At 64.0% G+C, this 56,494-nt stretch carries 49 protein-coding genes and 2 pseudogenes (1 of these 51 cut by a window edge); 13 read left to right on the plus strand and 38 right to left on the minus strand.

All coding sequences use genetic code 11. The features are described 5' to 3' along the window. Window positions 1-164: 164 nt before the first annotated feature. Together argF and ACZYOF_RS06235 are read right to left on the minus strand one after the other, a co-directional pair. Window positions 165-1,091 carry an ornithine carbamoyltransferase gene (gene argF / locus ACZYOF_RS06230; RefSeq protein WP_130583026.1) on the minus strand — a complete coding sequence of 309 codons (927 nt, stop codon included), beginning with the start codon at window positions 1,089-1,091 and terminating at the stop codon, window positions 165-167. Next, the gene (locus tag ACZYOF_RS06235) at window positions 1,091-2,299 is read right to left on the minus strand and encodes an acetylornithine transaminase (RefSeq protein WP_463715172.1); all 1,209 of its coding nucleotides are present in this window, start codon (window positions 2,297-2,299) and stop codon (window positions 1,091-1,093) included. Before ACZYOF_RS06235 ends, argF begins: the two co-directional genes overlap by 1 nt. 499 nt (window positions 2,300-2,798) lie before the next feature. Here ACZYOF_RS06235 and ACZYOF_RS06240 point away from each other — a divergent pair, with 499 nt between their 5' ends. After that, on the plus strand, window positions 2,799-3,314 hold the full coding sequence (locus tag ACZYOF_RS06240) for a GcrA family cell cycle regulator (RefSeq protein WP_130583024.1): 516 nt from the start codon (window positions 2,799-2,801) through the stop codon (window positions 3,312-3,314). A 120-nt stretch (window positions 3,315-3,434) separates the two neighbouring features. Here the strand turns inward: ACZYOF_RS06240 and phoB are convergent, their stop codons facing one another. From phoB to ACZYOF_RS06290, 10 genes are all read right to left on the minus strand, one after another. Next, window positions 3,435-4,142, minus strand: coding sequence for a phosphate regulon transcriptional regulator PhoB (phoB, locus tag ACZYOF_RS06245; protein ID WP_028163454.1), 708 nt, complete (start codon window positions 4,140-4,142; stop codon window positions 3,435-3,437). Window positions 4,143-4,260: 118 nt separating this feature from the next. Further along, on the minus strand, window positions 4,261-4,977 hold the full coding sequence (gene phoU, locus ACZYOF_RS06250; RefSeq protein ID WP_130583023.1) for a phosphate signaling complex protein PhoU: 717 nt from the start codon (window positions 4,975-4,977) through the stop codon (window positions 4,261-4,263). Window positions 4,978-4,988: 11 nt separating this feature from the next. Further along, window positions 4,989-5,801, minus strand: coding sequence for a phosphate ABC transporter ATP-binding protein PstB (gene pstB / locus ACZYOF_RS06255; RefSeq protein WP_394568969.1), 813 nt, complete (start codon window positions 5,799-5,801; stop codon window positions 4,989-4,991). A 5-nt stretch (window positions 5,802-5,806) separates the two neighbouring features. Next, on the minus strand, window positions 5,807-6,652 hold the full coding sequence (pstA, locus tag ACZYOF_RS06260; protein WP_130583021.1) for a phosphate ABC transporter permease PstA: 846 nt from the start codon (window positions 6,650-6,652) through the stop codon (window positions 5,807-5,809). Between the two features lie 3 nt (window positions 6,653-6,655). After that, window positions 6,656-7,645, minus strand: coding sequence for a phosphate ABC transporter permease subunit PstC (pstC, locus tag ACZYOF_RS06265; protein WP_463715173.1), 990 nt, complete (start codon window positions 7,643-7,645; stop codon window positions 6,656-6,658). Window positions 7,646-7,838: 193 nt separating this feature from the next. Next, window positions 7,839-8,849: a phosphate ABC transporter substrate-binding protein PstS gene (gene pstS, locus ACZYOF_RS06270; RefSeq protein ID WP_130583019.1), complete on the minus strand. Its 1,011-nt coding sequence runs from the start codon at window positions 8,847-8,849 to the stop codon at window positions 7,839-7,841. Window positions 8,850-8,992: 143 nt separating this feature from the next. Beyond that, window positions 8,993-10,291: an ATP-binding protein gene (locus ACZYOF_RS06275; RefSeq protein ID WP_463715174.1), complete on the minus strand. Its 1,299-nt coding sequence runs from the start codon at window positions 10,289-10,291 to the stop codon at window positions 8,993-8,995. A gap of 32 nt (window positions 10,292-10,323) precedes the next feature. Further along, a complete protein-coding gene (locus ACZYOF_RS06280; protein WP_463715175.1) occupies window positions 10,324-11,379 on the minus strand; it encodes a lysylphosphatidylglycerol synthase domain-containing protein in 1,056 nt (351 codons plus the stop codon). A gap of 312 nt (window positions 11,380-11,691) precedes the next feature. After that, entirely contained in the window at window positions 11,692-11,988 is a 297-nt protein-coding gene (locus tag ACZYOF_RS06285; RefSeq protein WP_130580565.1) for a hypothetical protein, read from the minus strand. Next, the gene (locus ACZYOF_RS06290; RefSeq protein WP_463715176.1) at window positions 11,988-13,382 is read right to left on the minus strand and encodes an OmpA family protein; all 1,395 of its coding nucleotides are present in this window, start codon (window positions 13,380-13,382) and stop codon (window positions 11,988-11,990) included. The genes ACZYOF_RS06285 and ACZYOF_RS06290 overlap by 1 nt, the downstream gene beginning before the upstream one ends. A gap of 168 nt (window positions 13,383-13,550) precedes the next feature. On the opposite strand from ACZYOF_RS06290, the gene ACZYOF_RS06295 reads away from it, so the two are divergent. Both ACZYOF_RS06295 and ACZYOF_RS06300 read left to right on the plus strand, forming a co-directional pair. Next, window positions 13,551-14,612: a polysaccharide deacetylase family protein gene (locus tag ACZYOF_RS06295; RefSeq protein ID WP_463715177.1), complete on the plus strand. Its 1,062-nt coding sequence runs from the start codon at window positions 13,551-13,553 to the stop codon at window positions 14,610-14,612. Window positions 14,613-14,805: 193 nt separating this feature from the next. Further along, complete coding sequence (locus ACZYOF_RS06300) at window positions 14,806-15,615, plus strand: SDR family oxidoreductase (RefSeq protein ID WP_463715178.1); 810 nt, start codon at window positions 14,806-14,808, stop codon at window positions 15,613-15,615. Between the two features lie 130 nt (window positions 15,616-15,745). Here ACZYOF_RS06300 and ACZYOF_RS06305 read toward each other — a convergent pair whose 3' ends face one another. The 5 genes from ACZYOF_RS06305 to ACZYOF_RS06325 form a co-directional block, all read right to left on the minus strand. Then, complete coding sequence (locus ACZYOF_RS06305; protein WP_463715179.1) at window positions 15,746-16,018, minus strand: hypothetical protein; 273 nt, start codon at window positions 16,016-16,018, stop codon at window positions 15,746-15,748. Between the two features lie 24 nt (window positions 16,019-16,042). Then, on the minus strand, window positions 16,043-17,494 hold the full coding sequence (boxB, locus tag ACZYOF_RS06310; RefSeq protein ID WP_463715180.1) for a benzoyl-CoA 2,3-epoxidase subunit BoxB: 1,452 nt from the start codon (window positions 17,492-17,494) through the stop codon (window positions 16,043-16,045). Window positions 17,495-17,612: 118 nt separating this feature from the next. Beyond that, window positions 17,613-19,301 carry a 2,3-epoxybenzoyl-CoA dihydrolase gene (gene boxC / locus ACZYOF_RS06315; protein WP_463715181.1) on the minus strand — a complete coding sequence of 563 codons (1,689 nt, stop codon included), beginning with the start codon at window positions 19,299-19,301 and terminating at the stop codon, window positions 17,613-17,615. Between the two features lie 123 nt (window positions 19,302-19,424). After that, the gene (locus tag ACZYOF_RS06320) at window positions 19,425-20,234 is read right to left on the minus strand and encodes an alpha/beta fold hydrolase (protein ID WP_463715182.1); all 810 of its coding nucleotides are present in this window, start codon (window positions 20,232-20,234) and stop codon (window positions 19,425-19,427) included. A 99-nt stretch (window positions 20,235-20,333) separates the two neighbouring features. After that, window positions 20,334-21,878: a benzoate-CoA ligase family protein gene (locus ACZYOF_RS06325; protein ID WP_463715183.1), complete on the minus strand. Its 1,545-nt coding sequence runs from the start codon at window positions 21,876-21,878 to the stop codon at window positions 20,334-20,336. Between the two features lie 139 nt (window positions 21,879-22,017). Here ACZYOF_RS06325 and ACZYOF_RS06330 point away from each other — a divergent pair, with 139 nt between their 5' ends. Continuing rightward, entirely contained in the window at window positions 22,018-22,926 is a 909-nt protein-coding gene (locus ACZYOF_RS06330) for a helix-turn-helix transcriptional regulator (RefSeq protein ID WP_463715184.1), read from the plus strand. Between the two features lie 110 nt (window positions 22,927-23,036). On the opposite strand, the gene ACZYOF_RS06335 is transcribed toward ACZYOF_RS06330, so the two are convergent. Further along, on the minus strand, window positions 23,037-23,822 hold the full coding sequence (locus tag ACZYOF_RS06335; protein WP_463715185.1) for an IclR family transcriptional regulator domain-containing protein: 786 nt from the start codon (window positions 23,820-23,822) through the stop codon (window positions 23,037-23,039). 119 nt (window positions 23,823-23,941) lie between these two features. Between ACZYOF_RS06335 and ACZYOF_RS06340 the strand changes: the two genes are divergently transcribed. Together ACZYOF_RS06340 and ACZYOF_RS06345 are read left to right on the plus strand one after the other, a co-directional pair. After that, a complete protein-coding gene (locus ACZYOF_RS06340) occupies window positions 23,942-25,300 on the plus strand; it encodes an aromatic ring-hydroxylating dioxygenase subunit alpha (protein WP_463715186.1) in 1,359 nt (452 codons plus the stop codon). A gap of 91 nt (window positions 25,301-25,391) precedes the next feature. After that, window positions 25,392-26,809 (plus strand): annotated as a pseudogene (locus ACZYOF_RS06345) (glutamine synthetase family protein). A 331-nt stretch (window positions 26,810-27,140) separates the two neighbouring features. Here ACZYOF_RS06345 and ACZYOF_RS06350 read toward each other — a convergent pair. After that, entirely contained in the window at window positions 27,141-28,622 is a 1,482-nt protein-coding gene (locus tag ACZYOF_RS06350) for a GH1 family beta-glucosidase (RefSeq protein WP_463715187.1), read from the minus strand. 18 nt (window positions 28,623-28,640) lie between these two features. Continuing rightward, window positions 28,641-30,170, minus strand: coding sequence for a glycoside hydrolase family 17 protein (locus tag ACZYOF_RS06355; protein ID WP_463715188.1), 1,530 nt, complete (start codon window positions 30,168-30,170; stop codon window positions 28,641-28,643). A gap of 444 nt (window positions 30,171-30,614) precedes the next feature. Here ACZYOF_RS06355 and ACZYOF_RS06360 point away from each other — a divergent pair, with 444 nt between their 5' ends. Then, window positions 30,615-31,520 carry a hypothetical protein gene (locus ACZYOF_RS06360; protein WP_463715189.1) on the plus strand — a complete coding sequence of 302 codons (906 nt, stop codon included), beginning with the start codon at window positions 30,615-30,617 and terminating at the stop codon, window positions 31,518-31,520. A 1,312-nt stretch (window positions 31,521-32,832) separates the two neighbouring features. Continuing rightward, complete coding sequence (locus tag ACZYOF_RS06365; protein WP_463715190.1) at window positions 32,833-34,233, plus strand: adenylate/guanylate cyclase domain-containing protein; 1,401 nt, start codon at window positions 32,833-32,835, stop codon at window positions 34,231-34,233. A 211-nt stretch (window positions 34,234-34,444) separates the two neighbouring features. On the opposite strand, the pseudogene ACZYOF_RS06370 reads toward ACZYOF_RS06365, so the two are convergent. Beyond that, a pseudogene (locus ACZYOF_RS06370) lies at window positions 34,445-34,795 on the minus strand (ATP-binding cassette domain-containing protein); the annotation flags it as partial. Further along, window positions 34,765-35,589 (minus strand): helix-turn-helix transcriptional regulator, encoded by an 825-nt coding sequence (locus tag ACZYOF_RS06375; protein WP_463715191.1) that lies wholly within the window; start codon window positions 35,587-35,589, stop codon window positions 34,765-34,767. The pseudogene ACZYOF_RS06370 and the gene ACZYOF_RS06375, both read right to left, overlap by 31 nt. A gap of 91 nt (window positions 35,590-35,680) precedes the next feature. Here ACZYOF_RS06375 and ACZYOF_RS06380 point away from each other — a divergent pair, with 91 nt between their 5' ends. Next, on the plus strand, window positions 35,681-36,571 hold the full coding sequence (locus tag ACZYOF_RS06380; protein ID WP_463715192.1) for an SDR family oxidoreductase: 891 nt from the start codon (window positions 35,681-35,683) through the stop codon (window positions 36,569-36,571). A 91-nt stretch (window positions 36,572-36,662) separates the two neighbouring features. On the opposite strand, the gene ACZYOF_RS06385 is transcribed toward ACZYOF_RS06380, so the two are convergent. From ACZYOF_RS06385 to ACZYOF_RS06415, 7 genes are all read right to left on the minus strand, one after another. Then, window positions 36,663-37,376 (minus strand): ABC transporter ATP-binding protein, encoded by a 714-nt coding sequence (locus tag ACZYOF_RS06385; RefSeq protein WP_463715193.1) that lies wholly within the window; start codon window positions 37,374-37,376, stop codon window positions 36,663-36,665. Next, window positions 37,369-38,148: an ABC transporter ATP-binding protein gene (locus ACZYOF_RS06390; protein WP_463715194.1), complete on the minus strand. Its 780-nt coding sequence runs from the start codon at window positions 38,146-38,148 to the stop codon at window positions 37,369-37,371. The genes ACZYOF_RS06385 and ACZYOF_RS06390 overlap by 8 nt, the downstream gene beginning before the upstream one ends. Then, window positions 38,141-39,088, minus strand: coding sequence for a branched-chain amino acid ABC transporter permease (locus tag ACZYOF_RS06395; protein WP_463715195.1), 948 nt, complete (start codon window positions 39,086-39,088; stop codon window positions 38,141-38,143). Before ACZYOF_RS06395 ends, ACZYOF_RS06390 begins: the two co-directional genes overlap by 8 nt. Further along, window positions 39,085-40,002 carry a branched-chain amino acid ABC transporter permease gene (locus tag ACZYOF_RS06400; RefSeq protein ID WP_463715196.1) on the minus strand — a complete coding sequence of 306 codons (918 nt, stop codon included), beginning with the start codon at window positions 40,000-40,002 and terminating at the stop codon, window positions 39,085-39,087. Before ACZYOF_RS06400 ends, ACZYOF_RS06395 begins: the two co-directional genes overlap by 4 nt. A 224-nt stretch (window positions 40,003-40,226) precedes the next feature. After that, the gene (locus ACZYOF_RS06405; RefSeq protein ID WP_463715197.1) at window positions 40,227-41,399 is read right to left on the minus strand and encodes an ABC transporter substrate-binding protein; all 1,173 of its coding nucleotides are present in this window, start codon (window positions 41,397-41,399) and stop codon (window positions 40,227-40,229) included. 291 nt (window positions 41,400-41,690) lie between these two features. After that, window positions 41,691-42,581 carry a sigma-70 family RNA polymerase sigma factor gene (locus ACZYOF_RS06410; RefSeq protein ID WP_463715198.1) on the minus strand — a complete coding sequence of 297 codons (891 nt, stop codon included), beginning with the start codon at window positions 42,579-42,581 and terminating at the stop codon, window positions 41,691-41,693. After that, on the minus strand, window positions 42,578-42,901 hold the full coding sequence (locus tag ACZYOF_RS06415) for a hypothetical protein (RefSeq protein WP_463715199.1): 324 nt from the start codon (window positions 42,899-42,901) through the stop codon (window positions 42,578-42,580). The genes ACZYOF_RS06410 and ACZYOF_RS06415 overlap by 4 nt, the downstream gene beginning before the upstream one ends. Window positions 42,902-43,157: 256 nt before the next feature. Between ACZYOF_RS06415 and ACZYOF_RS06420 the strand changes: the two genes are divergently transcribed. Next, the gene (locus tag ACZYOF_RS06420) at window positions 43,158-44,432 is read left to right on the plus strand and encodes an NAD(P)/FAD-dependent oxidoreductase (protein ID WP_463715200.1); all 1,275 of its coding nucleotides are present in this window, start codon (window positions 43,158-43,160) and stop codon (window positions 44,430-44,432) included. A 69-nt stretch (window positions 44,433-44,501) separates the two neighbouring features. After that, window positions 44,502-45,026 (plus strand): MarR family winged helix-turn-helix transcriptional regulator, encoded by a 525-nt coding sequence (locus ACZYOF_RS06425; protein ID WP_463715201.1) that lies wholly within the window; start codon window positions 44,502-44,504, stop codon window positions 45,024-45,026. Window positions 45,027-45,040: 14 nt separating this feature from the next. On the opposite strand, the gene ACZYOF_RS06430 is transcribed toward ACZYOF_RS06425, so the two are convergent. Further along, complete coding sequence (locus ACZYOF_RS06430; protein WP_463715202.1) at window positions 45,041-46,903, minus strand: feruloyl-CoA synthase; 1,863 nt, start codon at window positions 46,901-46,903, stop codon at window positions 45,041-45,043. A 203-nt stretch (window positions 46,904-47,106) separates the two neighbouring features. On the opposite strand from ACZYOF_RS06430, the gene ACZYOF_RS06435 reads away from it, so the two are divergent. Together ACZYOF_RS06435 and atzF are read left to right on the plus strand one after the other, a co-directional pair. Then, window positions 47,107-47,601 carry a MarR family winged helix-turn-helix transcriptional regulator gene (locus ACZYOF_RS06435; RefSeq protein ID WP_463715231.1) on the plus strand — a complete coding sequence of 165 codons (495 nt, stop codon included), beginning with the start codon at window positions 47,107-47,109 and terminating at the stop codon, window positions 47,599-47,601. A gap of 261 nt (window positions 47,602-47,862) precedes the next feature. Further along, entirely contained in the window at window positions 47,863-49,656 is a 1,794-nt protein-coding gene (gene atzF / locus ACZYOF_RS06440) for an allophanate hydrolase (RefSeq protein ID WP_463715203.1), read from the plus strand. A gap of 227 nt (window positions 49,657-49,883) precedes the next feature. On the opposite strand, the gene ACZYOF_RS06445 is transcribed toward atzF, so the two are convergent. The 8 genes from ACZYOF_RS06445 to ACZYOF_RS06480 all read right to left on the minus strand — a co-directional run. Further along, window positions 49,884-50,612, minus strand: a complete 729-nt coding sequence (locus ACZYOF_RS06445) for a GntR family transcriptional regulator (RefSeq protein WP_463715204.1) — start codon at window positions 50,610-50,612, stop codon at window positions 49,884-49,886. Then, window positions 50,609-51,007 carry an oxalurate catabolism protein HpxZ gene (gene hpxZ / locus ACZYOF_RS06450; RefSeq protein WP_130578314.1) on the minus strand — a complete coding sequence of 133 codons (399 nt, stop codon included), beginning with the start codon at window positions 51,005-51,007 and terminating at the stop codon, window positions 50,609-50,611. The genes ACZYOF_RS06445 and hpxZ overlap by 4 nt, the downstream gene beginning before the upstream one ends. Before the next feature lie 3 nt (window positions 51,008-51,010). Further along, entirely contained in the window at window positions 51,011-52,402 is a 1,392-nt protein-coding gene (locus ACZYOF_RS06455) for an AtzE family amidohydrolase (protein ID WP_463715205.1), read from the minus strand. A 7-nt stretch (window positions 52,403-52,409) separates the two neighbouring features. Further along, a complete protein-coding gene (locus ACZYOF_RS06460) occupies window positions 52,410-52,592 on the minus strand; it encodes a DUF4089 domain-containing protein (protein WP_463715206.1) in 183 nt (60 codons plus the stop codon). Between the two features lie 121 nt (window positions 52,593-52,713). Further along, window positions 52,714-54,486, minus strand: coding sequence for a dipeptide ABC transporter ATP-binding protein (locus ACZYOF_RS06465; RefSeq protein WP_463715207.1), 1,773 nt, complete (start codon window positions 54,484-54,486; stop codon window positions 52,714-52,716). Next, window positions 54,483-54,620: a hypothetical protein gene (locus tag ACZYOF_RS06470; protein WP_165421067.1), complete on the minus strand. Its 138-nt coding sequence runs from the start codon at window positions 54,618-54,620 to the stop codon at window positions 54,483-54,485. The genes ACZYOF_RS06465 and ACZYOF_RS06470 overlap by 4 nt, the downstream gene beginning before the upstream one ends. Further along, complete coding sequence (locus tag ACZYOF_RS06475; protein WP_130578317.1) at window positions 54,620-55,519, minus strand: ABC transporter permease; 900 nt, start codon at window positions 55,517-55,519, stop codon at window positions 54,620-54,622. Before ACZYOF_RS06475 ends, ACZYOF_RS06470 begins: the two co-directional genes overlap by 1 nt. 10 nt (window positions 55,520-55,529) lie before the next feature. Beyond that, on the minus strand, window positions 55,530-56,494 hold the 3' portion of the coding sequence (locus tag ACZYOF_RS06480) for an ABC transporter permease (RefSeq protein WP_130578318.1). Its footprint extends 49 nt past the window's final position; only the last 965 of its 1,014 coding nucleotides appear in the window; its start codon lies beyond the right edge, outside the window — the gene reads right to left on this strand; its stop codon occupies window positions 55,530-55,532.

Below are 56,494 nucleotides of genomic sequence, written 5' to 3' on the forward strand. Positions count from 1 at the left end.
CCGCCTCGCGCATCCCATCTTGGCCAGCGATCATCCGATCGCATCAAACAGGCCGGACATATGGATGCAAGCGATCCGATCACCTCAAAAGCTCTTGTGCCACGGGGGCCGTCCACATATGGGTCCCGGGTCAAGCCCGGGACGACAGCCGTTCTTGCGGTCGACTACGCGACCGCGTCAAAACACCAGGCCAGAATGCCCTTCTGCGCATGCAGGCGGTTCTCCGCCTCGTCGAACACCACCGATTGCGGACCGTCGATCACCTCGTCGGTGACTTCCTCGCCGCGATGCGCCGGCAGGCAATGCATGAACAGTGCATCGGGCTTCGCCAGCGACATCAGCTTGGCATTGACCTGATAGGGCCGCAGCAGATTGTGGCGGTGCTCGCCATCCTTGTCGCCCATCGACACCCAGGTGTCGGTGACGACGCAGTCGGCGCCGCGCACGGCTGCTTCGGGGTCGTTGCCGAGCACGATCGGCGCCTGGGTGGCCTTGATCCAGTCGCGCATCGCCTTGTTCGGCGCGAGCTGCGGCGGCGTCGCGATGTTGAGGGCGAACTTGAAACGCTCGGCGGCATGCGCCCATGACGCCAGCACGTTGTTGTCGTCACCGGTCCAGGCCACGATCTTGCCCTCGATCGAACCGCGACGCTCCTCGAACGTCATCAGGTCGGCCATCACCTGGCAGGGATGCGAGCGCCGGGTCAGCCCGTTGATCACGGGGACGGTGGCGTGCGCGGCAAGTTCCAAGAGCGCATCGTGGTTGAGGATGCGGATCATGATCGCATCGACATAGCGCGACAGCACCCGCGCGGTATCGGCGATGGTCTCGCCACGGCCAAGCTGCATCTCGGCACCGGTGAGCATGATCGATTCACCGCCAAGCTGGCGCATGCCGACATCGAACGACACCCGCGTGCGGGTCGAGGGGCGCTCGAAGATCATCGCCAGCGTCTTGCCTTCGAGCGGCTTCGTAGCCCTCTCATGCGCCTTCAGTCTCGCCTTCATGGCGGCGCCGGCGGCGAGCATGGCGCGCAGCTCGTTGAGCGACATTTCGTTGATGTCGAGGAAGTGACGGGGTGCCTTGCTCATCATCCCGCTGCCTTCTTCGACGGTCCACTTGAGAGCGCGGTGCAGGCGCGCTCGAGGCAACCGATGGCGTGCTCGATCTCGGCCTCGCCGACGATCAGCGGCGCGAGGAAGCGCACCACATTATCGCCGGCGCCGACCGTGAGCAGCTTCTGCTCGCGCAGGGCGTTGACGAGGTCGCCCGAGGGCACCACCGCCTTGACGCCGATCAGAAGCCCCTCGCCGCGCACGTCCGCGAGAATGTACGGATAGCGGTCGACCACGGAGGCGAGCTTCTGCTTGAGCAGGAGCGACATCTTCTGCACGTGATCGAAGAAGCCGGGCTGCAGCATCACATCGAGCACGGCGCTGGCGGCCGCGACCGCGAGCGGGTTGCCGCCGAAGGTCGAGCCGTGCGAGCCCGGCGTCATGCCGGACGCGGCTTCCGCGGTCGCAAGGAAGGCGCCGATCGGAAAGCCGCCGCCGAGCGCCTTGGCCAGCGACATCACATCGGGAGTGACCCCGATGCGCTTGTAGGCGAAGAGATCGCCGGTGCGGCCCATGCCGGTCTGCACCTCATCGAAGGCGAGCAGGAGACCGTGCTCGTCGCAAAGCTGGCGCAGCGCCTTGAAGAAGGCCGGCGGCGCAGAGCGCACGCCGCCTTCGCCCTGCACCGGCTCGATCAGGATGCCTGCCGTCTGCGGACCAATCGCGCGTTTCACCGCTTCGATGTCGCCATGCGGCACCTGGTCGAAACCGTCCATCGGCGGGCCGAAGCCCTCGAGATATTTGGCGGCGCCGGTCGCGGCCAGCGTCGCGAGCGTGCGGCCATGGAAGGCGCCTTCGAAGGTGACGATGCGATAGCGCTCCGGATGCCCCTTCGAGAAGTGATAGTGACGCACGACCTTGATCACGCCTTCCATCGCTTCCGCGCCGGAATTGCAGAAGAACACGAAGTCCGCAAAACTCTGCTCGCACAGCCGCGCGGCAAGCTTCTCGCCGTCCGGGCTCTTGAACAGGTTCGACATGTGCCAGAGCTTCGTCGCCTGCTCCTGCAGCGCCTTCACCAGATGCGGATGGGCATGGCCGAGCGCGTTCACCGCGACGCCGGAGGTGAAGTCGAGATAACGCTCGCCTTTGGTCGAGATCAGCCAACAGCCTTCGCCGCGTTCGAAGCCGAGATCGGCCCTGGCAAAAACGGGAAGCAGATGCGACGTGGCGCTGTCGGTCATGGCGATCACTGAAGGGTTTTAGACAAGCCTTTCAGATGAGCCCTGGCGGCGTGCAGCGATGCAGACACGCGGCTGGAGCTCATCCAGCGAAAACAAAACGTGCCGCCTTTGCAGGGCGGCACGTAAAGGCATTCTATGCGCGCGGCGGGCGCTGTCAATCGCCACGAAGCCGCCAGGCTGCGCTGCAAAGTACCGGGTAATCCGCGGGTTTCCAGTGTAGTGGAAAAGCCCGATTGCAATCCCTAAATGTCGGAACATGTGGACGCATAGGCGCGGACTCTTGCGCCAGAGTCACGCCATATTGTAGCGTCTGGCCTGTCGGGTACGACATCTCGTGCGGCAGTTTTGATCCCTAGAGTCCTTTGTGTGCGGCGTACACGTTCGGGTGCGGTTTTCGTGCCCGGCGAGCCTTAAGGGATTCTGCCCGCAGGGATTTTTGAGATTAGGCATCGCAGCGCTGTCCCAGGATCGGCCGGCGCAACGCGAAGGGAAAGATGCGATGACGGTATTGACCTGGTCCGACGAACGCGTCGAGCAATTGAAGAAGCTCTGGGAAGCCGGGCTCTCGGCCAGCCAGATCGCAGCGGAACTCGGCAACGTGACGCGCAATGCAGTGATCGGCAAGGTGCACCGGCTCGGCCTCTCGGGCCGCGCCAAGAGTCCTGCTGCAGCCGCGCCGCGGCAGCGCAAGGCGCGTCCCGCACAGCCGATGATGCGCGTAGCGCGGCCGGTCTCCCGCGGCAACACCGCACTCGCCCACGCCTTCGAGGTGGAGGTGGAAGCGGACCCTATCGCCTACGACAATGTGGTGCCGATGAGCCAGCGGCTGTCGCTGCTCGAATTGAACGAGGCCACCTGCCACTGGCCGGTCGGCGATCCCTCGAGCCCGGAATTCTTCTTCTGCGGCGGCAAGGCGCTTCCCGGCCTGCCCTATTGCGCGCACCACTCCCGCGTCGCCTACCAGCCGGCAGCGGACCGCCGCCGTCCGACGGTCAAGCCGTCACACGGCAAGTAAGCCGACGACAGATCGTAGCCCGGGTGAAGCGCAGCGTAACCCGGCAATGCTGTATCGGCAGGTCCAAATTTCCCCGGGTTACGCTTCGCTGCACCCGGGCTACGGATTGAGGTCGCCGAGTTACGACTGCTCGGCCTTCGCGAAGCGATCATCCAGCGCGTAGCCCGCGCCGCGGACGGTGCGGATCGGGTCCTGCTCGCGGCCGGGATTGAGCAATTTGCGCAGGCGGCCGATGTGGACGTCGACGGTGCGCTCGTCGATATAGATGTCGCGCCCCCAGACGCTGTCGAGCAACTGCTCGCGGCTGAACACGCGGCCGGGATGCTCCAGGAAGAACTCCAGCAGGCGATATTCGGTCGGGCCGAGATCGATCGGACGGCCCGAGCGCGCGACGCGACGCTTCTCGCGGTCGAGCTCGATGTCGCCATAGGTGAGCACGGTGGCGAGCCGCTCCGGACTTGCCCGACGCAACAGGCCCTTCACCCGCGCCAGCAGTTCAGGCACCGAGAACGGCTTGACGATGTAGTCGTCGGCGCCGGTCGCCAGTCCCCTCACGCGCTCGCTTTCCTCGCCGCGCGCGGTCAGCATGATGATCGGGAGCTGCTTGGTCTCCGGCCGCGCCCGTAGACGGCGGCACAGCTCGATGCCGGAGAGTCCCGGCAGCATCCAGTCGAGCACGACAAGGTCGGGAATGCGTTCCTTGAGCCTTGTGTCCGCATCATCTCCACGGGCGACCGTTTCGACATCATAGCCTTCTGCATCGAGATTGTAGCGCAACAGCGTCGTCAGCGCTTCTTCGTCTTCGACCACCAGAATGCGTGCGCTCATCGGCTTGGCTTCTCCTATAGCGGGATGACTCTCTGCCTGAATCGTCATCCCACTCTTCCTTTGATGTTTTGAGCAGGATCTTCTTCGGAAAACCGGCTTCGACTTTCCTGGATGTGCTCTAGTTGCCCGGAACGGTCGTGGCGAACGTCGTCATATCCCCCTTCGGCCGCTTGTCGGTCATCTGCTGACCCTCGATCATGTAGAACACCGTCTCCGCGATGTTGGTGGCGTGGTCGCCGATCCGCTCGATGTTCTTGGCGCAGAACATCAGGTGGATGCAGAACGAGATGTTGCGCGGATCTTCCATCATGTAGGTGAGGAGCTCCCGGAACAGCGAGGTGCAGATCGCGTCCACCTCCTCGTCGCTCTTCCAGACGTTCATCGCGGCCGGCAGATCGTGCGCGGCATAAGCGTCGAGCACGGACTTGACCTGCGACAGCACGAGGTCGGTCATGTGCTCCAAGCCGCGGATCAGCTTCAGCGGCTGGAAGTCGTTCTCCAGCGCGGCGACGCGCTTGCCCATGTTCTTGGCGAGGTCGCCGATCCGCTCGAGGTCGGTCGCCACCCGCATCGCGCCGACGATCTCGCGCAGGTCGACGGCCATCGGCTGGCGGCGGGCGATCGTCAGCACGGCGCGCTCTTCGATCACGCGCTGCAGGCTGTCGATCTCGATGTCGGAAGCGACGACACGCTTGCCGAGCGCAATGTCGCGGCGGATCAGCGCATCGACGGATTCGGTGATCATCCGTTCGACCAGCCCGCCCATCTCCGCGACCAGACGGGTCAGTTCCTGAAGATCGCTGTCGAACGCCTTGGCGGTATGTTCAGAAGCCATGATGTCCCTCCTCAACCGAACCGGCCGGTGATGTAGTCCTGGGTGCGACGATCGCTCGGCGAGGTGAAGATCTTGCTGGTGTCGTCGAACTCGATCAGTTCGCCCAGATACATGAACGCGGTCTTGTCGGAGACGCGCGCCGCCTGCTGCATGTTATGCGTGACGATCGCGATCGTGTAGTCCTCCGACAGCTCCTGGATCAGTTCCTCGACCTTGGCGGTCGAAATCGGATCGAGCGCCGAGCAGGGCTCGTCGAACAGGATCACTTCGGGCCGCACCGCAACCGTGCGAGCGATGCACAGACGCTGCTGCTGGCCGCCGGAGAGGCTCAGGCCGGAGGCATTGAGCTTGTCCTTGACCTCGTTCCACAGCGCGCCGCCGCGCAGCGCTTTCTCGACTCGGCCGTCCATTTCGGATTTCGAGATCTTCTCGTAAAGGCGGATGCCGAAGGCGATATTCTCATAGATCGTCATCGGGAACGGCGTCGGCTTCTGGAACACCATTCCGATCCGCGCCCGCAGCAGGTTGAGGTCGAGCTTGGGGTCGAGGATGTTGGTCTGGTCCAGCATCAGTTGGCCGGTGGCGCGCTGGCCGGGATAGAGGTCGTACATCCGGTTGAAGATCCGCAGCAGCGTTGACTTGCCGCAACCGGAAGGACCGATGAAGGCGGTGACGCGGTTGGTGCCGAGCGCCAGGTTGATGTTCTTCAGCGCGTGGTGCTCGCCGTAATAGAAGTTGAGGCTGCGTGCCGTCACCTTCGGCGGCGCTTCCGGCAGCGATTTCTGGGGAATGGCCGCGCTCGGGCTGGTCGTCGATACGGTCATATCGGTCATTTTGCGCTCCTTTCGGCGCCGAGGATGCGCGCGCCGATGTTGAGCGCGAGCACGGTCAAGGTGATGAGCAGGGCCCCGCTCCAGGCGAGCTCTTTCCAATAGGCGTAGGGGCTCTGCACGAAGTTGTTGATCGTCACCGGCAGGTTCGCCATCGTCTTGGTCAGGTTCAGGCTGAAGAACTGATTGGACAGCGCGGTGAACAATAGCGGCGCGGTCTCGCCGGCGACGCGGGCGGTCGCCAGCAGCACGCCCGTGATCAGGCCGGAGCGCGCCGCGCGGTAGGCGATCCGCTTGATCACCAGCGAGCGCGGAAGGCCAAGCGCGGAGGCCGCCTCCCGCAGCGGGTTGGGGACGAGCAGCAGCATGTCCTCGGTGGTGCGCAGCACGACGGGGATGACGATCACCGCCAGCGCCAGACAGCCGGCCAGCGCGGAGAAGCCGCCCATCGGCACGACGACCGCGCCATAGATGAACAGGCCGATGATGATCGACGGCGCGCTCAAGAGGATGTCGTTGATGAAGCGGATCACCGAAGTGAGCCGGTCATGCTTGCCGTATTCGGCCAGATAGGTGCCGGCAAACAGGCCGAGCGGCGCGCCGATGCCGACACCGATCACGGTCATGATCACCGAGCCGACGATCGCGTTCAGGAGACCGCCATCGGTGGAGCCGGGCGGCGGCGTGTTCTTGGTGAAGACATCGAGGCTGAGGCCGGCGAGGCCGTTGTAGAACAGCGTGAACAGGATCAGCGCCAGCCAAGTCACCCCAAACGCGGCAGCGGCGATGCAAAGCCCGCGGATGATGATGTCGTTGCGACGGCGGGACCTGTAAATCGGATTCATGGCTCAGTTCCCCGCCTTCTTTTCCAGACGCATCAGCATCAGTCGCGCACAGGCGAGAACAATGAACGTCAGCACGAACAGCAACAGGCCGAGCAGGATCAGGCCCGATTGGTGCAATCCGTCACTCTCGGCGAATTCGCTGGCGATCGCCGCCGAGATCGTCGTGCCCGGCGCGAAGATCGAGGAGGAGATGCGGAACGAGTTGCCGATGATGAAGGTCACGGCCATGGTCTCGCCGAGTGCGCGGCCGAGGGCCAGCATGATGCCGCCGATCACGCCGACGCGGGTATAGGGGATCACGACGTTGCGGACGACTTCCCAGGTGGTGCAGCCGACCCCGTAGGCCGCCTCCTTCAGGACCGGCGGCACTGTCTTGAACACGTCGACCGAGATCGCCGTGATGAAGGGCAGCACCATGATCGCCAGGATCAGCGCGGCGTTGAACAGGCTGAGATAGGACGGCGGGCCGCCGAACACCGCGCCCAGCAGCGGCACGCCGTCGAACAGGCGGATCATGAACGGCTGGAAGGTGTTGGCGAGGAACGGGCCGAGCACGAAGAAGCCCCACATGCCGTAGATGATCGAGGGGATGCCGGCCAGGAGCTCAATCGCGATGCCGATCGGGCGGCGCAGCCATTGCGGGCAAAGCTCGGTGAGGAAGATCGCAATGCCGATGCCGACGGGAATGGCGATCAGCATCGCGATGATAGAGGTGATGAGCGTGCCATAGATCGGCCCGAGCGCACCGAGCACCGGCGGATCGGCCGACGGCGCCCAGCGTTGCGTCGACAGGAAGGCGAAGCCGTATTCCTTCATCGCCGGCCAGGCGCCGGCAATCAGCGAAAGAATGATGCCGCCAAGGATCAGGAGCACCGAAATCGCGCAGGCCCGGGTGATCCAGTAGAAGGTGAGGTCACCGAGTTTGAAGGCGCTGAGGGCCTTGGCACGATCGTAAGGTCCGGAGGCTGCCATTACGTCGCTTTGAACGGCCATGTCTGCCACGCCAATCCCCTGTGTTGACTGATACAATAGAAGGGTCGCTTCTTGTCGAGCGATCTTGCCGACGAGTTTATCCGGCGCCGCTTCTGGGTCCGAGGACCAGACCCGGAACCCCTTGGGATTCCGGGATCACTTGCTAGACTCGCGCCCCGGAAGATGACGGGGCGCGAGGCTCTCGATGCGAGGCTCAGCTCTTGATGTCCGAGGCCCAGGTCTTTTCGATCAGCTTGACGACCGCTTCCGGCATCGGAATGTAGTCGAGCTCCTCGGCGGCCTTGCCGCCCTTCTCGAACGACCACTTGAAGAACTTGATGGCTTCGCCCGAAGCCGCCTTATCCGTCGGCTCCTTGTGCATCAGGATGAAGGTCGCCGCGGTGATCGGCCAGGACGCATCGCCCGGCTGGTCGGTCAGGATCACGTAGTAGCCCGGAGCCTTGGCCCAGTCCGCGTTGGAAGCAGCAGCCTGGAACGCAGCAATGGTCGGCTGCACGGTCTTGCCCGCCTTGTTGACCATCGCGGCATAGGTCAGCTTGTTCTGCTTGGCGTAGGCGTATTCGACGTAGCCGATGGCGTTCTTGGTCTGGCTGATGTTGCCGGCAACACCCTCGTTGCCCTTGGCGCCAACGCCAACCGGCCACTCGACCGCAGTGCCCGAGCCGACCTTGGACTTCCAGTCGGCGTTCGACTTGGAGAGGAAGTCGGTGAAGTTGAAGGTGGTGCCCGAACCGTCGGAACGGCGCACGACAGTGATGGCGTCAGAGGGCAGCTTCAGCTTCGGATTGAGCTTGGCAATCGCCGCATCGTCCCACTTGGTGATCTTGCCGAGATAGATGTTGCCGATCACTTCGCCCGACAGCACGAGCTCGCCCGGCTTGATGCCTTCGAGGTTCACGACCGGCACGATCGCGCCCATCACCATCGGCCACTGGACGAGTCCGTCCTTCTCGAGCTGCTCGGCCTTCAGCGGCGCATCGGTGGCACCGAAGGTCACGGTCTTGGCCTGGATCTGCTTGATGCCGGCGCCCGAGCCGATCGACTGATAATTCAGCCCGTTGCCCGTTTCCTTCTTATAGGCGTCCGCCCATTTGGAATAGATCGGGAACGGAAATGTCGCGCCCGCGCCAGTGATATCGGCCGCGAAGGCCGACGTCGAAACGGCCACCAAGCCGGCAGCGACGATTGTCCTAAAGAAATTCATGGGGTGGTCTCCAATCCTGTGAGCGAAGCGCCGGATGCGCCCGATCGCGCTCACGCCGGTCCGTTTAGGAGCGGTCGATGCTCGTTTTACGAAGGTTGGGTGACAGTTGGATGACACATTCAAGCAATTGAAATTGCTTGATTTTATGTCGCTGCGGCGGTCTTCACCTGGGGAAAACAGGCGGTAAAAGTAGCGCCGTTTTTCGGCACGCTTTCGATCAAGAGACGGCCGCGATGACGGTTAAGAATATGTTTCACCAAGGATAATCCGAGCCCGGTTCCGCCCTGGAGGCGGCTGTCGCCGACGTCGACCCGGTAGAAGCGCTCGGTCAGCCGCGGCAGGTGTTCCGGGGCGATGCCGGGACCGAAATCCCGCACCAGGACCCGGATCTCCGGGGCGCCCTCGCCGGAGGCGGCCTCCTTGAGCGAGACGATCACCCTGCCGCCGGAGGCGCCGTATTTCAGGGCGTTCTCGATCAGGTTTTCGAACAGCCGCAACAGCTCCTCGCGGTCGCCCGCGATCATGACCGGCATCTCGGGAAGCTGGATCTCGATCACGACCTGCCGCTCGCGCGCCAGCGGCTCCAGGCCGTCGGCGACCTGGCGGATGATCGGGATCAGGTCGACGCAGGTGTCGGGGCGGACATGGGCCGAGAGCTCGACCCGCGACAGCGACAACAGATCGTCGATCAGCCGCGCCATCCGGGTGGCCTGGGTGTGCATGATGCCGAGGAAGCGCTCCCGCGCCCGCGGATCGTCCCTGGCCGGTCCCTGCAGGGTGTCGATGAAGCCCGACAGCGCCGCGAGCGGCGTCCGCAATTCGTGGCTGGCATTGGCGACGAAGTCGGCGCGCATTTCCTCGACCCGGCGCAGCGGCGTCAGGTCGTGGAAGGTCATCAGCATGCACTTGTCGGTGCCGCCGAACAGGGTCGGCACCGGCACCGGCGTGATCACCAATTCCATCCAGCGATCGACCGGGACATGATCGAGATAGGTGGCGCGCCGCGGCTCGGTGGTGGCGATCGCCTCGCGCAGCGCGGTGATGATCTCCGGCGACCGCAACGCGAATTGGGCCAGCTCGTTCTTGCGCAGCGCCGGCGCCAACTGGGCCGCTGCGGCATTGAGATGGATGACGCGCCCGGCGCGGTCGAGCAGCACCGCCGGGTCCGGCATGCCGGCGACGACGGCGGCAACCGCCCCGTTCTCGACCGGGTTGACGCTGCGGGTATCCTCGCGGGAGGCCGCCACGTCGTGCAGGCGCCAGGGCACCAGCGCCGCGGCGGCGATGCAGAGGAACACCGCAAAAGCGCGGATCAGCGAGAGCTCATCGAGCGCGACCAGCACGCTGAGCGCCAGCCCCGCCGCAAGCAGGACAATAGCCGAGTGCCGCAGCCGGTCGGGCCACGGCGAGAAGAAGGAGGAAGAGGATTCGTGAAGGGCCATTGAGCCGGCTTCTTCCTGTTCAGGCGGCGGCGTCAGGCGCTGGTGTCTCCGCGCTCGCGGACATAAACGGCCTCATGCCGCGGTTTGGCGTCGGAGCCAGCTCCCAAATGGCGCAGGCGCTTGATTCGCGCTCCGAGGATAAGCTCCCGAAACGTCAGCAAGATTACAGATATGACAAAAGGTGAAATATAGTAGAGCATCCGGAACAAAAGCATCCCGCCGAGCAGGTCCTCGCGGTCCATCTGCCAGAGGCCGACCAGCATGGCGGCGTCGAACACGCCGAGGCCGCCGGGCGAGTGGCTGGCAAAGCCCAGTAGTGTCGCCGAGACGAAGATGACGGCCACCACGACAAAGCCGAGATTGGGCTCGTCCGGCACCAGCACGTACATCGCCAAGGCGCAGAACCCGAGGTCGATGATGCCGATGCAGATCTGCAAGAGTGTCAGCGGCCCGCCCGGCAGCGTCACCGTCCAGGGCCCGCGCCCGACCGCCCGCGGCTGGGTCCAGACCCAGACCACATAGGCCACCAGCGCGACGATGATCGTGAATGCCGCGACCCGATTGAGCCAGGGCGGAAGCTGATCGATCGAAGCGGCGGCCTCCGGATGATAGGCAATCCCGATGCCGAGCACGGCGGCATTGCCGAGCCAGAAGGTCAGCCCGGCCAGGAAGCAGATCTTGGCGACGTCGATCGCGTTCAGCCCCCAGGCCGAATAGATGCGGTAGCGCACCGCCCCGCCGGTGAAGACGCTGGCGCCGACATTGTGCCCGATCGAATAGGAGGTGAAGGCGGCGAGCGCATTGATGCGGTAGGGAATGTGGCTGTGGCCGATCGCACGCACCGCGAACAGGTCGTAGAAGGTCAGCGTGAAATAGCCGGCCGCCACGAACAGCGCCGCGAGGGCGATCTGGCGCGGCTCGGTGCTTTTGATGGCCTCGAGCACCTCGTTGGTGTCGATGCCGCGCAGCATGTGATAGAGCACGTAGCACGCGATCGCGATGACCGTGATACTGATCGCAACGCCCAATTTGTGCAGGACCTGCTTCTGGCGCAGAAACGCGATCGCCCTGCGGATTGCTTCCAGCATCTAGACCTCGAATTGCGATCCCGCGACGACGGCTACCGGGCGAACCCCGCCGACGCTCCGCTGTTCCCTCCCGCCTGTCGTAGCGCGTTTCGGGTCGAAGTGGAATTCGTCTGGCGACGATAAAACGCGCATCTTCAACACATTAGGGGGAGTTCATGACAGCAGGTGCACAGTTTTGCTGCATTCTCGCCGATCCGACAAGGAGTTGACACGCAGGCGCGGGCCGTGGCCAGCCCACCACCGATGCGACCGAACGTCCCGGCAGCAGCCATCGGGAGCACGAAACCCGCCTGACAGCCGCAACTCGCCACCTCATCTGGCCGGCTGGCTGCGCGACACCACCCAGTCACGCAGCCACGATCCCACCAGGCATCCGGCGAGATAGAGCGCGAACATGATCAGGAACAGGTCGAGCCAATAGCCGAAGCGGCCGGGAACGATGTGGCCGAGCGCAAGGGCGATCAGGATCGCCGCAAGCAGCGCCAGCCATCGCGCCAGCTTTCGTGACACCCCTTCCCCGCGCTGCACCACCGATATCCAGCCCATCGCAAGGCCGATCAACAGCGCCGCAAGCAGCCAACCCAAGAAGAACGTCGCCAGATAGGCCATCACTTCACCACGAAATCGATGCGGCGGTTCTGCGCCTTGCCTTCTTCGCTGTCGTTGCCGGCAAGCGGCTGCGTGGCGCCATAGCCGACCGCCTGGAAGCGCGTCGCCGGCAGGCCCGCTTTGACCAGATAGTCCATCACCGCCTCGGCGCGCCGTTCGGAGAGCGCCTGGTTGGCGCTCTCGTCGCCGTCGCTGTCGGTGTGGCCGGCGATCTCGATCGTGGCATTCGGGCAGCGCAGCGCGGTCTCGGTCAGGCGATCGAGCAGGCCGACGGAATCCGCGGAGATATCGGCCTTGCCCGATTCAAAGCGGATCCTCGCCTTCGACAGCAGCTCGGTGAAGAGCTGCTGGCACACGGTCGCATCCACCGGGGAGGCCGCCGGCTTCACCGAAATATCGGCCTTGTACTGCCAACCTTGCGGAAAATCCCGGCCGAGGCCAGCGCGAATCTGGTTGGCGGCGGCATCATAGAAGGCGTCGCCCGACAGCTTGACTTCGCGATCGGTCACCACGAGCGTGCCGGTCGACAGCCGCGACAAGGCGCCGAGCGCGGGCACCACGGCGTTGGCAAAGCCGGAAGGAGCGCCCACGCTGGCCTTGAGGTTGTCGACGACCTTCTCCGAGAAGAACTTGCGTCCGGCGGCCGCGACGAGCCCGGCGTGAGCGTTGTTGTCGGGCACATTGCCGGTGAGCGTCAGCGTCACCGCGACCGGATCCTTGTAGGCCTGGAAGATGTAGGGCGGCGCCTTGATGTCATTGGCTGCGACCGAGTAGCCCTCGGGCAGATTCCGCAACGCCGCCGCGATCGCCTCGCGCCCGCCGAGCTCGCGCGCCATGCCGGACAGGTTGACCTTGGTATCGGTCAGCGTGATCTTGCCATCCTTCAACTTGCCGATCTGGTCGAGCAGCAGCAGCGCCGCGCTGTCGAAGCGCGGCGGCGCGCCGCGGGCGAGCGACATCTGGTCGGCGACTTCGACACCGCCAAGCGTATTGCGGGCCGCTTCGAGCAGCTTGCCCTTGCTCGACGGTAACGGCGCACTGCCGGTGAGCGTCACCCGGACGACATCGCGCTCGGCCGACCAGACAAATGGCTTTGCTTCGGGAACGAGCCGCGTCCCGTCATTGACGAGGCGCACGCCGGGCACCGCCTCGACGGAGGCCACCGCGCTCTGACGGCCCTCCTCCGAGAACGCCTCGGCGGCAAACGTCACGTCCCGCCCGGCGACCGCGATCCTGCGCTTGTCAAGGATGGTGTCCTTGAGCGCGGCGTTTGATCGCGCGGCGAGATCAGCCTCCACGGTTGCGGTCGTGGTCCAGGCCGCGATACCCCAACAGATGACCAGCGGAATCACGCCCGGCCACCACTTGCGACTCCACTTGAAAAGTTCGTGCATTCGGGGTCCTGGCTCCGGAACCAGAGAGAAAACAAACCCTTGGCTGACTGTCAAACCCGAAATACCGCGTCTGGCAAAGAGCCGCGTATAACCGGGCCGGCTAACCGTTTGTTCAGCGGTGGTTCGCTAATTTCGCTCCGTAATGCAACCGGCCGGCCGATTTCCCGGATGAAAAAACAGCTCAGAAAAACCGTTATCCGCGCCGGACTCGAAGCGCTGTATTTCTCGGGAGCCCATTTCCTGCTGCGACCAATCTTCGCAGGCGTCGGGGCGGTCTTCATGCTGCACCATGTCCGGCCACGCCGCAACGATGAGTTCCAGCCGAACCATCATCTCGAGGTTGAACCGGAGTTCCTGCGCGCGATGCTGGAACATCTGCGCTCGCTCGACATCGACATCGTCACCATGGACGAGATGCACCGGCGGATGACCGAGCGTGATTTCGCGCGGCGCTTTGCCTGCTTCACCTTCGACGACGGCTATCGCGACAACCGCGACCATGCACTGCCCGTCATGCGCGAGTTCGACGCGCCGTTCATTGTCTATGCCGCCAGCGATTTCGCGGAAGGGACCGGCCGGCTGTGGTGGATCGCGCTGGAGCAGGTGATCGCCAAGGCGGCCGCGATCGAGGCGCCGATCGGCGGAACGATGACGCCGATCGATACCTCGACGCCGGAGGCGAAACACACAGCTTTCGAGCAGTTGCACGACTGGTTGCGGAGCTTGCCGGGCGAGCAGGATGTCCAGCGCGAGGTTTCGGCGCTGTGCGCGCGCCATGATGTCGACGAGACGACGATCGCGCGCAAGTTCTGCATGTCCTGGAGCGAACTGAAGGAGTTCGCCAACGATCCGCTGGTAACAATCGGCGCGCACACCATCACCCATTGCAATCTCGCCCGGCAGTCCGAGGACGTGGCGGCGTTCGAGATGACCGCCAGCCGGGAGCGGATCGAAGCGGCGCTGGCGCGGCCGGTGCTGCATTTCGCCTATCCCTATGGCGACAAGATCGCCGCCGGCCAACGCGAATTCGCCCTTGCCAGCGCCGCGGGCTTCAAGACCGCCGTGACGACGCGGCCGGGCATGATCTTCCCGGAAAGCGCCGATCACCTGACCGCCCTGCAACGCATCTCGCTGAACGGCAATTACCAGGACGCGCGCATCATCCCCGTCCTCACCTCCGGCGCCGCCACCGCCGTCTGGAACGGCTTCCGCCGCATCGACGCGGCGTAGCGTCACCTGCTGTCGTCCCGGGCTTGACCCGGGACCCATAACCACAGGGTGCGGCTGTGTAAGGAAGGTGTCGACCGGATCGCTTCACCGATAGATTTCCGCGGTATGGGTCCCGGCCTTCGCCGGGACGACGGGATTCTTGACTCGTCTCGATGCTCCTCTCACAACCGTTGCAACGTATTTGGAGGAACACATGTTCAAGGATCTGTTTTCACTCAAGGGCCGCGTTGCGCTGGTGACGGGTGGCTCGCGCGGCATCGGCAGGATGATCGCCGCGGGCTTCCTCGCGCAAGGCGCGGCCAAGGTCTACATCACCGCGCGGAAAGCCGGGCCGTGCGAGGAGACCGCAAAGGAGCTTTCGGCGGAGTATGGCGGCGAATGCATCGCGCTGCCGATCGACATCTCCGGTCTCGCCGGCATCGAGATGCTGGCCGCCGAGATCAAGAAGCGCGAGCCGAGGCTCGACATCCTCGTCAACAATGCCGGCGCGGCGTGGGGTGCTGACTTCGATGAGTTTCCGGAAAGCGGTTGGGACAAGGTGATGAACCTCAACGTCAAGGCGCCGTTCTTCCTGACCAAGGCGCTGGCCGCGCCGCTGCGCGCAGCCGCGAGCGCCGAGCGGCCGGCGAAGGTGATCAACATCGCCTCGATCGACGGCATCTTCGTCAACCCGCTCGAGACTTATTCCTATGCCGCAAGCAAGGCCGGCTTGATCCACCTGACGCGGCGGATGGCGGTGAAGCTGATCAAGGACCACGTCGTGGTCACCGCGATCGCGCCGGGGCCGTTCAAATCGGACTTGAACCGCGCGGCGCGCGACAATGCCGATGAGGTCGCGACGAAGGTGCCGTCGGGCCGCATCGGCACCGACGAGGACATGGCGGGTGCCGCGATCTATCTCGCCTCCCGCGCCGGCGACTATGTGGTCGGCGCCACCATCACGGTGGACGGCGGCATCGTCTATGCGAATGCCGGGATCAAGGGCAGCGGCTGGGATTCGTAGCGAGGTACGCATTCGTAGCCCGGGTGGAGCGAAAGCGAAACCCGGGACATCTGAGTCGATATTTACGGGCGGCCCCGGGTTACGCTTGCGCTCCACCCGGGCTACGGGACTAAGATCGCTCGCGGCAGCGTCACTCGTATTCGTGGTCAGCGCGCGGCGCGTTAGGCAGTTCGCGATCGAGCGCCTCCCGGTATCGCAGGCAGCCACGCAAGAATTTCGGCCATGGTGGGACGGCGACCTCCGGCGCAACCCGTTCGGGAAGCAGCCCCCACAGGTCGGGATGATGCCAGCACAAATCGTGACCGGTGCTGTCCCGGTGCGCGCGGATACCTGCCCGGAGGCGTTTCACCTCCGCGACCAGGTGGTCGCGGTCCATCCCTTCAAGGTCATGGTCGGGGTCCATGCCGTCTTCTCCCCGAATGCCGGGTTATGACTCGATCTTCACATACTCGAAATCGCCGGGCTTGTTGTCGATACCTACCTTCGGCGGCGAGATCCACGAGGCGAATTTCCCGATCTCGGTGACGGGCTTCATCAGCGAAGCGATGAACTCGCCATCTTCGATGGTCGGCAACCATTCAGTCTTGCGTTTGTTCCAGGTGGCTGCGTCGATCAGGATTCCCTCGGGCGTCGCCTCGACGTCCTTGAACTCGCCGATGGCGCGATGGAAGGCGACGTGCGGCACCGCGAGCTTGTAGTTGTAGCCGATGGTCGAGATCACCTTGTTCCAGCGCAGCATGCCCTTCACGCAGTCCTGCGTATAGTCGTCGCGCAGGCGCATGTTGAGCGCGGTCAGCGCCGGCTCGTCGACCAGCTTGAGCTCGCCGTCGATCAGTTTCAGCACCGGATAAGTCGAGTTCTGGAGCTGATGATCGTCATCGATCGTCGTCTCCTTGTAGCGGCCCTTGATGCCGGCGTTGAAGGCGTTGGCGGCGTTGGTCGAGACCTCGGAGCCGAACAAATCGAGCGACAGCGAATAGTGCAGGTTCAGCTTCTTCTGGATGGTCGGCAGGTCGATCACACCGAGCGCCCGCACTTTCGCGATGTCGGTCGGATCCTCGATACCGGCTTCGCGCATCGCCTCGCAGGTCCGCTGCACGACGCGGCTGATGCCGGTTTCGCCGACGAACATGTGGTGCGCCTCTTCCGTCAGCATGAAGCGGCAGGTGCGCGACAGCGGGTCGAAGCCGGACTGTGCCAGCGAATGCAACTGCATCTTGCCGTCGCGGTCGGTGAAATAGGTGAACATGAAGAAGGAGAGCCAATCCGGCGTCGCCTCATTGAAAGCACCCAGCATGCGCGGTGCGTCGGCATCGCCCGAGCGGCGGCGCAACAGGTCATCCGCCTCCTCGCGGCCGTCGCGGCCGAAATATTTCTGCAGCAGATAGACCATCGCCCAGAGATGGCGGCCTTCCTCAACATTGACCTGGAACAAATTGCGCATGTCGTAGAGCGAGGGCGCGGTCTTGCCGAGGTGGCGCTGCTGCTCGACGGAGGCCGGCTCGGTGTCGCCCTGGATCACGATCAGCCGCCGCAACATGGCGCGATGCTCGCCCGGCACTTCCTGCCAGGCAGGCTCGCCATAATGGGCACCGAACGGCACCACGCGGTTCTCTTCCTGCGGCGCCAGCAGGATGCCCCAGCGATATTCGGGCATCTTGACGTAGTCGAACTTGGCCCAGCCGCGCGGATCGACCGAATAGGCGGTGCGCAAATAGACCAGCGATTGCTGAAAACCTTCCGGCCCCATGTCGCTCCACCAGTCCATGTAGCCGGGATGCCAGCCCTCCAGCGCCTTCAGGACCTGACGATCCGCCGACAGATTCACGTTGTTGGGAATCTTGGTCGAGTAGTCGACGTTCATGATGTTCATGTTCATGGGGACCTCCCGTTGGAGATAATCTCGTTCAAAGCTTGCTACCGAACACGCGCTCGCGAATAGCGAATGGCGAGTAGCGAATGGAATCCTATTCGCCATTCGCTATTCACTATTCGCCCTAAACTCTCGTCATATCGAACTGCGCCTTCTGGCCGGTGCCGTAGCGGCGCAGCGCGCCCTCCTCGCCGACCGCGTTGGGGCGCTGGAAGATCCAGTTCTGCCACGCGGTCAAACGCGCAAAGATCTTCGATTCCATGGTCTCGGGGCCGACGAAGCGCAGGTTCGCTTCCATGCCGGTGAGGCCGTCGGGCGAGAAGCTGGTGCGCTCCTCGAGGAACACGCGCACCTCGTCGTCCCAATCGATGTCGTCGAGCGCGAAGGTGACGAGGCCGAGCTCCTCGGCCTCTTCCGCGTCGAGCGCCTTGCCGATCGCGCCGCGCGCGCGCTCCAGATCGGCAGGATCGGCCTGGAAGCGCGATTGCAGCCGGGTGAGCCCGTGGCTCATCGGATAGGGTCCAAAATTCATCGCGGTGAGCTGGATCGCGGGCGGCGGGCGGTTGTCGCCCTCGCGCGAGCCGATCAGCATGTAGGAGCGATCGGCGGCGAACACGAGTTCGGCGAGCGTGCCGACGAAGCAGGAGCCGGGCTCGACCAACGTCACCAGCGTGCGCGAGGTGACGTCGATGCGCTTCAGCACGCGCTTCCAAATGTGCCTGATCTCGTTGACCAACCAATATGTCTTGTTGGCTTCGAGGAAATCGTCATAGGCGACGACATGAGCGGGATCGCCGTGGCTCTTGAACACCAGCATCGCGATCCCGAGCTCGTTGATGCGCAGGTGCAGGATCGCATCGTCAAGCTCGCGCGCGACCTGCAGCGGCCAGAACGCGGCGCCTTGCGCGATCAGGTCGTCGACATCGGCTGATGGCGCGGCCTCCGGCGCTTGGATCGAGATCGTCGCGATGCGCGCGGTGCGATCGATATCGACGCTGACGAAGCCATAGCGGATGCTGTTCTCGTCGATCACGCGGTTGAGCGGCGAGAGCGCAATGCCCTTCCCGCTGCCGTTGCGGGTCGATTTGGCGGCGAATTCCTTGACGCGTTCGGCGAGCTTGCCTTCCAGCTTGCTGTTCGGCGCGATCTCGTCGACGAGGCGCCACTGCACGGCGCGCTTGCCCTTGATGCCTTCCTCGATGGTGCAAAAGAAGTCAGCATGGTCGCGGCGCACCTTGCGCTTGTCGACGACGCGCGTCAGCCCGCCGGTGCCCGGCAGCACCGCGAGCAGCGGCACTTCGGGCAGCGCCACGGCGGCCGCGCCGTCGTCGGCGAGGATGATGTGGTCGGTCGCGAGCGCGAGCTCATAGCCGCCGCCGGCCGCGGTGCCGTTGACGACAGTGATGAAGCGTTGGCCGGAATTCTCGGAGGAGTCCTCGATCCCGTTGCGGGTCTCATTGGTGAATTTGCAGAAATTGACCTTGTGCGCGTGCGTCGAGCTCGCGAGCATGCGGATGTTGGCGCCGGCGCAGAACACGCGGTTCTTGCCCGAGCGCATCACCACGACCTTCACATCGGGGTGCTCGAAGCGCAGCCGCTGCACGGCGTCGGCGAGCTCGATATCGACGCCGAGGTCGTAGGAATTGAGCTTGAGCTGGTAGCCTTCGAACAGGCCGGCATTCTCATCGACGTCCATGGTCAGGGTTGCGACCTCGCCGTCGACATCAAGCTTCCAATGCCGGTACCGGGACGGGTCGGTCTGAAAATCGATGTATTTCGCGCCGTTTGCGAGCACGCGATCCTCACCGGCCATGAGCCACCCTTGTGCGTTATTGGTTATCTGATCATGCACAATAATGCATGTTTTAGAGTTGGTCTAGTCAAAAACGCGAGAACATGCACTTTGCTTCATGTTCCGGCCGCTAGGCTCGGCGGCCTAGGCCGCCTGCGGCTGGTCAGTCCGCAACGCCGCCTCGGCGAAATCGGCAATCGTCTTGAGCGTTGCCTCCGGCGCCTCGCGATGTGGCGAATGGCCGGCTCCTGGAATGACCGTCACATCGACCGGGCAGTAGCACTCTTCCTTGGCCATCTCGGCCTGGCGCAACGTTCCGTACTGGTCGGCCTCGCCCTGCAGGATCGCGACGGGCACGCGGATATAGGCGAGGTATTCGGAAATATCCCAGTCGCGGAATTTCGGATCGAGCCAGGCGCCGTTCCAGCCGTAGAAGGCGTTGTCGACATCCTTGTGCCAGCGCGCCATCCTCTCCTTCAGGTTCGTGCTCTCGTACATCGTCTTGATCTCGGCGATCGACTTCACCGAGATGTCCTCGACGATGAAGTGCGGCGCGATCAATGCAATGCCCTGCAGGCGATGGTCCTGGTGCGAGCCGGCGTAGATCGCCGCGATCGACGCGCCATCGGAATGCCCGACGAAAAGCCCGCGGCGGAAGCCGATGACATCCAGCAGTTCCGGCAGCACCTCCTGCGCTTCGATGTGCATATAGTCGAGCGGGCGCGGCAGCTTCACCGGGCTCGAGGCGCCATAGCCGGCGCGCGAATAGGCGAACACGCCGGCGCCGGTCGTGTCCTGAAGCTGTTCCGGAAAGTCGCCCCACAGCCCGACCGAACCCAGGCCTTCATGCAGCATCACAATGGTCGGCGCCGTGTCGGGAGCCGGGCCGATCATGCGGTATTCGAGATCGGAGCCACTGATGTTGAGAAAGCCTGATGGTGCGAGATTTGCCATAACGTCTCCTGCTCAGTCATTCCGGACGGGTCGCGCAGCGACCCGATCCGGAATCTCGAGATTCCGGGTTCGTCCTTCGGACGCCCCGGAATGACGGCGTCATTTGCGGTCGCCGTCCCGCAACTTGAAACGCTGGATCTTGCCTGTCGCGGTCTTCGGCAGGCTCTCGACCACGTCGATCCAGCGCGGATATTTCCACGGGCCGATCTTCTGCTTGACGTACTCCTTGAGCGCCTCGTGCAGGCCATCGGTGTTCGCATCCGCGCGCAGCACCACGAAGGCCTTCGGCTTGAGCAATCCCTCCGGATCGGCTTCCGGCACGACGGCGGCCTCCAGCACGGCGGGATGGGTGATCAGCGCGCTCTCGACCTCGAAGGGCGAGACCCAGATGCCGGAGACCTTGAACATGTCGTCGCTGCGGCCGCAGAAGGTATAACGGCCCTCGGCATCGCGGATGTATTTGTCGCCGGTGCGGGTCCAATGACCTTCGAAGGTCTGCCGGCTCTTGCTGCGCTGATTCCAGTAGCCCTCGCCGGCGGAGGGCGCATCGACCAGCAGTTCGCCGACTTCGCCATCCGGCACGTCGGCGCCGTTTTCGTTGACGAGCCTCACTTTGTAGCCGGGCACGGGGCGGCCGGACGAGCCGTATTTGATGTCGCCGGGCGCATTCGACAGGAAGATGTGCAAGAGCTCGGTCGAGCCGACGCCGTCGAGGATGTCGACGCCGAAGCGCGCCTTCCAGGCGTTGCCGACGGATTCCGGTAGCGCCTCGCCGGCGGAGGTGCAGATGCGCAGCCGCTTCCCCGCGGGCATCGTCTTCGACGCTTCATCGTTCAGCATCGATGCGAACAGCGTCGGCACACCGTAGAAGATGGTCGGGTGATATTTGTTCATCAGCGCGAACATCACCGCGGGTGTCGGCCGCTCGGAATTGAGGATCGTGGTGGCGCCGACCGACATCGGGAAGGTGAGCGCGTTGCCGAGGCCGTAAGCAAAGAACAGCTTTGCCGCTGATAGCCCGACGTCGTTCTCCTGGATGCCGAGCACCTGCCTGGCGTACGTCTCCGCCGTGGCGGCGAGGTTGGAATGCAGGTGGCGCACACCCTTGGGCATGCCGGTCGAGCCCGAGGAATAGAGCCAGAACGCGGGCTCGTCGCGATGGGTTGCGGCGGTCGTGAAGTCATCGTCCTCGCGCGCCAGCTCGTCGGAAAATGTCTTGTGGCCGTGCGTGTCCTTGCCGGAGACGACAACATGCTCGAGGTCAGGCATCCGCCCGACGATGTCCTTCACCACCGGCAGCAGCGCTTCGGAGATGAACAGCACTCGCGCGCGGCAGTCGGCGAGCACATAGGCGTATTGATCCGCGGTGAGCAGTGTGTTCAGCGGCACCGGCACCACGCCGGCGCGGATCGCGCCCAGAAACACGATCGGGAAATCGACCGTGTCGAGCATGATCATCGCCACGCGCTCCTCGCGGCGGACGCCGAGGCGGCGGAGCAGATTGGCAAGACGGCGGCTCTCGCGCTGCAGCCCGCCATAGGTGAGCTGCGAGACTGTGTCGTCGAAGACGATCTTGTCGCCGCGGCCCTCGTCGACGTTGCGGTCCAATAGCCAGGTCACCGCGTTGTAGGAGGTGCCGCTCATGCCCTGCTCCCTACGCCAAAGCACGCCACCACGTCTCTCCCCAGATTTAAGAATTATAATTCATAGAAAGCCACCGGAGCGGCTTGCTGTCAATCCTGGTCGGCACTATCCTTCCTGACTTCTCCGTGCGTGGGGGGACATGACCGAAAAGCCCGATCCCGAAACCGATTTCCTCGAACAGCTCGGCCAGCGCGTGCGCACGATGCGCGCGCTGCGCGGCATGTCGCGGAAAGTGCTCGCCAAGGTTTCGGGAATTTCGGAGCGCTATATCGCGCAGCTCGAAAGCGGCAAGGGCAATGTCTCGATCGTGCTGCTGCGCCGGGTGTCGCACGCGATGGGCGCGCATCTGGAAGACCTGATCCCCTCCGCCGAGCCGGCGCCGGACTGGGCCGTGATCCGCGATCTCCTGCGCAAGGCGACGCCCGAGCAGATCGCACACGCCAAGGACATCCTCGCCGGCGGCAGCGCATCCGCGCCGCGGCGCTCCTCATTCTCAGGCATTGCCCTGATCGGGCTGCGCGGCGCCGGCAAATCCACGCTCGGCAGGATGCTGGCGAAACGGATCGGCTGGAGCTTTGTCGAGCTCAACAAGGAAGTCGAGCGCGAGAATGGCCTCTCCGTCGCCGAGATCATCGCGCTCTACGGCCAGGAAGGTTTCCGGCGCATGGAGCAGGTCTCGCTGAAGCAATTGCTGGCGCGGAACGAATTGATGGTGCTCGCGACCGGCGGCGGCATCGTCTCCGAGCCCCTCACCTTCGACCTGATCCTGTCGTCGTTCTACACGATCTGGCTCAAGGCCGAGCCAGAAGAGCACATGGCGCGGGTGCGCCGCCAAGGCGACCTGCGGCCGATGGCCGACGATCGCTCCGCGATGGCGGAGTTGCGCAACATCCTGGTCAGCCGCGAGCCGCTTTATTCGCGTGCTTCCGCGGTGGTCGATACGGCCGGACTTTCGGTGGATGCCGCCGCCGCACGGCTGATCGAAGCGGTAACGCCGGTATTGCAGAACCAGGCGCGGAGTTTTGGATTGCGCAGCGTGGCGATGTAGCTGCAACGCGACGACCGCGTAGCCCGGGTGAAGCGCAGCGCAACCCGGAGAAACTCTGTCCGCCCACGAAACACCCCGGATTACGCTTCGCTTCATCCCGGCTACACGCGTCAGAGCAGCCTGCCCTTCACATCCTCCGCTCCCTCTCGCAGCAGCGGCAGGAAGCGTTCGAGCAATTCTTCCGTCGGCACGCGATCGACATGGGCGCCCATATTAATGGCGGCGACGATGGTGTCGTCGTAGCGGCGGACCGGCACCGAGATCGAGCGGAAATGCGGTTCGGCTTCGCGGTCGACCAGTGAGTAACCCTTTTCGCGATCGGCGATGATGGCGGCGAGCAGCCGCTTCGGGTCAGTCATCGTCTGCGGCGTCAGCGCCTCGCGGCGCATCGCCTTTAGTCTCGTCGCCAATTCATCATCGCTGAAGCGGCCGAGCATGGCGCGGCCGACCGAGGTGCAGAAGGCCGGCAGGCGGTAGCCGATATCGAGACCGCTGGAGAACATCCGCGCCGGGCTGCCGCGCGCGACGAACACGACCTCATCGCCATCAAGCAGCGCAAGCGAACTGATCTCCTGCGCCGCGCTCGCGATGCGATCGAGCACCGGCTGCAGCACTGCAATCACCTGGTTCGAGCGCAGGTACGATCCCGCAAGCGTCAGCACGTGCGCCGTGAGCGTGAACAGCTTGCCGTCAGTCGCGACGAACCCGCCGCGTTCAAGCGTGAACAGGATGCGCCTTGCCGTTGCACGCGGCAGGTCGGCGGCACGTGCGAGATCGCTCAGCGTCGCGGGTCCCGTAATGGTGCCGAAGATCTGGAGCAGCCGCAGCCCACGGTCGAGGCTTTCGACGAAATCGGTGGCGCGCTCCTCGCGATCCTCACGCTTCAGCTTCGGCATGGGTCCGTCCCGGCGGCGCAGATCAAAAATTGTGCTTGCCGCTCGATTAAGCCATGTCATAATTCGCCCATTCGTTCAATAGGCGAACAAATCCAAGCGTCCCGGGGAGGACTGCCGCCATGATGAGCCAGGAGCAGAACGACCTGATCACCCGCACCGGGCCGAAGGATCCGTGCGGGAAATTGATGCGAATGTACTGGCAGCCAGCGGCGCTGGTGGACGAGCTCGAGGGGCCGCGGCCGGTGCGTCCGGTCAGGCTGCTTGGCGAAAACCTCGTGCTGTTTCGCGACGAGCAAGGCCGCTACGGCCTGATCGACCGCCACTGCGCGCATCGCGGAGCCGATCTCGCCTTCGGCCGGCTCGAGCATGGCGGGCTGCGCTGCGCCTTCCACGGCTGGCTGTTCGACGTCACCGGCCAATGCCTCGAGACGCCGGCCGAGCCGAAGACCTCGCAGCTTTGCAAGGGCATCCGGCAGCGCTGCTATCCCGTGGTCGAGAAGAGCGGCATCCTCTGGGCCTATCTCGGCGAAGGCACCCCGCCGGCGTTTCCAGAGATCGACTGCTTCGTGGCACCCGGCAGCCACACCTTCGCGTTCAAGGGCCACATGAACTGCAACTGGCTGCAGGCGCTTGAAGTCGGCATCGACCCTTCGCACGCATCCTACCTGCACCGCTTCTTTGAGGACGAGGACACCTCAACCGCGTATGGCAAGCAATTCCGCGGCGCTTCCGCGGGATCCGACATGCCGATGACCAGGATCCTGCGCGAATATGACCGTCCCATCATCAATGTCGAGCACACCGAATACGGCCTGCGGCTGATCGCGCTGCGCGAACTGGATGAAGAGCGCACGCATGTTCGCGTGACCAACCAGCTTTTCCCGCACGGCTTCGTCATCCCGATGAGCACGGAGATGACGATCACGCAGTGGCATGTGCCTGTCGATGACGAGAACTGCTATTGGTACGCGATCTTCACCAGCTACGCGGCGCCGGTCGACAAGAAGAAGATGCGCGACCAGCGGCTCGAGCTCTATGAGCTGCCCGACTACATCTCGCGCAAGAACAGGTCGAACGATTACGGCTTCGATCCGCACGAGCAGATGACCGCGACTTATACCGGCATGGGCAACGACATCAACGTCCACGACCAGTGGGCGGTGGAATCGATGGGCCCGATCCAGGACCGTACCAAGGAGCATCTCGGCCAGAGCGACAAGGCGATCGTGCAGTATCGCCGGCTGCTGCGGCAGGAGATCGAAAAGGTGTCCGGCGGCGAGAAGCCGATGCTGTTCCTCGACGAGGCGACGTCCCGCAGCATCCAGGGCCCCGCAACCATGGACGGCATCGGGCCGACCCAGGGCTGGGAGCTCTACTGGATGGAAGTCGACGTCAAGCGGCGCCGCGGTGCACCGTGGGCCGCGCCGGTGCCGAGCGAGATCGCCGGCAAGGTGCAGCATCTCTCGGCGGCCGAATGATGTTGCTTTCCCCGTCATTGCGAGCCACCGGGGCGGCGCTTCGCGCCGCCCCGGTGGCTCGCAATGACGACCAATGCAAAGGAACGGCGCGTTGAGCTTTGTCCAGCGTCACGGCCTGTGGTCGGATGAGCAGAAGGAGGCGGCGGCGCGCGTCCGCCGCATCGTCGAAGAAAACAACCTCGAAGTCATCCGGCTGTCGTTTCCGGACCAGCACGGCATCTTGCGCGGCAAGACGCTGATAGCAAGTGAAGCGGTGCGCGCGCTGGAAAGCGGCTGCTCCATCACCACAACCATGCTGGCCAAGGACACCTCGCACAAGACGGTGTTCCCGGTGTTCACTGCCGGCGGCGGCTTCGGCATGAAGGAGATGGAAGGCGCCGCCGACGTGCTGATGGTGGCCGATCCCACCACGTTCCGCGTGCTGCCATGGGCACCCACGACAGGCTGGCTGCTTTGCGACATCTATTTCAATGACGGCCGTCCGGTGCCTTTCGCGACGCGCAGCCTCTATCGCAGGGTGCTCGATCAGCTCGGCGCGCGCGGCTATGATTTCGTTGCGGGTCTCGAGGTCGAATTCCACCTCTTCAAGCTCGACGACGCGCATATGGCGCCGGAGGACTCGGGCCAGCCGGGCCGGCCGCCCTCGGTCAGCCTGCTCTCGCACGGCTATCAATACCTGACCGAGCAGCGTTACGACCAGATGGAGCCGGCGCTGGAGATCATCCGCCGCGACGTGCTCGCGCTCGGCCTGCCGCTGCGCTCGGTCGAGGTCGAGTTCGGCCCGAGCCAGTGCGAATTCACTTTCCAGCCGACCGCAGGCATCGAACCCGCCGACACCATGGTGCTGTTCCGAGCCGCGGTGAAGCAGATCGCGCGGCGGCATGGCTATCACGCGACCTTCATGTGCCGGCCGAAACTGCCCAACGTCTTTGCGTCTGGCTGGCACCTGCATCAGTCGCTGGTGTCCCGCACAAGCGGCGAGGGACCGACCAGGCCTTGAGCCCGTTCGGGTCCTGCTACCTCGCCGGGCTGTTGCAGCATGCCCGCGCCTCCACCGTGTTCACGACGCCGACCATCAACGGCTACAAGCGCTACCGTTCCTATTCGCTGGCGCCCGACCGTGCGATCTGGGGCCGCGACAATCGCGGCGTGATGATCCGCGTGCTCGGCGGCGCGGGCGATCCGGCGACACGGGTGGAGAACCGGATCGGGGAGCCGGCCGCCAATCCTTATCTCTACATGGCCTCGCAGATCCTGTCGGGACTCGACGGCATCGACCGCAAGCTCGATCCCGGGCCGTCGGCCGACACGCCCTATGAGACCAAAGCGGCGCTATTGCCGAAGAGCCTGCGCGAGGCGGTGTTCGCGCTGAGCGACGATCCGTTCTTCCGCCAGGCGTTGGGCGCGGAGTTCGTCGATTACTACGTGCATATCAAGAACGCCGAGATCGAACGCTTCCAGTCGGAAGTGTCCGACTGGGAGCACCGCGAATATTTCGAGATGTTTTGAGCGGGCGGACGCCGCGGAGAAGGACAGTAGCCCTCACCAAATGACGGCGGTATCCGTCACGCGCGCGTGACTCGGTTTCGTGCTTCGTCGCCCGACGAAATCCACTATGACCGCCACGAAACCATTTTCGCGACGCCGCGAAAATCTCCTGAAAGAATAAGGGGTCAATATACCCCTCCATGATCAACAGCGGAGTTCGATCATGTTGGCATATCTCATCGGCATCATTTACCACTTCGCCTGCCGCGCCAGCCTTGTCCAGATGGGCCGGCATCATCTTGGCCGCTGACTTCAGCGGAAAGCATTTAGGTGCGCCCGTCTGACCGGCGTATCAGACCACTGAGTTTTGCTTGATGACCTCACGGTAGAACGACGCGCTCAGTTTCGGCGTACGGCGTTGCGTCTTGAAGTCGACCCGATAGATCCCGAACCTTTTCTGATAGCCGTCCGCCCATTCGAAATTGTCGATCAGGCTCCACAGGAAGTAGCCGGCCACGGGCACTCCCTGCGACGTCGCGCGCTGCAGTTGCTGCAAATAGTTACGGAGATACATCACCCGATCCAGGTCGTAGACATTGCCGTCCGCTGCCGGCTCGTCTACCGACGACGTCCCGTTCTCGGTGATGTAGATCGACCGCACGCCCCACAGCTTCGCCGCGTGACGCGGCGCCCAGTACATCGCCTCGGGGCCGAACCGGAGCCAATCCGCATCCATATGTGGGAATGATGCCGGAAACGGCGCCAAGGTGAAGCCGCGCTCATTATCGGCCGCCAGCACGTAGTGGTCGGGCTTGTAGATGTTCAGCCCCAGAAAATCGATCGGCGATGAGATGATGCGGAGATCCTCGGCTGTGTATTTTGGGGCATCCTTTCCGGCCTGAGCCAGAAAGCCGTCGATGTACTGTCCCTCGAGTATCACGGTCAGATAGCCGCCGTTGAGTTCGCGTGTCGCAATTTCTGCGGCGCGCACGTTCGCGGGTGTGTCGATCGCCGGTATGCAGACGACCAGATTCTCCGCGGGCCCGACCTTGGTTCCCGGCCGGCCACGCGCACGGATCGCCTGCACCGACAGGCCATGGCCCAGCGCGACGTTGTGACGGATCTGATTCAATTCGGCTTGCGGCAGCTTCAAACCGGGGGCGTCGATCCCAAGGCCGTGGCCGAGATGAACGAGCCTCGAACATTCGTTGATGGTGAAGATGTGGCTGACGCGATCGGTCAAGCGCTCGGCGACATAAGCCGCGTAGTCCGCAAAGGCCTTCGCGGTGTCGCGAGACATCCAGCCGCCGAAACGGTCCTGCAACGCCTGGGGCAGATCCCAATGATAGAGCGTGGCAAACGGCTCTATGTCGTTTGCCAGGAGTTCGTCGATCAACCGATCGTAGAAGTCCAGGCCTTTCGGATTTGGCGTGCCCGATCCATCCGGGAAGATACGCGGCCAGGCGATCGAGAAACGATACGCCGTGGCTCCCAGCGCCTTCATCAACTGGACGTCGTCGCGGTACAGGCGATAATGATCATCCGCGACATCCGCATTGCTGTTATCGATGATGGTCCCTGGCGTGCGGGCAAAACCATCCCAGATCGCGGGCCCACGTCCGTCTTCGTTGACGGCTCCTTCGATCTGATAGGCCGAGGTCGCCGTGCCCCAACGGAAGTCGACCGGAAATCCGGCCAGCGAATTTTCAGCGGCGGCTCTGACCTCCTGCGACCTGCCAGCATCGGCCGGATGGACCGGCGCGGCCGACAATCCGAGCGCTGCCCCTCCGGCGAGCGTTGCGAAATGACGCCGTGAAAGTCCATCCAGCGACATCGACGTACTCCAGAAATTTCACCGGTCGCGCGACGACCACAGCGCGGCGCCAAGCAGGAACAACGCGGCCGCGGTCCACAACGACTGCCAGTTTTGAAAGCCTTCATTCAGCAGGAGGTAGACCGCGGCGGCCGCGAACAGGCCCGCGAATACCGACTCGGACGTTGCGCAGACTTCCGGCTTTCGACGGTTCAGCAGCGTCACCACCAGGATCGGCACCGCCGCCATGGTCAAGCTGGCAAACGGGAAGTCGCGCGACCGCGGGTCGAACATGAGGCCCAGTGCACTTTCCGCCGCGACCATGGCAGTGAGGAGAAGAACAGCGCCGAGAAGCAGTGCCGTCACGGATCGTGTCCGCATCTCGCGCGGTCCGATCAATTCCGCAAACGCCGGGAGCGCGCGGCCCGACATCAAGGCGTTCATGCACAGGAGCGGCAGAGCCGTTGCTGCGATCAACAGCGTTCCTTGCCGCATCAATCCGGCAAAGCCGTAGCTTTCGTAGAGCGCATTCTCGACGCTCATACCGAGCAGGATTCCGCCGACCGTGGCGGATGCCGCCACCGCAAGCCACCGCGGCAATGCCGTTGGCGCAGCCGAGCGCAAGCGCGCCAACAACGCCGTGACGAACACGGCAATGCTGAAAGCAAGGCCAGCGCCGAGCTGCAGCTTCCAGAACGGATAGTTGCTGACGGCGGCTCCGGGTGAATATTTCAGCCGCCGGCTTTCTCCATCGAGCCACCCCCAATGAGCGCCCACCGTCCCTTCCCACTGGCGCTTCCATGGCTCGTCATACGCTTCGAACAAATTGACACGAACGTTCTCCCGACTAGCCTTGTCGAGGAGGTCGAAGGTGAAGCGCGCCTGATTGATGCGCGATGGCAGCGCGCCGTCGCGCATGCGTCCTCGGCTCGGCCAGCCGGCCTCGCCGATGAAGATCTCCTTTCCGGGAAATGCGAGAGCGACCTTGTTGCGTGCGTCGAGCACATGCTGGGGTGCGTGCTCGGCGCGGGGCGGAACGTCTTCCCAATAGGGCAGGACGTGGATCGTCACGAAATCGACCTCATGGCCGAGCTCCGGGTAGCGCAGCCAGAAGTCCCAGGTGTCGGCGTAGCTCACGGGGACGCTGACGCGGCCTTTGGCGGAGCGGATGGCTTCGCGAAGGCCCGCCTCGGGCAGTTCACCCCGAAGCAGCACCTCGTTGCCGACGATGACGGCGGTGACCACGTCAGTGAATTGGTTGGCCAGCGACACCGCTGTTTCGATGAGGCTGGCGTTCTTCAGACGATCACGTCCGATCCAGACGCCGAGGATCACCTTCAGCCCGACCTTTGACGCGAGCTCCGGCACCTTGTCCAAACCGTTCTCTACGGAGTAGATGCGGATGCAGTTGGTGATCTTGGCAAGATCGGCGATGTCTTCCGCGATCTGGTCCGGGCTGATGATGACGGAGGAATTCCACGGCGTCTGGTGGCCGCGGAATGGCGCGTAGGAAACACAATCCAGTTTTTTCGCGAGATCGACAGGCGCATGTCCCAATGAGACCGGCATCGCCAACCAGCACCAAACCGCAACAATCATGCCTATGGATAGCAAGAATAGCCACAGCGGCGCTGCAACCCTGAGCGGCGCTCTTGTTGCAGTGCCACCGGGCGACCGGCCAGCACGGTTCGGGCTTAATCCGGTGGGAGCATCGAGCTGCATCAGGCAACGCTCCGGGCTGCGTTCGAACCGGCGATCGCAGCGGAGCGCGAGGAACCATCCAGGTCGCTGAAGAAGGCGATTGAAGACATTGTTTCAAATGCTTTAGCTTGGCTCGGTCAAGCCAAGGCTAAATTCCCAGATCGACCATAGGCAACTACGACAGACCACGTCCGTAGATTTACGGAACAAGTATAGCAGTGTCTTTCATTCGCCTACAAACGCAGGAATGGCAATGGGCAAGCTACGCGCGTTCTTGATGAAAGCCCCGGCGATTGCGCGGGGAAGCCATTGATGCGGCGACGCGAGTTCATTGCAGGCGCTGCGGCGCTGGCGGCCTATATGCAACTTTCGAGGCAGAGTGGTCTGCTGACGCCGGCCTATGGCGAGGTACTGCCCCTCGGCAATCCGCTGCCCACCGGCTTTTACAATTTTACCGGCTCTAACCTCCCCAATTGGCAGAGAGCATCGGCGGCGCAGCAGCGCGGGGAAGCCAATGCGATCATCGGGTGCCTCGGCGATTCAACGGTCGCCGGCCAGGGCGCCGCCAGCAATGAACTCGCCTCCAACGCCAAGAGCAAGTCGTGGCCAACGCAATTGGCAAGACTGATCCCGAACGGAAGCTGGTCAAGCGTATGGGGTGATAACAACGTTAGCGCCGCCGCCGGTGACGTTCATGCCTTCGATGCGCGGCTTCATCGCGCCGGTTGGGCGATCAGTAACATAAGGGCTTCCGAAACGCTCTGCGGAGGATCTTTTCACGGCCAACCGAGCGCGATTTCACAGTCCTTCACCCCGACCAACCCGATAGACACGATTGAAGTCTGGTACGCCCGCTCGCCCGACAGCGGACGTTTCACGATCGATGTCGATGGAGCCCCACCGCTGGCCGCGGTCGATTGCGCAGGCGCCAACGCGTTACCCGACGCAGGCAGCCTATGTTGCCAATATGAAATCGCTCGCTTACGCCGCCAATGTGCCGTTTATCGACATTTGGGGACTCTTTGGCGGGACCTGGAATTCATCCGCGATGAACGATCCATTGCATCCGAACCAGACCGGCTACGCGCTTATCGCCGGCTATGCGGGCATCGCCATTCTCGATCCTTCCGCGCGCAGCCTGAGCTAGCACGAAGCAATCCACATCTCCACGATCGGCGCAATGGATTGCTTCGCTTCGCTCGCAACGACGGGTGGTGAGTTCTGGTTCGAATTTCAAACAGCTCACCGCTGTCGTCCCCGCGAAGGCGGGGACCCATAACCACAGGGAGGTGTTATCGCGCGAGCAAGCGGCGGTGGCGGAGCACATCACGAAATCCTGTGGTTATGGGTCCCGGGTCAAGCCCGGGACGACGAGGGGAGAAATCACGATTCAAATGTCAAACAGCGTGAGGATGTGAGTTCGCGTTCTCGCGGCATGGATTGCCCGAGCTTTGCTTCACTTTCCACCCTCTTCGATATCAGAGGGCGCAGGGAAAGCCGGGTGCCGGTTGCACCCGTGGGTCCCGTGCAACAAAAAGCACGGGGGTAGGACCACAGGTTCAACCGAAGCATTCCGGCTTTCCCTGCGCGATGGTGTTACGGCTTACTTCGCGCTCTTCCCGGTGACCGGGCTTTCTTGCCACCGTCATCTCTCGCGCAAATTTTGTTTGCGCAAAAAACTTAGCGCCAGCGTCGGGGCGCCAGGACCACACGACTTCGCCGTCCGCACTGCGCATGCTCGTCAGTCACACGCATTGCGTCCACCGCATCTCACCGCAACGTTCGTGACGATCGCGACCCGCCCCTCATTCGCGCTGAGACGCGCGGAGTTAAACCACTGATTTGCCCGACGACGGAAGCGGAATGTTTTTTCTGCGAGGGCTGGACAGACTTTTGGTGATTTGCCCGTCGGGTTGTTTTGTCGCACCCAAAGCGTCCACATCGTCATTGCGGGGCGATGCGACAGCATCGAGCCCGGAATCCATTTCACCACAGGCGCTTGCGGCCCAATGGATTCCGGGCTTGCATGCTTCGCACGCATCCCGGAATGACGGCGAAGTTTGCGGCGAGCGACGGCGCAAGGCGTCACCCACTATCATAGTCGCAAGCGAACGCCGGGCTATGCTTCGTCATCAATTCGGCCGTGGGCCCATTAGCGCAGAGCTACAACCGTGGGCCTCACCGGCTGCCAGTGCGATCCAGACCGGCAGGCGTTGATACCGACCAAATCGAGGTGTCGATCATCTGGACAGCTTCGTCACCGTTCGCCCTTGTCATGCTTTAGCGGCCAAGCGGACATCAACCGATCGGTACACCCGGCTCACTCGGTCGAAAATGACCCGGAACGGACCTCCCGCGATGCCTGGTTGATGCGCTGCCGAGCATACAGCTGACATCCATTTTCGCGAGTAGGTCGATGTCCTCAGCCTGAGCTGATGACCTGAAACTCATGTATCACTACACTGATTGTTGGTTGCGGCTGCTGATGTCCGTTACTGTGCTGCGGCCGCCCAATCGAAGGAGACCGCCCGTGACCACGCTTGTCGAGCACCTCGACTTGCCCGCCGCGCTCCCCGCGCGCAGTCGGCGCGACACCGAAACTGATACCGTTCAGTTTGCGCAGGCTGCGCTCGCAGCGGCTAAGCAGGAGGGCCTGCGGCTGGCGGTGCGGGCGCGCTATGTCGCGCTTGCCGTAATCGCCTGCCTGTTGCCGATTATCAACCCGGCATGGGAGCAGCTATATTATGTGGCTCTGCTGGGCCTGTTCGCGCTAATCGGCTGGGCTCAGGCCAGAGTCGGGCGGGTCGGCGTGTCGAGGCCGGAGCTTGCGCTGTTGTTCTGCGACCTCGCGCTGCTGACGTTCGTCATCGTGGGACCGAATCCCCTCGGCTCCGGACACTGGCCGGCGGCGATGCAACTCCATTTCGGCAACTTCATCTATTTTTTCGTGCTCCTATCGGGCGCCACGCTGGCCTATTCCTGGCGAACGGTTATCGCGGTCGGAACGTGGACCTCCGCCCTCTGGATCATCGGCATTGCCTGGGTGTGGTGGCAGCCCGATCGCGATCCCGCGCTGACCGCCCGTATCGCAGCGGCAATCGGCAGCGATCACCGGCTGTTTCAACTGATCTCGCCCAACTCGATCGTGTTCGGCGAGCGCATTCAGGAGATCGTCGTGTTCATGATCGTCGCGGTGACGCTCGCCGTGGCGGTGCGCCGCAGCAATGATCTGTTGATCCGCCATGCCGCGGTGGAGCGCGAACGCGGCAATCTCGCGCGCTACTTCTCGCCGAACGTGGTCGAGGAATTGTCAGGGCATGACGAGCCACTGAAGCAGGTGCGCACGCAAAACGTCGCGGTGCTGTTCGTCGACATCGTCGGCTTCACGGCCTTTGCCGACGCGCGCACGCCGGACGAGGTCGTGCGCACCTTGCGCGAATTCCACGCGCTGATGGAGCAGGAGGTTTTCCGTCACAGCGGCACGCTGGACAAATATCTCGGCGACGGGCTGATGGCGACCTTCGGCACGCCGTTCGTCGGAAAGGCCGACGCCATTAACGCGCTACGCTGTGCGCAGGCGATGATGTCGGCGGCGGATCGATGGAACAACCAGCGCAAAGCGGCGGGCGAGACTCCGATCCGCGTCAGTTTTGGCTTGCATTATGGGCCGGTCGTGCTCGGCGACATCGGGCTGACCTGTCTCGAATTTGCGGTGATCGGTTCGACCGTGAACGCCGCAAGCCGGCTCGAAGCCTTGACCCGCGCGCTCGACTGCGCGCTGGTGGCGAGCGACGATCTCGTCAGGCAGGCCAGGACCGAACTCGACAGTGCAGAAGCGGTGTTTCGTCCCCTGATGGCCCAGGCCCCGCAGACCATCCGCGGGCTCGAGCAGCCGATCGCGGTCTGGACGCAGGCACGCGCGGAGGTGTGATAGATCGCGGTGATCGCAACAGGCTTGGCACTTTCGGAGCCTCGGTTTCGCGTGAAGCCAAGCCTACTATCCCAAAGCGTCGTCCGACGAAGGAGTTACGACGCAGTTCGATTTTGTCTGTTCCGCAGATGATTGATCAGCCCAGAGAACAGATGGCTGCTTCTGGCCCATCATTTGGTGCCGCGCGGCAATCGCGGCGCCAAGCCGCGCCTCAAATCCCGAGATACCGGTGCTGCAGATCGGGCTCGGCGACCAGTTGCTCTGACGTGCCGCTCCACACAGTGCGGCCGCGATCGATGATGTAGTGGCGGTCGACGATGCGGGCGAGGTTGCCGACGTTCTTGTCGATCACGAGCACGGATTGGCCGCGCCCTTTCAGCATCGAGAGGCAGCTCCAGATCTCGTCGCGGATAAGCGGGGCAAGGCCTTCGGTGGCCTCATCCAGGATCAGGAGCTTCGGATTGGTCACCAGCGCGCGGCCGATTGCGAGCATCTGCTGCTCGCCGCCGGAGAGCGTGACGCCCATCGCGCCTACTTCGGAAAAGACTTCAGCAGCGCGCGGATCTTGTCCGCGTCCGCGGGCGTTGCAGGATTGTAGATCACCATATTGAGGTCGGGCCGGCCATCGACGGCGAAAGCAGAAAACTCCATCGAGAGCGGTCCCGCGGTGGGATGATGGAGGACTTTCACGCCATCGCCGTGCCCTTGCACGTCGTTGTCACGCCACATTGCCGCGAATTCGGCGCTTGTCGCGGAGAGTTCATCGACCAGCGATTGCACATTGCGCGCCGCACCGGCGCGCGCCACATCCGCGCGGAAGGACGCCACCACATAGCGCGCCACACTTTGCCAGTTGGACTGCGCTGCGCGCACGCGGCTATCGCGGAACATCATGCGCAGAACATTGCGCTGCCCATCCGGCAGTTTGCTGTAGTCGGTGAGGACCGTCGCGGCGGCCCTGTTCCACGCGATCAAATCCCATGTCGCCGTGCGAATAAAAGCGGGACTGTATTCCAGCGTATCGAGCACCCGTTGCAGACGGGGTGAGATACCTTCGGGCGCATGATAGCGGACTTCGGGTGGCCGGCCTAGGCCGAGCAGAAACAGATGTTCGCGCTCCACGTCGGTCAGCATCATGGCTCGGGCAATGCGATCCAGCACGTCGGCCGAGGGTGCTCCGCCGCGCCCCTGCTCCAGCCAAGTGTACCATGTGGCGCTCACATTCGCGCGCTGCGCCACTTCTTCGCGCCGAAGTCCCGGCGTTCGCCGCCGCTTCAGCGGAAAGCCGAATGCCGTAGGATCGAGCTTCGCGCGACGATCCTTGAGATAAGCCCCGAGCGAGTTCGCGTCCGTCATCCTGTTAGCGATTATACCTGTATAATCTCACTACTTTACCCGAATGACGAGCTTAGCAATATCCCGGCATTCCGAACAGGGAGTGCTTCTCATGCGCGTATTCGTCACCGGCGCCGCCGGATTTATCGGCACCGAAACTACAAAAGAACTCATCGCCAACGGGCATCAAGTCGTCGGCCTCGCGCGCTCCGAAGCGAACGTCGAGACGCTCGAGAAACTAGGCGCGGAGGTTCATCGCGGCTCGCTGCAGGACCTGGAAAGCCTGAAGCGCGGCGCAAGGGATTCGGACGGCGTGATCCATCTGGCCTTCATCCATGATTTCTCGAAATTCGCGGAGAATGGCGCGATCGACAAGGCCGCCATCGAAGCAATGGGCGACGTGCTGGCTGGCACGAACAAGCCTTTCATCGTGACCTCGGGAACGGGCCTCATCGCGCCAGGTGTGATGATCACCGAAGATATGCGACGCGATTCAAGCCCGCATGTTCCGCGCGTGTCCGAGCAGGCCGGTTTGGCCTATGCGTCGCGTGGTGTGCGCGCGATGGCAATACGCCTGCCGCAAGTGCATGGCGCCGACGGAAAAGCTGGGTTGATCACTTATCTGCTCGAGCTCGCGCGTCAAAAAGGCGCCGCTGCCTATGTCGGCGAAGGCGCCGAACGCTGGGCAGCGGCGCATAGGCTGGATGTCGCCCGCTTATACCGGCTTGCGTTGGAGAAGGGCGCGGTAGACGGAATTTACCACGCGGTTGGCGAGGAAGGCGTACCCATGCGCCAAGTCATCGAAGTGATCGGCCGCGCGTTGAATGTGCCGGTCGTTTCGATCAAGAAGGAAGAGGCGGCCGATTATTACGGGCCACTGGCAATGTTCGCCGGTTTGGACATGCCGGCCTCCAGCGCTTTGACGCAGCAGCGGTTGGGCTGGACGCCCACTGGGGCTAACTTGATCGCCGACATCGGCCAGCCGGGTTACTTCAAGGTTTGAGCGGGAGGTTGGGCGCGAAGCGGACATCGACTTCAGTGGGTCGCGCAAGCGGGGGACGCGGCCCAGCTCGTCCAGACCGCCAAGCCGTACCTCAAATCCCGAGATAGCGGTGCTGCAGATCGGGCTCGGCGACCAGTTGCTCCGACGTGCCGCTCCACACGGTGCGGCCGCGCTCGATGATGTAATGGCGGTCGGCGATGCGGGCGAGGTTTCCGACGTTCTTGTCGATCACGAGCACGGACTGGCCGCGCCCCTTCAGCATCGAGAGGCAGCTCCAGATCTCGTCGCGGATCAGGGGCGCGAGACCTTCGGTAGCCTCATCAAGAATAAGCAGCTTCGGATTGGTCATCAGCGCGCGGCCGATCGCGAGCATCTGCTGCTCGCCGCCGGAGAGCGTGACGCCCATGTTGCTGCCGCGTTCGGCGAGGCGCGGAAACAGCGCGTGGATCTTTTCCAGCGTCCAGGGATCGGAGCTGCCTTGGCGATTGCCGGAGGCCGCGACCAGGTTTTCGCGCACCGTCAGGTTGGGGAAGATCTGCCGGCCCTCGGGCACCAGGCCGATGCCGAGTTTTGCAATTCTGTAGGACGGCAGGCCGCGCACCTGTTGCCCGGCAAAGCGGATCGCACCTGACCGCGCCGGAGTCAGCCCCATGATGGAGCGGATGGTGGTGGTCTTGCCCATGCCGTTGCGGCCCATCAGCGCGATCATCTCGCCGCGCTTGATCGACAGCGACAGGCCGAACAGCACCTGGCTCAGGCCATAGCAGGTCTCGATCCCTTCGACGTCGAGCAATGTGTCAGCCAATTGGGCCTCCCTGGCGGGTCACCGCATGCTGTTCGCCGAGATAGGCGCGCTTGACCTCTTCATGCCGGCGGATCGCATCCGGGGTGTCGCAGGCAATGACGCGGCCATAGACCAGGACCGTGATGCGGTCGGCGAGCGCGAACACGGCTTCCATGTCGTGCTCGACCAGCACGATGGTGAACTCCTTGCGCAGCTCCTTCAACAACCCGACCATCCGCGCGGATTCGGTGACGCCGAGGCCCGCCATCGGCTCGTCCAGCAGGAGGAGCTGCGGCTTGGTCGCGAGCGCCACCGCGAGTTCGAGCTCACGCTGCTCGCCATGGCTGAGCTCGGAGACCAGGACATCGGCGCGCGATCCGAGCCCGACGCGCTCCAGCGCCGCACGCGCAGTATCGCGCAGATGCTTCTCCTTCCGCGCGTTGCCCCAGAAGCGGAAGGAGTGACCATCATGCGCCTGCGCCGCGAGCGCGACGTTGTCGATGGCGCTGAAATCCTTCAAGAGCGAGGTGATCTGGAACGAGCGCGCCAGCCCGAGCCGGCTTCGCCGGTAGGACGGCAACCCCGTGACATCGCGACCGGCAAAATGGATGGTGCCGGAATTCGGCATCAATTGCCCGGTCAACTGACTGATCAACGTAGTCTTGCCGGCGCCGTTGGGTCCGATGATCGCATGCAGTTCGCCGCGCGGCACTTCGAGCGACAGATTGTCGGTCGCGAGGATGCCGCCGAAACGGCGCACCAGATTGTCGACGCGAAGCAGGGGATCAGCCACGACGCACCCTCCCGAGCAGGCCCATGATGCCACCACGCGCGAACAGGACGATCAAGAGCAAGAGCGGGCCCATGATCAGCGCCCAATATTCGGTGAACTGCGACAGCAATTCTTCCAGCACGAGATAGACGATCGCGCCGATCAACGGGCCGAACAGCGAGCCCATCCCGCCCAGGATCACCATCACCATGAGATCGCCGGACCGCGTCCAGTACATCACGGCCGGGCTGACGAAATCGGTGTTGTTGGCGAGCAGCGCGCCGGCAAGGCCGCAGATGGTGCCCGCGATGACGAAGCAGGTCAGCCGGTAGCGATAGGCCGGAAAACCGATCGCCTGCATGCGCTGCTCGTTGGAGCGCACGCCCTGCACCACCAGGCCGAACCGCGAATTGACGATGCGCCAGATCAGGTAGACGCCGCCGAACAGGCAGGCGAGGCAGAGATAATAGAACTGCGTGCGGTCCGAGAGGTTGATCAGCCCGTCGAAGCTGCTGCGCTTGTAGATGGTCAGGCCGTCGTCACCGCCGTAGCGCGACAGCGCGGAGGCGACGTAATAGGCCATCTGTGCAAAGGCGAGCGTGATCATGATGAAATAGACGCCGCGGGTCCGCAACGATAGCGCGCCGATCACCAGCGCGAACAAAGCGGAGACGGCAAGCGCCACCGGCCACTGGATGAAGCCGGAGCCGATGCCCTCGGCCGCCAGGATGCCGACGGCATAGCCGCCGATGCCGAGATAGGCGGCATGGCCGAAGCTCATCATGCCGCCATAACCCATCATCAGGTTCAGGCTCGAGGCCGCCAGCGCGAAGATGACGATGCGCGTAAACAGCGTCAGGATGAAGATATTGCCTGTAACAGCCGAATAGACCGGCAGCAGCACGAGAGCGGCGCAAACGACCGCCACGACGGCGTTGCTGGCGTTGAGCTTGGACTTCATCGCTTGGCGGCCGGAAACAGCCCCTCCGGCCGCAAGACCAGTACGATCGCCATCACCAGGTAGATCAGCATCGAGGACAAAGCGGGCGCGGCGGTCGAGGCGGCGGCACCGCTCAGCACCATGCGCAGCAAATCCGGCAGGAAGGCGCGGCCGAGCGTGTCGATGATGCCGACGAAGATCGCGGCGAGGAAGGCACCGCGGATCGAGCCGATGCCGCCGATCACGATGATGACGAAGGCGAGGATCAGGATGTTCTCGCCCATGCCGATCTGCACGGTCAGGATTGGCGCCTGCATCAAACCGGCAAGGCCCGCAAGCGCGGCGCCAAGGCCGAACACCAATGTAAACAGCAGCTTGATGTTGATGCCGAGCGCGCCGGCCATCTCGCGATTGGAGGCGCCGGCGCGGATCAACATGCCGATGCGGGTGCGCATCACCACGAGATAAAGCAGCGCGGCGACCAGCAGCGCGACGACGATGATCGAGAGCCGGTAAGCCGGATAGTAGACGCCGGGCAGAAGCTGCACCGGGGTGGTCAGCCATGTCGGCAATGGCAGCGCTAGGCCGGCCGGCCCCCAGATCAGCCGCACCATGTCATTGAAGAACAGGATCAGGCCGAAGGTCGCCAGCACCTGGTCGAGATGGTCGCGGCCATAGAGATGCCTGAGTGCCACGAATTCAAGGGCGATGCCGAGCAGAAGCGTGGCGGCCAGCGCGAGGATCGCGCCGAGCACGAAGCTGCCGGTCCAGCCGACAAAGGTCGCGGCGAAATAGGCGCCCATCATGTACAGCGAACCATGCGCCAGGTTCACGAAATCCATGATGCCGAACACCAGCGTGAGCCCGGCCGCCAGCAGGAACAAGAGCAGGCCGAACTGCAATCCGTTCAGAAGTTGTTCGATCAGAAGGAACATCGGCGACTTATATCAGCCTCACAAACAAAACAGCGGCAGCGCGGAGGCGCCGCCGCCCTGCTCCCTCGCCCCGCACTTGCGGGGTCGAGACGAGCGAAGCTCGCTCTGAGAGGGCCGGGGTGACGGGCTGCCTCCGCGAGCACCGCGCCCGCGGAGAGTCCCCCTCACCCGGATCGCAAGAGCGATCCGACCTCTCCCCGCAAGCGGGGCGAGGTGACTTACCCTCACTTCATCGGACACTTGTCGTGGAACCGGTCCTGGTCGTTCTCGACGATGGTTGCCACCGTCTTCAGCGATAGCTGACCGTCCGCGTCCTTGACCACGTCCTGCAGGTAGAAATTCTGGATCGGGATGTGGTTGTTGCCATATTTGAACGGGCCGCGCAGCGACTTGAAGTTCGCCTTCTCCATCTCCGCCTTCATCGCATCCTTCTTGGTCAGGTCGCTCTTCACCGCGACGACCGCGCTGTTGATGAGCTGGGCGGCGTCATAGGCCTGCGCGCCGTAATAGGTCGGGCGCAGGTTCGCGTATTTCTTGCGGTAATCGGCGACGAAGCGCTTGTTCTCTTCGTTCGGCAGGTCGTTCACCCATTCCTGGGCCCCGGGAATGCCGAGCGCGTTTTCCTTTTGCAGCGGCAAGGACAATTCGTCGATGGTGAAGGCGGTATAGAGCGGGATCTGCTGCTTGATGCCGGCCTGCACATACTGGTTGAGGAACTGCACGCCGGCGGCGCCCGGATAGAACACGAAGATCGACTCGGCCTTCGAGTTGCGCGCCTTGGTCAGCTCGGCGGAGAAATCGAGCTGGCTCGGCCACACCGTATATTCTTCGCCGACCACCTCGCCCTTGAAGGTGCTCTTGACGCCCGCGAGCATGTCCTTACCGGCGGCATAGTTCGGCCCGATCAGGAATACCGATTTCACGCCCTTCTGGTTCATGTAGAGGCCCATGGCGGCGGGCGTCTGGTCATTCTGCCAGGAGGTCGAGAAGACGTAAGGAGAGCAAAGCTCGCCGGCGAGCTGGGACGGACCGGCGTTGGCCGAGATCAGGAAGGTCTTGCTGTCGACGGCGGTCTTCAGCGAGGCCAAGAGCACGTTCGACCAGATGTAGCCGACAATGAAGTCGACCTTATCGGACTGCACCAGTTTCTCGGTCTTCTGCTTGCCGACATCCGGCTTCTGCTGATCGTCCTCATAGATCACCTCGACCGGCTTGCCGTCCATCTTGCGGCCGAGATGGTCGAGCGCCAGCTCGAACGAGTTCCGCATGTCGTTGCCAATGACGGCGGTCGGACCGCTGAAAGTCGAGACAAAGCCGATCTTGATCGTGTCAGCCGCAATCGCGGGCTGCGCCAGCGCCAGCGCGGTCACGCCCGCCAGCCAAAATGACGTTTTCATGTTCACTCCCCTCCTCAACCATTCCAACCGGCCCGCCAGGCGGGTGAACCGTCCGGCGGCGCCATCCGTGCCCCCGTCACTCCCGCTCAGGGTGACGTGTTTTGTGCGCGGAATCCTGACTGGGCAGCAAGCGTGAACCGAAGGCGGCGTTTAGAACCTTCGGCGCATGCTCGCGCCTGATCTGCACCATAATTCGTAAAATGTGAGGCTGGCAAGAATTATAGTGCCGGTTGCCCGGGCAACCATTGTCGCAGTTTTGAGCTGCTGCCGGCCGCCTTTCGCGGCGCCCCACTACACGAGATAGTCCGCGTCCTCGATGACGTAGGACGCGTGGCGGAAATCCCGGATATTCGCGACCCTGTCGGCCCGCCAGTCCAGCAGCACGAAATATTTCGGCCGCGCTGCGCCGGGAGCCGTAGGGTCGAACACCAGGATCGCGGGACGGCCTTCCACAAGCCCCGGCACCAGATGCCAGTCGCTGGCCTTGGCGTAATTGCCGAAATAGCGCGAAACCTCGGCTTTGCCATTGAGCCGGGTCCTGCCGACGAGATCAAGCTTGATGTCGTCGGCGATCATGGCGCGGATGGCGTCGAAATCGCGGGCGTTGAAATGCGTGACATAGGCGGAAAGACGGGCCCGATCGGCGTCCGTCAGCTTCGGCCGCGGCGCGTCGTCGCCTTCTTGCGCGAGCTGGCGCAGCCGGATCCGGCCACGGTGCAGGCTGGCCTTTGCCGCCACCAGGCTCAGGTCCATGATCTCGCAGACTTCCGCCAGCGAATAGCCGAGCACGTCCCTCAGGATCACGCTGCTGCGCTGCGCCACCGGCAGTCGCATGAAAGTGCGCAGGCTGGCGGCGGCGATCTCGCGGCGGGCGATGTCGTCGAGCTCGTCGGCCATCATGTCGACCTCCTCCGCCGACTGGAGCGCGGCCTGCCGATGGCGGCGACGCAGGAAATCGAGCGCGGCGTTGTGCGCTATCCTGAACAGCCAGCCTTCCGGGTTTTGGATCTCCCCAGCCAAAGGAAACGCTTCCACCGCCTTGATCAGCGCATCCTGCAACACGTCCTCACCGTCGATCACCGAACCGACCATGCGGGAGCAGTAGCGGTGCAGCCGCGGCCGCAGCACGACCAGGAGGCTGTCGAGACTCGCGGCCACCGATGCATCGGACACTGGCGTCATTCTCCCTGCTCAGGATCATGCTCCAGCATACGGTAGTTGCCGACCACTTTGGCGCTGCGAACCAGTGGCGGCTCGGCGCAACGGTCGCGAATGCCGCTCTGGAACGCCTTGAACGCGGCGAGCTGCGGCAACGGGCTGGACCCGTCGTCGGATGCGGTCTCCACGACATGGATGAACGTGTCGTCCTCCAGCCGCAGCGTGAGATAGCGCACACCATCGGGCTTTGCCGCCTTCAGTTCCGCAAACACCGCCGCAACCAGTTCGGCGTTCGTATCGGCCATTTCGGGCTTCGCCTTGTACCTGATCAGCCTGGTCGTCATCGTCCTCTCCCTGGTTCGAGCCGCGATGCGGAAGCCATCGCGCATCCCAAGGACGTTTGGCGACGGTCAAAGGATACGGTCCTAGGGAAGAATTTTTGCGCTCCTAGGCGCCGTCGCGGATCACGGCCGCGGCACCACGGAAGGCCTGAGCCATACGTTTTCGCTATCGTGCGATTAGAAAGAAGCGCCTTGGAACAACTGCACAAATGAATACATAATCTACCCGGAGATACCGAGAACCCCGGGGCCATAATCCATGACGACGCCGTCGAAAGATCCGCATCACGTGGTGATCGTCGGCGCAGGCTTTGGTGGCTTGGAGGCGACGTTTGGGCTCGCCGGCGCGCCGGTGAAGATTACCTTGATCGACCGTCGCAATCATCATCTGTTCCAGCCACTGCTTTACCAGGTCGCGACCGCTTCGCTGGCGACCTCCGAGATCGCCTGGCCGATCCGCCACCTCCTGCGCGACCGCCGCGAGGTGACGACACTGTTCGCCAACGTCAACAGCATCGACGCCGAAGGCAAGCGTGTCGTGCTCGATGACGGCGACAGCGTCCCCTATGACACGCTGATCCTCGCGACCGGCGCACGCCACGACTATTTCGGTCACGACGAATGGGAACCGTTCGCACCAGGCCTGAAAACGCTGGAGGATGCCACCACGCTCCGGCGCCGCATCCTCGTCGCCTTCGAGCGCGCCGAGCGCGAGACCGATCCGGCGCGGCGCGCGGCGCTATTGACCTTCGTCATCGTCGGCGCCGGTCCGACCGGCGTCGAAATGGCCGGCACCATCGCCGACCTCGCACGCGACACGCTGGCGCCTGACTTCCGCAACATCGACACCCACAAGACCCGCGTCGTTCTGATCGAGGCGGGCTCGCGGGTGCTCGCAGGCTTTCCCGACGATCTCTCGACCTACGCGCAGCGTTCGCTCGAAAAGCTCGGCGTCGAGGTGATGCTGGGCGCGCCGGTCACCGAATGCGACGCCGACGGCGTGGTCTATGGCGGCAAGAGATTGGAGGCGCGGACCATCATCTGGGCTGCCGGCGTGCGCGCCTCACGGGCCGCCGAATGGCTCAACGCGCCGGCCGACCGCGCCTATCGGCTGCAGGTCAATCCCGACCTCACCGTCCCCGGTCATCCCGACATCTTTGCGATCGGCGATACCATCACGATCTCCGGTCCCGACGGCAAGCCGGTGCCCGGCATCGCACCGGCGGCGAAACAGGAAGGGCGCTACGTCGCGACGCTGATCAGGGCGCGGCTCGAAGGCCGCACGCTGCCGCCATTCCGCTACAAGCACCAGGGCAGTCTCGCCCAGATCGGCAAGCGGCTGGCCGTCATCGATTTCGGCTGGCTCAAGCTGCGCGGCGCCATCGCCTGGTGGATCTGGGGCATCGCCCACATCTACTTCCTTATCGGCATCCGCCACCGCCTCAGCGTCGCGCTGAGCTGGCTCTGGATTCACGCCCGCGACCAGCGCGCGGCCCGGCTGATCACCCAGGGCAGCAGCAAGGTGGCGCGATAGCCTCAACCAAGAAGAACCGCTGGAACGTCCTTATTGCGAGGCCGCGCCCCCGCAGCGATGATCGAAGAAATGAGCACTCAACCCTCCCCCAGGAAGCCGCGCCGGCCGAGACCCGCGCAAGCTGCGGCTGTCAATTCCGGCCCAACGCTCGATCTCGATCGCTACGTGCCGGCCTTCGTCACCTTCATTGCCAACAAGCTCTCCAACAGCGCCACCTCGTTCTACCAGCGTCATTTCGGCGTCAATGTCACGGAGTGGCGGATCATGTCGCAGCTCGCGATCGAGCCGGGCATCCCCGCCTCGCGCATCTGCCACATCATCGGCTTCGACAAGGGACCGGTGAGCCGGACGCTGGCGCTGTTGCAGAAGCGCGGGCTGGTCGCGATCCGCGCCAACCCGAACGACGGCCGCAGCCATTCGATCACGCTGACGGCCAGAGGCCGCGCCATCCATGACAAGGTCATCGTCGCCGCGCTCGATCGCGAGCGTCGGCTGTTGTCCTGCCTGCGCAAGGACGAGCGGGAGATGCTGATCGATCTGTTGCGCCGGCTGCACAACAATCTCGGCACGGTGACCGGCCAGACCGGCTCCTGACGCTTTGCCCGGTGTCAGCCGGCGCAGGCGATCCATTCACGCGAGGTATCGTCATCCAGCATCGCCACCGCGTCCGCGCGGCGCGTCAGCACCGCGCGCTGGTTGATGTAGCCCTTGTCGGTGATCTCGCCGCCGTCGACGGAGGCGGGCTCCGCAAGCAACAGCGCGCGCGTGGCGTGGCCGGAGGAGTTGCCGCCCTGCGCCTTCAGTCTTGCAAGACCCTGCGCGATCGCGCCGCGGATCGTTTCGTGGCCGATCACGTCGGAAACATCGGCGCTGTCGGGCAAGCCGGCCTGCGCGCGGCAGGCGGCGACGTTGGGGAATACCAGGAAGCGAACTTCGTCGCCGCCATGGCCGGTGACGACGATGTCCTGCGCGAGCGGCGCCAGTGCGGCGATGCCGGCGACGCGCAGCGTGCCGACGCTGACCCAGGTGCCGGAATTGAGCTTGAAATCCTCGGCAACGCGGCCATCGAAGAACAGCCCGCGTTCGGGCTGTTCCGGATCGGCAAACCTCACGGCATCGCCGATCCGGTAAAAGCCCTCCTCGTCGAATGCCTGCGCGGTCAGCTCCGGCGCCTTCCAGTAGCCCGGCGTGACATTGGGGCCGCGCACGCGCACCTCGAGCTTGTCGCCGGAGGTGACCAGCTTCAATTCGGTGCCCGGGACCGGGACGCCGATGTTGCCGGAACGCTCCGCCAGAAAATGGCAATCGGTCGCGAGCGGCGACGTCTCGGTCGAGCCCCAGGCCGACACCATCGGAAGCCGGCGCCCGACGGTCTTCACGGACAATTCTTCCAGCGCGTCCCATAGATTCTGCGGCAGCGCCGCGCCGGCATAGAAGGCGAATTTCACCTCGCCGAAGAATTTCCGGCGTAGCTCGTCATCGTCGCGAAGCGCCGCGATCAGCATGTCGAAACCGCGCGGCACGTTGAAATAGACCGTCGGCACCACGCTGCGCAGATTTGCGAGCGACGTCGCGAACAGGCCCGGCGCCGGCTTACCGCCGTCGATATAAAGCGTGCCGCCGTTACGCAGCACCAGGTTGAAATTGTGGTTGGCGCCGAAGGTGTGGCTCCAGGGCAGCCAGTCCAGGATCACGAGATCGTCGCTGTCAGCGTCGAGGAAGGTCCAGGTCTGCGCCTTGGCCTGCTGGCTCGAGGTCAGCATGCGCTGGGTGTTGATCACGGCCTTCGGCGCGCCCGTCGAGCCCGAAGTGAACAGGAATTTTGCGATGGTGTCCGGCGTCACCGCCGCGAACGCCTTTTCCACCTCCGCGGTCTCTGGCGTAGCCGCGATGGCGCGGAACGAAATCGCATCGCTGTCGTCGGCATTGCCGCTGATGATGGTGGCCGCATGCAGCGACTTGATTGCCGCGAGCGCCGCCGCGAACGGCCTGGTGGCGGAGACATAGATCGCGCCGGGCTCGAGCAGCCGGACCATGCTCTTCAGCTTGTCGAAATCCTTCGACATCAGCGAATAGGCCGGCGAGATCGCAGCCGACGGCACGCCGACATGCTGGGCGGCGAGCGCGAGCAGCGCGTGATCGATGCTGTTGTCGGAAAGGATCATTACCGGGCGTTCGGCGCTGAGGCCTTGCGCCAGGATCCAGGAGGCGAGCGAACGCACCTGCGCCAAGGCATCGGCATAGCTGACAGTGGTCCAGGGCGCCTCGACATCGGCGCGCTCGGCGAGGAAGGCCCTGTTCGGCATCTGCCGCGCCCAATGCTCCAGCCAGTCGCCGACGCAGCGCGCGCCTTCGCGCAAGGGCACGGTCGATCTCACGATGATGCTGCCGTCGCCCCGCCGATCGGCAACGATCGCGGGCACGGCAAACAGATGATCGGGATTGTCCCCGCGCGCGGCGGCAATCGTCATGGTTTCCTCCTCGCCCGTCCTGACCGGGCTTGCCCGGCGCAGCTTATGGCCGCCGGCTGCAGCCTCGTTCCGGGCTGCTTGGTCATAATGTTGGGCAGGACAATTGTTGTCGTCAACAACAATCTTTTCTTGCCCCTGCTCGGGCGCTAAAAGGGACGCGGCATCGGAGGAATCACGTGGCCAACAGAGCGGCGCCGCTGCGGCTGACTTCCGCCAACGGGAAACCAGCAGGAAGACCAACAAGAAACGGCAAGGCGCGTCGAGAAGACGCGGACCGTGAGGTCGGGCTCGACGCGCTGGCCGGGCATGCCGGCTACGCAGTGCGACGATTTCAGATCTGGATCTTCCAGGATTTCATCAAGACGCTTGCGGCGGTCGATATCAGGCCGACGCAATATTCCGTCATGACCGTGATCGGCGCCAATCCGGGCCTGAGCCAGATGGCGGTGGCGAAGCGGCTCGGGATCGAGCGCGCCAGGCTGGTGCACCTCCTGGACGGCCTCGAGCGGCGCAAGCTGGTCAAGCGAGTCCAGTCCCCGTCCGACCGGCGGTGCCACGCCTTGTATCTTACCGCGCAAGGCGAGACATCGCTGCGTCAGTTCAAGCGGCTTGCTGCCGAGCACGAACGTCACGTAGCCGAGAAGATCGGCAAGGAGAACCGGGAGCGCCTGCTTCACATCCTCTCCTGCTTCACCTGACCCCCGGCGCGGGGCGTACCTCGCCTCAAATCGCCCTGCCCAATGATTGGGCAATCCCGTTGCGGCGGATTGCCTCCTGGAACTCTTGCCAATTCCCACGCCTGCCCTAAGCGGCTGATCTTGCATGCCGATTCCAGTAACCGCGCCCGGATCGGAAATGTACACAATGGCACATCGCTTGCTTCGGTCGGGCTTGGGTTTTGTCAGGCCGGGCGCCGTCGATCGTGGCGGAGATCGGTCGACCAACGGACGGGGCACCACGTGACAGAAACCGCCGCTGAGATCGTCGCTGCGCATCGCGCCGGCACCATGACACCTGCGCAAACGGTCGCGCGCAGTTTTCAGCGCGTCCGCGACCATGGCGATCCCGCCATCTTCATCACCCTGCGCGACGAGAAGGAGGCGCTGGCGGAAGCCGCAGCGTTGGCCGGCAAGGACGCCGCGCGCCTGCCGCTCTATGGCGTGCCGGTCGCGGTGAAGGACAATATCGACGCGCGGGGGATGCCGACCACGGCGGCCTGCCCCGCCTTCTCCTACATGCCGACGCATGACGCCACCGCAGTGGCACGGCTGCGCGAAGCCGGCGCGATCATCATCGGCAAGACCAATCTGGACCAGTTCGCAACCGGTCTCGTCGGCGTGCGCTCGCCCTACGGCATCCCCAGGAATCCGGTCCGCGACGACCTCATTCCGGGCGGATCGAGCGCGGGATCGGCGGTCGCGGTCTCCGCCGGACTGGTGCCGCTGGCGCTGGGCACGGACACCGCGGGAAGCGGCCGCGTGCCGGCGATGCTCAACAATATCGTCGGATTGAAGCCGAGCCTCGGATTGATCTCGACCGCGGGCCTGGTGCCGGCCTGCCGCACGCTCGATTGCATCTCGGTCTTCTCACTCACCGTCGACGACGCCATGGCTGCGCTCAAGGTGATGGCCGGCCCCGATGGCGCCGATCCCTTCTCGCGCGAGCGGCCGCTTGCCGGGATGACGGAGTTTCCCGCCGAGCTTCGGCTGGGCATCCCCCGCAAGGGACAGTTGATCTTCTTCGGCGACCGCCAGTCAGGGCAGCTTTACGCGGAAGCGGTCGAGCGCTGGGCCGCGCTCGGCGCGACGCTGGTCGAATTCGACCTCGAACCGTTCTATGAGACCGCGCGGCTGCTCTACGAAGGCCCATGGGTCGCCGAGCGTTATCTGGTGATCCGCAATCTGCTCGCCTCCTCGCCGGAGTCGATCCACCCGGTCACGCGCGAGATCACCGCAGCCGGCGCGCGGCTGAGCGCTGCCGAAACCTTCGCGGCGCTCTACCGCCTGCAGGCACTGCGCCGGATCGCCGAGCGCGCTTTCGCCTCGATCGACGCGATCGTGCTGCCGACAGCGCCGACGGTCTATTCAACCGCGCAGGTATTGGCCAATCCGATCGAGCTCAACAGCCGGCTCGGCACCTATACCAATTTCGTCAACCTGCTCGACCTCTGCGGCCTGGCGCTGCCGTCGGCGATGCGGCCCGACGGCGCGCCGTTCGGCATCACGCTGCTGGCGCCGGCCGGCCGCGACGCGCTGCTTGCCAGCATCGGCCGCGTCTTCCATGCCGACACCAGGCTGCCGATCGGCGCGAAGTCGCTGCCGCAGCCGCCGCTCGGTCCGCTACCGCCATCAAGCGGCGAGGACATTCCGATCGCCGTTGTCGGCGCGCACCTGTCCGGCATGGCGCTGAACGGCGAATTGCGCACGCTCGACGGATGTTTGCTCGAGGAGGCCACGACCGCTCCGGACTACAGGCTCTACGCGCTCGGCACCACGCCGCCGAAACCCGGCATGCTGCGGGTCGAGGCGGGCGCGGGATCGGCGATCAAGCTCGAACTCTGGGCGCTCTCACCGGCTTCCTTTGGCAAGTTCGTCGCCGCGATCCCGCCGCCGCTCTCGATCGGCACGATCCGTCTCGCCGATGGCCGCGAGGTGAAAGGCTTCCTCGTGGAGCCAGCGGCCATCAACGGCGCGCGCGACATCTCCGCCTTCGGCGGCTGGCGCGCATTCGTGGCGGAGAACGCTACGGTCTAGCCGTCATTGCGAGCGCAGCGAAGCAATCCATGCCGCCGCTTGTGGAGAGATGGATTGCTTCGCTGCGCTCGCAATGACGCGGAGAAACGTTTCCGACAACACCGATTTCGTAGGGTGGGCAAAGCGAAGCGTGCCCACCACCACGAGCAGTGCGTGAGATGGTGGGCACGCTTCCGCCTTCGCTCTGCGAGCTACGGCGGACAAGTCGCTTTGCCCACCCTACGAAACTACACCGAGACCGCGTAGATCTCGTATTCGCCGCGCACCAATGTGATATGGGCGCGCATCGCGGCGGCGGCGCCGGTCTTGTCGCCGCGCAGGATCGCGACCACGACGCGGTCGTGCTCGGCGTGCGATTTTGCCAATCGGCCGAGATTGCGGAACTGGGCGCGGCGGAACGGCTGCACGCGGACCCGCGTCGCCAATGTCATCTCCGCAATATAGTCGTTGTGCGAGCCGGCATAGATCGTGTTGTGGAAGCGCTCGTTGACCTCGTGAAAGCGCTCGGGATTTCCGGTGTAGCTGAGCACGCGCAATTCCTCATGCACGGCTTCGAGTGCATGCCGGTCCGCAGCCGTCATCCGCTCGGCGGCGAGCGCCGCGCACAGCGCTTCCAACTCCGCCATCGCCTCGAACATGCCGGTAAGCCGTTCGACCGAGGGCCGCGCCACCACCGCGCCGCGATGGGCGCGCGCTTCGACCAAACCACTTGCGGCAAGCTGACGCAGCGCCTCGCGCACCGGCGTGCGCGAGACATTGAAGCGGCGCGCGATATCGGTTTCATCGAGCGGCGAGCCCGGCCCGAGCGCGCCGCGCACGATCTCATCGGCAAGCTGCAGGCGCAGCTCCTCGGCGCGCGTGGTCTTGGATTGTTGCGGAAACGGACGGTCGACGCGCCGCACCAGCATTTCCGGTCCGGCGGCAGCAGGGCTACGCGGAAGATCGTCCAGACTCATGTCTTCGGATCCTTCGGTTCGTCGATGATGCTGACATGGGCGGCGACGATTCTCCAGCCCTCGGGGAAGCGTATCCACGTCTGCATCTGCCGCCCCACCTTGCCCGGTGCGGAGTCGCGAAAGAACAGCGTCGAGGCGACCGCGGTGTCGCGGCCGTAGGTCGATATCACGGTCTTGTCGGTCCGGCGATTGAGCCCGACCGACGAGCGCCCCGCGCGGAACGCCATGATCGCGTCATAGCCATAGAGATTTTCGCCCATGCCGTAGCGCAGCGTGCGCTTGTCGTTGCGGAACAATTCGTCGAGCACAGCGACGTCGTTCGACACCAGCGCCTTCTCGTAGCGGTCGAATTGCGCGGTCACTTCGGCAAGCACGTCGGGCAGATCGATTTCCATTCGCTAGATTCCTCGCGGCGGCGGCGCGGCGGCCGCACCCATGTGCTCCAGAGCGTAGGCGACCCGCAGCGCGATGTCCTCGCGCCACGGCGCGGCGATGATCTGCACGCCGATCGGCATCGGCTCGAGTGGAACCGGGACGGCCACCACCGGCAGGCCAATGAACGAAATCGGCTGGGTGTGGATGCCGATATTGGCGCGCACCGGCAGTTCGACTCCATCGAGCGTAAAATTCACCTGCCCAAGCTTCGGCGCCACACAGGGCGTCGCCGGGGCCAGGATCACGTCGACCGCCCTGAACAGCTCCAGCACCTTCTCGCGGTACCAGCGCCGGAACTTTTGCGCCTTGTCGACATAGGGCGCCGGAATCATCGCACCCGCGATCAGGCGATCACGCACCGCGGGATCGAAATCATTCGGCCGCTTGCGCAGGCGGTCGAGATGCAGCGAAGCACCTTCCGTCGTCGTGATGACGTAGGCCGCCGAGCGGGCGCGCGCGGCTTCCGGAATCTCCACCATTCGCGTCGCGTTGAGCGCCTTGGCGATGCGGCCAACGGCTTCAACCGCTTCGGGGAAGACGTTCTGCTGGAAATAGCCGCCAGCAATGGCGATGCGGAGATCACCGATGCCTTGCGCGAGCTGTGGCATCACCGGCTCGACCGGCCGCGTGGTGCAGGCGGCGTCATCTGCATCAGACCCCTGCATCGCATCATAGGCGAGCGCGAGATCGCGCGCGCTTCGCGCCAGCGGGCCGAGATGATCGAAGCTTGCGACAAATGGAAACGACCGCGCGCGCGACAACCGGCCATAGGTCGGCTTCAGGCCGAAGGTACCGCAGAAGGACGAGGGCACGCGGATCGAGCCGTTGGTGTCGGAGCCGAGCGCGATCGGTACCAGTCCGCCGCCCACCGCACTGCCGGAGCCGCCCGAGGAGCCGCCGGTCATCCGCGTCGCATCGTGCGGATTGCGCGACGGGCCGTCATGCACGTTCTCGCCGGTGAAGTCATAGGCGTATTCGCCCATGTTGAGCGCGCCGACCAGCACGGCACCGGCCGCTTCCATCCGTTCGATCAGCGTCGCATCGCGCGCGGCCGGCGGCAGATCGCGGTTGATCTTCGATCCGGCGCGGGTGGAGATGCCCTGTACGTCGAACAGGTTCTTCACTGCAAAGGGGACGCCCGCGAGCGGGCCGACGCCTTGGCCGGCCGCGATGGCCGCATCGACGGCTTTGGCCTTGGCGCGTGCGCGATCGGCGGTGATGTCGGTGAAGGCGTTGAGCACGGCATCGTGCTTTGCGATGCGGGCGAGCGCCGCCTCGGTTGCTTCCAGTGCCGAGAGCTTTCGCGTGGCGACGGCCCCTGCGATGTCGGCGGCGGACGGGGATTGATCGGTCATTGCGCTATCAGGCGGAGTAGACACTGGCCGGCTCGGTCTCGTCGGGAAGCGGGAATTCGTCCACCAGCCGCGCCAGTCTCAGCGAGACTTCGAGATTGGCACGAATCGCCGGCCGCCAGGCGTCCTCGACCGGTAGCCCCATCGCCCTCGCGACGGCGTCGATATAGTCATCCAGCTTGTCGGCAACCATCACGCTCCCACCCGGCGATCTCAACGCACCCATGATCCGATTACTTGAATCGGACCACAAACTCATCTGTTTTATCGAGCGTTTGGAAAGCCTGCTTGCCCGTTTTCTTCCCGGAGACTGCTCAATGAACAGGCAACGGCGGATGCGGGATCGCCGTCAGCAGCTCCTTTGTATAGGCATCCTGCGGATCGCCCAAGACCTTTTCGGACGTGCCCTGCTCGACGATCTTTCCGCCGCGCATCACGATGACGCGGTCGCATAACAGGCGCACGACGTTGAGATCGTGCGACACGAACAGATAGCTCATCCCCATCGACTGCTTGAGATCCTGCAACAGGTTCAGCACCACCGCCTGCACGGAGACATCGAGTGCCGCGGTCGGCTCGTCGAGGATGACGAGCTTCGGATGCAGCGCGATGGCCCGCGCGATGCCGACGCGCGCCTTCTGCCCGCCGGACAGTTGGTGCGGGAAGCGGTCGAGCAAATTGACCGGCAGGCCGACCAGCGTGGCGAGTTCCTCGCAGCGGGCGCGCAGCGCGTCGCGGCCCCTGATGTCGCCGAGCTGCATGATCGGGTCGACGATCGCACGCGCGGCGGTGAAGCGCGGGTTGAGGCTGTCGGTCGGATCCTGGAACACCATCTGGATGCGGCTGCGCAGCGGCAATCGCGCAAAGGATTGCGGCTTGATCTCGCCGATCTCGTCGCCATCGAAGGCGATGCGACCGGAGGTCTGGTCGAGCAGCCGCATCACCATCATCGATGTCGTCGATTTGCCGCATCCGGATTCGCCGACCAAGCCGACGCTTTCGCCGTGGCCGACATGGAAGCTGATGCCGTCGACGGCGCGGAACACTTCTTGTTCCACCGGCGGCTTGCGGCCGAACAGTTTTGACAGCACCGCGTTCGCGCCCTGGCGGGGATATTCCTTGACGAGCTTTTCGACCAGGAGAAGGGGTTCTGCCTTCTCGTCACCCCTGGGCTTGACCCGGGGGTCCATCCGTTCAGAAGAAGAGTCTTTCGAAGATTGATGGATGGCCGGGTCAAGCCCGGCCATGACGGAGGGCGTATCGTCCTCCGGCAGCAAATCGCGCAAGGAGACACCGATGCGCGGCGTCGCGCGCATCAGCTTCTTGGTGTAGGCGTGCTCGGGCCTGGCAAAAATATCGGCCGATTTTGCCGTCTCGACCACGCGGCCCTTTTCCATCACCACGACGCGGTCGCAATAGGCGGCGGCCAAGCCGAGATCATGCGTGATCAGGATGGTCGACATCGACCGCCGTTTCGTCAGCTCGACGATCAGGTCCATCACCGCCTTCTGGGTGGTGACGTCGAGACCGGTGGTCGGCTCGTCCGCGATCAGAAGCTGCGGATTGCAAGCCAGCGCGAGCGCAATCACGACGCGCTGGCACATGCCCCCCGAGAGCTCGAACGGATAGGCGTGATAACGCTCGCGCGGGCGGGCGATCTTGACCTGCTCGAGCGCCTCGATCGCCTTCTCGCCACGATCGGCCACGGTCGATTGCTGGACGTGCTGACGCAATACGTCCTCGATCTGGTCGCCCACTTTCCGGATCGGATTGAGCGCCGCGCGCGGGTTCTGGAAGATCATCGAGACTTCGCGGCCGCGCAGGTCGCGCATCTGCGTCTCGGTCGCCGCCTTCACGTCGATGCCCGAGAACATCACCGAGCCCTCGGCGATCTTGCCGGCGCGATCGAGGATGCGCATCACGGCGTAAGACGTCACCGACTTGCCCGAACCGGACTCGCCGACGATGCCGACGGTCTCGCCTTTTGCCACGGAAATATTGACGTGCTGCACCGCCTTGACGATGCCACGCCGCGTGGTGAATTCGACGGTGAGGTCCCTGACGTCGAGCAGCGGCTGCGCGGTCATGACGGGCGCCCCATTCTCAAATCGTCATGCGCGGGCTTGACCCGCGCATCCATCAAGAAATCAAGAATGCGCTTCGCACGATGGATTGCCGGGTCAAGCCCGGCAATGACGATCGGCTGAAAGAGCGAGCCCATCACGTTCTCCGCTGCGGGTCGACGATGTCGCGCAATCCGTCGCCGAGCAGATTGAAGCAGAACACGGCGATCATCAGAGCAAGGCCGGGGAACAGCGCGATCCACCATTCGCCCGACACCATGAAGCCCGCGCCTTCGGCGACCATGATGCCCCATTCGGCGGTCGGCGGGCGGACGCCGAGGCCGATGAAGGAGAGGCCGGCAGCGTTCAGGATGGCGTAGCCCATGGTGAGCGACATCTGCACGATCATGATCGGCATGATGTTGGGCAGGATGTGCACCAGCAGGATGCGGTACTCACCATTGCCGGAGAGCCGCGCCGCCTGGACGAAGCCGGCATTGCGGCGGACATTGGCCTCGGCACGGGCGACGCGCGCGTAAAGGGGGAAATTCACGATTGCGGTGGCGATGATGATGTTCTGCACGGTGTTGCCGAGCGCCGCGACGATGCCCATCGCCAGCACGAACAGCGGAAACGCCATGATGGTGTCGGCGATGCGGCCGACGATGCGGTCGGTCCAGCCGCCGAAATAGCCGGCCGCAATGCCGGCGAGCCCGCCCATCAGGAACACCAGCACTACGGACGCAACTGCAATGAAGGTATCGAGCCGAGTGGCCACGATGACACGGCTGAAGATATCGCGCCCCAATTGATCGGTGCCGAACCAGTGCGCCGCCGACGGTGGCTTCAGCGCTGCGGCGGTATCGCTCGCGAGCGGGTCGTAGGGCACGACATAGGGGCCGAACAGCGCCGCGAACACGATCACGACCAGCAGCCCGAAGGCGAAGGCGGTGACCTTGTTCTCGCCGAGCACATAGCGCGTGTGCTCGAAGACGGCTGACAGCCCCGAGGTCGGCGCCGGAGCGACGGGTTCAACGACAGGCGCAACGGTGCTCATGCTTCACCCCTCACCCTTCCAGTCGTACGCGTGGATCGATCACGCCATAGAGGATGTCGATCACCAGATTGAGCAGCACATACATGACCGCCATGGTCAGCACGAAGCCTTGCACCGGCGCAAAATCCGACGAGATCAGCGCTTCCACCGCATAGGAGCCGATGCCAGGCCAGGCGAACACTTTTTCAACCAGCACATTGGCGCCCAGCAGGAACGAGAACACCATGCTGAGCGTCGTGATGACCGGCAGCATCGCGTTGCGGAACGCGTAGGTGACGATCACCGTCCCCGGCGACAGGCCGCTGGCACGCGCAGTGCGAACGAAGTCGGAGGACAGCACGGCCAGCATCGAAGCCCGGGTCATGCGCGCGATCGGCGCCAGCGAGAAGATCGCAAGCGTCGTCGCCGGCAGGATGAGCTGGCTGAGCGCGGAACGGAATGCCTCGAAATCGCGCGCGATCAAAGTGTCGATCAGATAGAAGCCGGTCACGGTCGGCGGCGCGCTATAGAACACATCGAGCCGCCCCAACGGCGCCGGCGACCAGCCGAGCTGGAAATAGAAGATGTAGACCAGCACCAGCCCAGTAAAGAACACCGGCAGCGATACGCCGGCGGTGGTCGTGACGCGACAGAGATGGTCGATCCACGAGCCGGGCCGCGTTGCGGCGAGCACGCCGAGCGGGATTGCGATTGCGATCGACACCAGCAGGCCGAGCAGCGTCAGTTCGGCGGAAGCCGGCAGGCGGTTGCGCAATTCGGCCGCCACCGGCTGTCCCGTGGTGAGCGAATTGCCGAAATCGCCATGGGCGAGATCATTGGTGTAGCGGAAGAACTGCTCGATCAGCGGCCGGTCCAGGCCGAGCTTCTTGCGGATCTGTTCGACCGCTTCTTTGGTGGCGGCAGGCCCGGCGAAATAGGCGGCCGGATCGCCCGGCAGCGCGCGGGTCAGCAGGAAGGTGACGATGACGACCCCGA

This window comes from Bradyrhizobium sp. LeoA1Lang (assembly GCF_055413685.1).

What these genes read in the sequence shown, in the direction of transcription:
- argF (WP_130583026.1), bottom strand. Translation starts at nt 1,091, where the DNA reads ATGAGCAAGGCACCCCGTCACTTCCTCGACATCAACGAAATGTCGCTC.
- ACZYOF_RS06235 (WP_463715172.1), bottom strand. Translation starts at nt 2,299, where the DNA reads ATGACCGACAGCGCCACGTCGCATCTGCTTCCCGTTTTTGCCAGGGCC.
- ACZYOF_RS06240 (WP_130583024.1), top strand. Translation starts at nt 2,799, where the DNA reads ATGACGGTATTGACCTGGTCCGACGAACGCGTCGAGCAATTGAAGAAG.
- phoB (WP_028163454.1), bottom strand. Translation starts at nt 4,142, where the DNA reads ATGAGCGCACGCATTCTGGTGGTCGAAGACGAAGAAGCGCTGACGACG.
- phoU (WP_130583023.1), bottom strand. Translation starts at nt 4,977, where the DNA reads ATGGCTTCTGAACATACCGCCAAGGCGTTCGACAGCGATCTTCAGGAA.
- pstB (WP_394568969.1), bottom strand. Translation starts at nt 5,801, where the DNA reads ATGACCGTATCGACGACCAGCCCGAGCGCGGCCATTCCCCAGAAATCG.
- pstA (WP_130583021.1), bottom strand. Translation starts at nt 6,652, where the DNA reads ATGAATCCGATTTACAGGTCCCGCCGTCGCAACGACATCATCATCCGC.
- pstC (WP_463715173.1), bottom strand. Translation starts at nt 7,645, where the DNA reads ATGGCCGTTCAAAGCGACGTAATGGCAGCCTCCGGACCTTACGATCGT.
- pstS (WP_130583019.1), bottom strand. Translation starts at nt 8,849, where the DNA reads ATGAATTTCTTTAGGACAATCGTCGCTGCCGGCTTGGTGGCCGTTTCG.
- ACZYOF_RS06275 (WP_463715174.1), bottom strand. Translation starts at nt 10,291, where the DNA reads ATGGCCCTTCACGAATCCTCTTCCTCCTTCTTCTCGCCGTGGCCCGAC.
- ACZYOF_RS06280 (WP_463715175.1), bottom strand. Translation starts at nt 11,379, where the DNA reads ATGCTGGAAGCAATCCGCAGGGCGATCGCGTTTCTGCGCCAGAAGCAG.
- ACZYOF_RS06285 (WP_130580565.1), bottom strand. Translation starts at nt 11,988, where the DNA reads ATGGCCTATCTGGCGACGTTCTTCTTGGGTTGGCTGCTTGCGGCGCTG.
- ACZYOF_RS06290 (WP_463715176.1), bottom strand. Translation starts at nt 13,382, where the DNA reads ATGCACGAACTTTTCAAGTGGAGTCGCAAGTGGTGGCCGGGCGTGATT.
- ACZYOF_RS06295 (WP_463715177.1), top strand. Translation starts at nt 13,551, where the DNA reads ATGAAAAAACAGCTCAGAAAAACCGTTATCCGCGCCGGACTCGAAGCG.
- ACZYOF_RS06300 (WP_463715178.1), top strand. Translation starts at nt 14,806, where the DNA reads ATGTTCAAGGATCTGTTTTCACTCAAGGGCCGCGTTGCGCTGGTGACG.
- ACZYOF_RS06305 (WP_463715179.1), bottom strand. Translation starts at nt 16,018, where the DNA reads ATGGACCCCGACCATGACCTTGAAGGGATGGACCGCGACCACCTGGTC.
- boxB (WP_463715180.1), bottom strand. Translation starts at nt 17,494, where the DNA reads ATGAACATGAACATCATGAACGTCGACTACTCGACCAAGATTCCCAAC.
- boxC (WP_463715181.1), bottom strand. Translation starts at nt 19,301, where the DNA reads ATGGCCGGTGAGGATCGCGTGCTCGCAAACGGCGCGAAATACATCGAT.
- ACZYOF_RS06320 (WP_463715182.1), bottom strand. Translation starts at nt 20,234, where the DNA reads ATGGCAAATCTCGCACCATCAGGCTTTCTCAACATCAGTGGCTCCGAT.
- ACZYOF_RS06325 (WP_463715183.1), bottom strand. Translation starts at nt 21,878, where the DNA reads ATGAGCGGCACCTCCTACAACGCGGTGACCTGGCTATTGGACCGCAAC.
- ACZYOF_RS06330 (WP_463715184.1), top strand. Translation starts at nt 22,018, where the DNA reads ATGACCGAAAAGCCCGATCCCGAAACCGATTTCCTCGAACAGCTCGGC.
- ACZYOF_RS06335 (WP_463715185.1), bottom strand. Translation starts at nt 23,822, where the DNA reads ATGCCGAAGCTGAAGCGTGAGGATCGCGAGGAGCGCGCCACCGATTTC.
- ACZYOF_RS06340 (WP_463715186.1), top strand. Translation starts at nt 23,942, where the DNA reads ATGATGAGCCAGGAGCAGAACGACCTGATCACCCGCACCGGGCCGAAG.
- ACZYOF_RS06350 (WP_463715187.1), bottom strand. Translation starts at nt 28,622, where the DNA reads ATGTCGCTGGATGGACTTTCACGGCGTCATTTCGCAACGCTCGCCGGA.
- ACZYOF_RS06355 (WP_463715188.1), bottom strand. Translation starts at nt 30,170, where the DNA reads ATGCCGGTCTCATTGGGACATGCGCCTGTCGATCTCGCGAAAAAACTG.
- ACZYOF_RS06360 (WP_463715189.1), top strand. Translation starts at nt 30,615, where the DNA reads ATGCGGCGACGCGAGTTCATTGCAGGCGCTGCGGCGCTGGCGGCCTAT.
- ACZYOF_RS06375 (WP_463715191.1), bottom strand. Translation starts at nt 35,589, where the DNA reads ATGACGGACGCGAACTCGCTCGGGGCTTATCTCAAGGATCGTCGCGCG.
- ACZYOF_RS06380 (WP_463715192.1), top strand. Translation starts at nt 35,681, where the DNA reads ATGCGCGTATTCGTCACCGGCGCCGCCGGATTTATCGGCACCGAAACT.
- ACZYOF_RS06395 (WP_463715195.1), bottom strand. Translation starts at nt 39,088, where the DNA reads ATGAAGTCCAAGCTCAACGCCAGCAACGCCGTCGTGGCGGTCGTTTGC.
- ACZYOF_RS06400 (WP_463715196.1), bottom strand. Translation starts at nt 40,002, where the DNA reads ATGTTCCTTCTGATCGAACAACTTCTGAACGGATTGCAGTTCGGCCTG.
- ACZYOF_RS06405 (WP_463715197.1), bottom strand. Translation starts at nt 41,399, where the DNA reads ATGAAAACGTCATTTTGGCTGGCGGGCGTGACCGCGCTGGCGCTGGCG.
- ACZYOF_RS06410 (WP_463715198.1), bottom strand. Translation starts at nt 42,581, where the DNA reads ATGACGCCAGTGTCCGATGCATCGGTGGCCGCGAGTCTCGACAGCCTC.
- ACZYOF_RS06415 (WP_463715199.1), bottom strand. Translation starts at nt 42,901, where the DNA reads ATGACGACCAGGCTGATCAGGTACAAGGCGAAGCCCGAAATGGCCGAT.
- ACZYOF_RS06420 (WP_463715200.1), top strand. Translation starts at nt 43,158, where the DNA reads ATGACGACGCCGTCGAAAGATCCGCATCACGTGGTGATCGTCGGCGCA.
- ACZYOF_RS06425 (WP_463715201.1), top strand. Translation starts at nt 44,502, where the DNA reads ATGAGCACTCAACCCTCCCCCAGGAAGCCGCGCCGGCCGAGACCCGCG.
- ACZYOF_RS06430 (WP_463715202.1), bottom strand. Translation starts at nt 46,903, where the DNA reads ATGACGATTGCCGCCGCGCGCGGGGACAATCCCGATCATCTGTTTGCC.
- ACZYOF_RS06445 (WP_463715204.1), bottom strand. Translation starts at nt 50,612, where the DNA reads ATGAGTCTGGACGATCTTCCGCGTAGCCCTGCTGCCGCCGGACCGGAA.
- hpxZ (WP_130578314.1), bottom strand. Translation starts at nt 51,007, where the DNA reads ATGGAAATCGATCTGCCCGACGTGCTTGCCGAAGTGACCGCGCAATTC.
- ACZYOF_RS06455 (WP_463715205.1), bottom strand. Translation starts at nt 52,402, where the DNA reads ATGACCGATCAATCCCCGTCCGCCGCCGACATCGCAGGGGCCGTCGCC.
- ACZYOF_RS06460 (WP_463715206.1), bottom strand. Translation starts at nt 52,592, where the DNA reads ATGGTTGCCGACAAGCTGGATGACTATATCGACGCCGTCGCGAGGGCG.
- ACZYOF_RS06465 (WP_463715207.1), bottom strand. Translation starts at nt 54,486, where the DNA reads ATGACCGCGCAGCCGCTGCTCGACGTCAGGGACCTCACCGTCGAATTC.
- ACZYOF_RS06470 (WP_165421067.1), bottom strand. Translation starts at nt 54,620, where the DNA reads ATGGGCTCGCTCTTTCAGCCGATCGTCATTGCCGGGCTTGACCCGGCA.
- ACZYOF_RS06475 (WP_130578317.1), bottom strand. Translation starts at nt 55,519, where the DNA reads ATGAGCACCGTTGCGCCTGTCGTTGAACCCGTCGCTCCGGCGCCGACC.